Raw genomic sequence first — 54,021 nt, forward strand, 5'->3', positions numbered from 1 at the left:
CCGGGGCCGGTCCGCGGTCAGTGTCGCGCTGATGCGCCAGCAGATCTACCGCAACAGCGGGCAGCCGCACCCCGCGGCGGCCAGCCGGTCGGAGACGATGGCGATGTACGCCACCAGCATCGGCGACGGCAAGGAGGGGGTGGCCGCGTTCCTGGCGAAACGGCCGGCCGAGTTCGCCGCCCGCGCCTCGCAGATGCCCGCCTGGTACGCCGACTGGATCGCGGAGTTCGACGCCAGGTGGGGTGCCAATACTCCGGTAGAGTAAGGGGGTGACTGATTCCCCTGCGAGTTCGACCCTTGGCGAGTTGCTGCGGCGCCAGCGTGAGCTGGCGTCGATCCCGATGCGGCAATTGGCACGGATGTCGGGGATCTCGGGGCCGTACCTCTCCCAGATCGAGCGAGGCCTGCGCGCGCCCTCGGACCAGGTGCTCGAGGCGCTGGCAGACAATCTGCAGATCTCGGCCGACATGCTCCGGGCCCAGACCGCGCCCGCGGATGCGGAGAAGTCCGACACGCTGCACGCGATCGCGAACGATCCGCAGTTGACCCCGACGCAACGGGCGGCGTTGACGGAGGTCTATCAGACCTTCCTGAAGACCAATCGGGACTCCAGCAGGTTCGGCACCACCGCGGAAGCCCCGGAAACCCCCGAAGCGACCGAGCAGCCGGAGGCGTGAGTTTCAGCTCAGGGTGGCGGATCGGCGCAGCATCGGCGCCCAGTAGTTCTCCAGCGCGTCGGAGCTGACCAGCAGATCCAGGTGGCTGGCCGGCACGCTGACATGGTGCACCTCGTTGCTCGGGGTGGACACCTTCGGGGCCAGTGCCAGGAGTTGATCCTCCGGCACCAGCAGGTCGTCGGCCCCGGTCAGCAGGAACAGCGGACAGTCGATCCGGCCCAGGTCCACGACCTCATCGCCGATCTCCAGCACGTTGCGGATCAGTTCGTTGTTGGCGAACATGTGCTCCAGGGTCCACTGGGTGAACGGGCCGGGCAGATCCTGCGGGGTGGCCAGCCAGTCCAGGATCGCGCGTTCCTCGGCGACCGTGGTGGGCTCGTTGATCCGCGCCCACAGCCGGGCCCGGTGGCCGTACTCCGACAGCATCTCGGTGGTGTTGAAGCCGAGCACCTGGAACCCGCCGGGCCAGGTCCACGGAACCTGGGGCAGGACGCCGTCGGCGACCTCGGTGAACTCGCTGAGCGCCACCCGCCCCATCACCGAGGGCGCGTCGACCGAGCGATGGGTGTCGATCGGGGCCGCACCGAGGGTGAGCGAGACCGCCTTCTCCGGGTGCAGCGCGGCGATGATGGTGACCGCCCACCCGCTCTGGGAGTAGCCGATCAGGTTGGCCCGGCCGCCGGCGAGATCCACCGACTCCCGGATGATGGCCAGGTGTTCGTCGATGCCGCTGGCGCGTGCATTCCCGCGCGGGTCCACCCACTCCAGGGCGTACACGTTGGTGTGGCCGTTGTTCAGCAGGGTGGCGATCAGGCCGGTGCGCATCGTGGTGTCCAGCGCGGCGCCGGTCAGCCCGGACTGCGGGGCCACCACCAGCGTGGGTACGCCGGTCGATCCCGGGGTGAAGTGGCGCAACTGGCCCTGGTCCCACTGCGCGATGATCTCGTTGGGGTGGGCAAAGGCGGGCCGGCGCCGGTTCAGTGCGGCATTCCAGTAGGTGATACCGTCGTTGAGCATGCCGTGGACCCCGCGCAACCAGGGGAGGGAACTCCAGTAGTCGGCCCAGGCCACGGCGGTCGCCCAGGCCACGGTCATTGGAGCTTCTGCCCAGAGGTCAAGCGCCTTCTGCGGGACCAACTGATTACTGCTCGGTTGTACGTCCACCACGGGTTCAGGTCCTTCGGATAATTGTTTGGGCTACGTTACTCGCGCGTTACGGTTCCGCGTCAAGACACGACGTGCCCCCTGTTTTAGGGATAAAGAACTGTATTTGGGGATAAAAAATCGCCGCCACGCCGTAAAGCGTGGCGGCGATTTTTGTAGCAGTGCTCAATCAGCCGCGTCGGGTCCGATCGAACTCAGCGGCTGCCGGACCTGCCGGCAGCCGGCCGAATCACTTGAGCAGCTCGCGAGCCATCGAGGTCTGAGCCTGCGAAACGCTCTTGACCAGCTCGACCTGAGCGGAGACGATGCCCTCGAAGCCGGGGACCTTGATGGCCTGGGCCAGCTTGTTCTGGGCCTCCAGGAACAGGGCGACGTTCTGCTCGTAGATGTCGAGGCCCTGGTTGCCGGCCTTCTTCAGCGAGTCGGCGTAGAGGCTGTTCAGCTCCGACAGCTTCTCGACCTGCTCGTTGATGGCCTTGGTGATGGTCTCGGTGTTGGCGGCGATGCTCTCCTGAACGCGGGCGGCGTTCTCCTGAGCGGCCTTGGCGGTGGCGTCGGCGACGTTCGCGGCGGCGTTGGTGGCCTGAGCGGTGGCGTCGGCAGCCTTGGAAGCGGGGGTGTTAGCGGTAGCCATAGTTGTCTCCTCTGAAGATGTCGATCAGCCGGGGAGCTGACCTGTTCGCTCGGGTGGCTTCGGTTCTCTCGGCCGCCCTTGTGTTAGCTACTCTAGCTAACACCCGGCTAACAAGTCAACTTCACCCCGGATATTTCTTTCAAATGACCTCTGACAAGGCCTTTTGGTCAGCTGAACACGTACTCGCCGGGTGCATCGCCGGTCGCGGGGTACTTCTCGCTGCCCATCGGGGGCGGTGCCTGGAGGGCGCCGGCCCGCTTGGCGGACCACACCGCCCAGTCCTCCCACCAGGACTTCGCCTGGTGCTCGGCGCTGGAGCGCCACTGTTCGGCATCGGTCGGCAGCTTGGGCTGCTGGCCCGCGGGATCGCCCACGACCTCGATCCAGGCCTTCTTGCTCGGCGGGTTGACGATGCCGGCGATGTGACCACCGCTGGCCAGCACGTAGCGGGTCTGGCCGCCCAGGTGCTTCACCCCGTCGAAGGAGCCGGTCCACGGCACGATGTGATCCTTGATCGCACCGATGATGTAGACGTCGTTGGTGACCTTGCCCAGCGAGAGCTTCTGGCCGTTCATCACCAGTTCGCCGTTGGCGAGCGCGTTCTGGCCGTACAGCAGGGTCAGGTACTCCGAGTGCATCCGCGCCGGCATCCGGGTGGCGTCCTCGTTCCAGACCAGCAGGTCGAACGCGGGCGGCTCCTCGCCCAGCATCCAGCGGCTCACCCAGTAGGAGAAGATCAGGTCCTGGGCCCGGAGCAGGTCGAAGGTGCCGGCCATGTCGGTTCCGTCGAGGTAGCCCTGGGTGTCCATCAGGGTGTCGAGCTTGTAGACCGTCTCCGGGTCCGACATCAGGCCCAGGTCACCGGTGTTGGTGTAGTCCAGCAGGGTGTTGACCAGGGTGATGTTGCCGACCCGATCGTCGCCCTTGGCCCGCAGGTAGGACAGCGCGATCATCGACATCGCGCCGCCGAGGCAGACGCCGAGCAGGTCGATCTTCTTGGCGCCGGTGATGTCCTCGACCACATCGAGCGCGGTCAGCACGCCCTTGTTCATGTAGTCCTCGAAGGAGGTGTCGCGCATCGAGGAGTCCGGGTTGCGGTAGGAGATCATGAACACGGTGCGGTTGTGCTTGTTCGCCCACTCCGCCAGGCTGCGGCCCGGGTTGAGGTCCATGATGTAGTACTTGTTGATCCACGGCGGGGTCATCAGCAGCGGGACCTCGTGCACCTGCTCGGTGAGCGGGGTGTACTGGAGCACCTCGATCAGGTCGTTCTTGAACACGACCTTGCCCTTGCTGGAGGCCATGTTCTCACCGACGGTGAAGGCGTCCTCGTCCACCCGCTGCGGGCGGCCCTGTCGAGTGGTCATGTCCTCGAAGAAGTACTTCGCGCCCTGGGCCAGGCTCTTGCCGCCGGTCTCGAAGGTCTTGACCGCCACGTCCGGGTTGGTCAGCGCGGAGTTCGACGGCGACAGCATGTCCATCATGACGCGCGCGAACTGGCGCGTCTTGCGGGCCTTGAAGTCGTCGGCGGCGCCGGCGTCGATGAGGTTCTCCAGATACTCATCGGTGGCCAGCCAGTTCTGCAGCAGCGTGTAGTAGAACGCGTTCTTGGTCCAGGCGGTGTTGTGCCAGCGGCGATCCTTCTCCGGGATCGGCAGCGCACCGCTGGTCTTGGCCCCGGTGGCCACCGATGCCGAGGACAGCGGCACGCTGGCCAACTGGGTGAGGTACTTCATCGTGGCGCTGGTGACGGCCAGCGGGTTCATCGTGGCGTGCCAGGCCACATTTCCGGCGGACTCGAACCAGCCCACCGGGTCGACCTTGGCCTTCACCTTGCGGCGTACGCCCTGCAGCGGCTTGAGCGGCTGGGCCAGTTGCTGGCGCAGCGCTTCGAACATATCCATGTTGGTCACTCCTGACCCGCCACTTCACCGTAGTAGCGGAAAATGAACTGGGCGATGCAGGCCGGCTTCTCCGAGCCGGGTACACCGATGGTGGCAGTGAGGGTGGCCTGGAGCGCCCCCTTGGCTTCGGTCACATCGTCAATCTTAATGACCGCCGAAACCTCCGACCCGGCCTTGACCGGGGACAGGAAGCGGACCTTGTTCAGGCCCATGTTGATCACCTGGGTGGTCTCGGTGACCTCCAGCGCGGAGAACATGAAGCGGCTGATCAGGGAGAGGGTGAGGAAGCCGTGCGCGATCGTGCTGCCGAAGGGGCTCTCGGCCGCGGCGCGCTCGGGGTCGACGTGGATCCACTGCTCATCCTCGGTGACCTTGGCAAAGCCATTGATCCGCTCCTGGGTGATCAGGACCGGAGTGGAGTGGAACTCGGCGCCGACGGACTCTGGCAGCTTGCTCAGCGGCACCTGAGTCGGGCCGGTGGACTGAGGTGTCTCGGACATGGAAGGCCTTCCCATCGTGAGGGGTCGACAGCGACCCGTGGACTTTCGTCATTGTTTCGGACGGTAGGTGCGATGTCCATCACAACCGGAGCTCAGTGGAACAGGTCACAATCGCCGGGATCGGGCGTGGGCTGCGGACGGGACCTGTCCGGGTGGCGGCCCAGCGTCGCAGGCATGGAAACCCTTGAGACAGCAGTTACTCCGTTCACCCTCTGTGTCCCGGAAGCGTCGCTGGTTGCCCTGAGGGACCGCCTGCGGCAGACCCGCTGGCCGCTGGAGGATCCCGGCACCGGATGGGATCACGGCGTGCCGGTGGCGTACGCCCGGGACCTGGCGGCGTACTGGGCCGACGGGTTCGACTGGCGCGCCCAGGAGCGCCGGATCAACGCGGTGCCCCAGTTCACCACCCGGATCGATGGGCACGACGTCCATTTCTTCCATGTCCGCTCCGCGCAGGCGGACGCGACGCCGCTGCTCCTGCTGCACGGTTGGCCCGGGGCGCCGACGGAGTTTCTGCCGATGATCGGGCCGTTGGTCGATCCGCTCGCGTACGGCGGGGATGCCGGCGAGGCGTTCGACGTGGTCGTGCCCACCATCCCGGGATTCGGGATCTCGGGTCCGGCGATCGGTTGGCAGCCCGACCGGGCGGCCGAGGCGATGGTCGCGCTGATGGCCCGACTGGGCTACCGGCGCTACGTGGTGCACGGTTATGACGCCGGTGCCCTGATCGGGCGGAGGATGGGGCTGCTCGATCGCGACCACCTGATCGGATTGCACCTGACCGACGTGTTGGGGGGAGAGTCGCTGACCGCCGAGACCGCCGACCCGTCCGATCCCGTCGAGGCCCGGGCGGTGCAGAATGCGATGCGGTATGAGTACGAGCTCGGCGGATACGCGATGGTCCAGTCCACCCGGCCGCAGTCGCTGGGGATGGCGCTGACCGACTCTCCGGTGGGGTTGCTCACCTGGCTGGTGGAACGGTTCCAGGACTGGTCGGCCGCGGAGAAGAATCCCGAGGACGTGTTCACCCGGGACCAGATGTTGACCACCGTCAGTATCTACTGGCACTTCGCCACGATCTGGTCCTCGATGCGCTACTACAAGGAGATGGCGGGAGTCTGGGGTGTCGAGCCCGAGATCTCGGCGGCCCCGCTGGCGATCGCGATGATGCCGGAGGATCTGGGGGTCCCGGTGCCGCGGGTGATCCGGCAGCACAACAACCTGGTCCGCTGGGTCCGATTGGACCGGGGTGGGCACTTCGCCGGGTGGGAGCAGCCCGGGCTGATGGTTGCCGACCTGCGGGCTGCGGTGCCGGAACTTCGGGCTGCGGGGTGAGCCGGGGCGGGTCGTTGGGGCTTCCGGGGCTGGACTCGTGGTTCCGGCGATGGGCTCGTGGTTCCGGCGATGGAACCGGCGGACTCGGCGGTCGTGCGATGCTTCCGGCGGTCCGGCGACAACGCTGATCAACCCGCATGCGGTGCAGCAGTCGCGTGAGCCCGTTGGCAGCGCCGGATAGGCAGATCCATCGCCGGACGACCGGACCTGATGCGGGCCGGTGTCCCAGGGGGCGTTGCGGGGCGGCGGTGCATGTACTCGAACTCGCGCCCGGACGGATCCACCGGTGAAGCGATGATTCACTGGTGGAGTAACCGATCCACTGGGGGACCAGCGGATCCACCGGCGAGACAGTCGAATCCGCCGCGGCTGGGCTGATGCCATCACCGGCCGCCGGGCGAATCGGGCCGCCGGGCGAATCGGGCCGCCGGGTCAATCGGGGCGCTGTGGGCTGCCGGGTGAATCGGGGCGTCGGGTGACTCGGGCCGCCGGGTGAACGGGCCGGTGGGGGAAACAGCGTCGGGGCGGAGATGCAGCGTTGGTCCGGGACACTGAGCTTCGGGGCGCCGGGACGCTCTTTGCCCCGTGTGGACGCTCCTTGCCCTGGTGGACGCTGGGTGACCTGCCCGACACGGGTGCCACCCCGGCGTCGGGGGCGGGGGAGCCGGCGTCGGGGCGGGGGAGCCGGCGTCGGGGCGGGGGAGCCGGCGTCGGGGGCGGACATGCAGCGTCGGTCCGGGGCACTGAGCTTCGGGGCGCCCGGACGCTCCCTGCCCCGCGTGGACGCTCCTTGCCCCTGTGGACGCTGGGTGACCTGCCCGACACGGGTGCCACTCCGGCGCGGGGCCCGGGGAGGGGGTGGGGCCCCTGCCGGCCAGCACGATGTGGCCCCCGGGCGAGTTCCCGCGACGGTTGCGGGCTCGCGGCGACGGAAGAGGTTTCCCGCACCTGCTGGGACGCCCGCGAGTTCGGCGCTGTCGTCGCGGAGTGAACGACTCCGTCGCAGGAGGCCGGGCGGTGACTTTGCTGTCGCGGGAAGGGTACGCCCCCAGGTTCCATCGCGGGAAGGCGTACGCGACGAGGTTCCGTCGCGCGAAGGCGTACGCGACGAGGTTCCGTCGCGGGAAGGCGTACGCGACGAGGTTCCATCGCGAGAAGGCGTACGCGACGAGGTTCCGTCGCGGGAGGACGCTCCTTGCTCCTGTGGACGCTGGGTGACCTGCCCGACACGGGTCGGGGCCACGATGTGGCCCCGGGCGAGTTCCCGCGACGGCTGCGAGCTCGCGGCGACGCAAGAGGTTTCCCGCACCTGCTGGGACGCCCGCGAGTTCGGCGCTGTCGTCGCGGAGTGAACGACTCCATCGCGGGACGTCGGGGCGGTGATTTTGCTGTCGCGGGAAGACGTACGAGGCGATCTCCTGTCGCACGACGCACGACCCATCGCGGGAACAGAGTTGTGACTGGTTGAGCGGGACGCCGAACGGGCTGATCCCCGGAAAGCGCTCGCCATGAGGCCCATCGGGGCAAGTCGGAAAGGCCGCCGCGCCCGCTCGGATCGTTCGCGCCACGGTTACTGCGGTAGATTGCACCCGGCCCCGCACCGCCCGGACTCCCACCCGAGCGCCCGGCGGACCCCCGCCGAGCGCCTGACGGACTCCCGCCCGAGCCCCTCACGCGCCCCCGCCGAGCCCCCGCCCGGCACCGGCCGGCCGCCCGGCCCAGCCCCCGACCGGGTGCCCGACCCCGCGATTTGGCACGACCGGGATTCTCTGTCTAAGATTGACGGGTTGCTCCGACAGGGATCGCCGGGGCTACTGCGTCGCACTGTCCACCGGTTCGCCGGGGCTGGTCGCGGTTGACATTTTCACAGAGCTCACGGGTCGGGATCGCAGGTCATTGGATCGCCCCGCAGTCAGTTCGCTGAAGTATGCCGCCGTCGCGTCGCAGCAGCCGCACCGTGAGACACCCGTCAGGCCTGGGTGATAAGCGCCGAAAACACCACAGAGATGTCCGTCTCTGCGTGCTGAAGCAAGCGCGACACGCCCGACCGCGTGGGTCGAAGGACCCAGTGGGTGCCGAGCGAGAGCAGCGACCGACTGCTCAGCTGAGCAACCGGAACAGCAGGGACGAGAGAAGGACGAACTGTGGCGAGACAAAAGATCCGCATCAGGCTCAAGGCCTATGACCACGAGGTCATCGATTCCTCGGCGCGCAAGATCGTCGACACGGTGACGCGTACCGGAGCCAAGGTCGCCGGCCCCGTGCCGCTGCCGACCGAGAAGAACGTGTTCTGTGTGATCCGTTCGCCCCACAAGTACAAGGACAGCCGGGAGCACTTCGAAATGCGCACCCACAAGCGGCTGATCGACATCATCGATCCCACCCCGAAGACGGTCGACTCGCTCATGCGGCTCGACCTGCCGGCCGGTGTGGACATCGAGATCAAGCTCTGAGGGACGTGAGATGAGCACCACTACTGAACGCAAACTGAAGGGCATCCTCGGCGCCAAGCTCGGGATGACCCAGGTGTGGGACGAGAACAACAAGCTCGTGCCCGTGACCGTGATCCAGGCCGGACCGTGCGTGGTCACCCAGGTGCGTACCCCCGAGAACGACGGGTACTCCGCGGTGCAGCTCGGTTTCGGTGCGGTCAAGACCAAGAACGTGAACAAGCCGGACGCCGGCCACTTCGACAAGGCCGGGGTCACCCCGCGCCGCCATCTGGTGGAACTGCGTACCTCCAACGCCGCCGAGTACGAGGTCGGCCAGGAGATCGCCGCCGATGTGTTCGAGGCGGCCGACGTCATCGACGTCACCGGGGTGACCCGCGGTAAGGGCACCGCCGGTGTGATGAAGCGGCACGGCTTCCACGGTCTGCGCGCCTCCCACGGTGTGCACCGCAAGCACCGCTCCCCGGGCTCGATCGGTGGCTGCGCCACCCCGGGTCGGGTCTTCAAGGGCCTGCGCATGGCGGGCCGGATGGGTGTCGAGCGCGTCACCGTCCAGAACCTGGTTGTGCACGCCGTGGACGCTGAGCGCGGCCTGCTGCTGGTCAAGGGCGCCGTGCCCGGACCGAAGCATGGTCTCCTCGTCGTGCGCTCCGCCGCCAAGAAGGGTGATATCGCATGACCGAGTCCAACACCATCTCCGTCGACGTCGTTGACGCCCAGGGCAACAAGACCGGCTCGGCCGATCTGCCCGCCGCGCTGTTCGACGTCGAGCCGAACATCCCGCTGATGCACCAGGTCGTGGTGGCCCAGCTCGCCGCCGCCCGCCAGGGCACCCATGCCACCAAGACCCGCGGTCAGGTCCGCGGCGGTGGCATCAAGCCGTGGCGCCAGAAGGGCACCGGCCGCGCCCGCCAGGGTTCGCGCCGCGCCCCGCAGTGGGTCGGTGGCGGCGTCGTGCACGGCCCGCAGCCGCACGGGTACGCCCAGCGGACCCCCAAGAAGATGATCGCCGCCGCCCTGCGCGGGGCGCTGTCGGACCGGGCCCGCGACGGCAAGCTCTACGTGATCGATCAGCTGGTCGCCGGGGACACCCCCTCGACCAAGGCCGCTCGGACCGCCATCGAGGCGGTCACCTCGAGCAAGAAGGTGCTGGTCGTGCTCGAGCGTGACGACGCCAACAGCTGGCTGAGTGTGCGCAACCTGGCCGACATCCACCTGCTGTCGCCGGATCAGTTGAACACCTACGACGTGCTGGTCTCCGACGAGATCGTCTTCACCGCTTCGGCGCTGGAGGCCTTCATCGCCGGTGGCCGGGCGGGCGTGGCTGACCAGCCCGAGTCCGAGGAGGACGCCAAGTGACCCAGTCGCTGAAGATCCGCGACCACCGCGACATTCTCATCGCCCCCGTGGTGAGCGAGAAGTCGTACGGCCTGCTGGACGAGAACAAGTACACCTTCCTGGTGGCGCCCGACGCGAACAAGACCGAGATCAAGATCGCGGTCGAGACCGTGTTCGAGGTCAAGGTCACCGGCGTCAACACCATCAACCGTCCGGGCAAGCGGCGGCGTACCCGCGCGGGCTGGGGCAAGCGTCCCGACACCAAGCGCGCGATCGTCACCGTTGCCGACGGTCAGCGCATCGACATCTTCGGGGCCCAGGCCTGAGGCCCGGAGACTGAGAGGACAATCACATGGCTATTCGCAAGTACAAGCCGACAACCCCGGGCCGTCGCGGCTCGTCGGTTGCCGACTTCGCCGAGGTGACCCGCTCGACTCCGGAGAAGTCGCTGCTGGCCCCCAAGCCCAAGACCGGTGGTCGTAACAACACCGGTCGGATCACCACCCGCCACATCGGTGGTGGGCACAAGCAGGCGTACCGTCTGGTCGACTTCAAGCGCTACGACAAGGACGGGGTTCCGGCCAAGGTCGCGCACATCGAGTACGACCCGAACCGGACCGCCCGGATCGCGCTGCTGCACTACGCCGACGGCGAGAAGCGCTACATCATCGCGCCGGAGAACCTGGCCCAGGGTGCAACCGTCGAGGCCGGCGAGAACGCCGACATCAAGCCGGGCAACAACCTGGCCCTGCGCAACATCCCGGTCGGTACCACCGTGCACGCGGTGGAACTGCGTCCGGGCGGTGGCGCCAAGCTCGGTCGCTCCGCCGGTGCGGCCATCCAGTTGGTCGCCCGTGAGGGCAAGATGGCCACCCTGCGCATGCCCTCGGGCGAAATGCGCATGGTCGACGTGCGCTGCCGCGCCACCGTCGGTGAGGTCGGCAACGCCGAGCAGTCCAACATCAACTGGGGCAAGGCCGGCCGCTCGCGGTGGAAGGGCAAGCGCCCGACCGTCCGTGGTGTCGTGATGAACCCGGTCGACCACCCGCACGGTGGTGGCGAGGGTCGTACCTCCGGTGGTCGTCACCCGGTGTCCCCGTGGGGCAAGCCGGAAGGCCGTACCCGGGACAAGAACAAGGCGAGCAACCGCCTGATCGTTCGCCGTCGCAAGACCGGCAAGAAGCGCTGATTGGGGATCTGAGGAAACATGCCACGCAGCCTGAGCAAGGGCCCGTTTGTCGACGACCATCTGTTGAAGAAGGTCGCCGAGCAAGCCGCCAAGGGCAACAAGAGCAGTGTCATCAAGACCTGGTCGCGCCGTTCGATGATCATCCCCGACATGATCGGGTTGACCATCGCCGTGCACGACGGTCGCAAGCATGTGCCGGTGTTCGTCACCGACGCGATGGTCGGCCACAAGCTGGGTGAGTTCGCCCCCACGCGTACGTTCAAGGGCCACATCAAGGATGACCGCAAATCCAAGCGCGGACGCTGAGGAATAGGAACTGAATCTGATGAGCACGCAAGAGAAGGCACGGCCCAGCCGCCGCGCTGCCCTGCTCGGGGATCGTCCTGGTTCGTACGCGATCGCGCGTCACGTCCGGATGTCGCCGACCAAGGTACGCCGCGTCGTCGACGTGGTCCGTGGGATGGACGTCACCGAGGCCCTGGCCGTACTGCGGTTCGCGCCGCAGGCCGCCGCGGAACCGGTGGCCAAGGTCATCGCGAGCGCCGCGTCCAACGCCGAGAACACCGAGTCGCTGCGGGCCGCTGACCTGTACGTCTCGCAGGCGTTCGTCGACGAGGGCGTCACCATGCGCCGGATCCGTCCCCGGGCCAAGGGTTCGGCGTCCCGGATCCTGAAGCGCGCCGCCCACATCACCGTGGTGGTGGAGCCGCGCGAGCAGGAGCCGAAGCCGGCCAAGAACAAGGGCCAGTCCAAGAAGTCCGAGCAGAGCGAAAAGGAGGCCTGAGCATGGGGCAGAAGATCAATCCCACCGGATTCCGCCTGGGCATCACCACCGACCATCGCTCCCGCTGGTACGCCGACAAGGACTACAAGAAGAACGTCGGCGAGGATGAGAAGATCCGGGTCTGGCTGACCAAGAACCTCGAGCGCGCGGGGATCTCGAGCATCGAGATCGAGCGTCGCTCCGAGCGCGTCACCATCTTCCTGTCCGCTGCCCGCCCGGGCATCGTGATCGGCAAGAACGGTGCCGAGGCCGAGCGCGTCCGCGGTGAGCTGGAGAAGCTGACCGGCAAGCAGGTGCAGCTGAACATCCTCGAGGTGAAGAACCCCGAGACCGATGCGCAGCTGGTTGCCCAGGGCGTGGCCGAGCAGCTCGGCGCCCGCGTGGCGTTCCGTCGCGCGATGCGCAAGGCCCAGCAGTCGGCCATGCGTGGTGGCGCCAAGGGCATCCGGATCAAGTGCTCCGGTCGTCTGGGCGGCGCCGAGATGAGCCGGTCGGAGTTCTACCGCGAGGGTCGCGTGCCGCTGCACACCCTGCGCGCCGACATCGACTACGGCTTCTACGAGGCGCGTACCACCTTCGGCCGGATCGGCGTGAAGGTCTGGATCTACAAGGGCGATGTGTCCGGCACCCGTGCCGAGCGCGCCGCCCAGAAGGCGGCTCGCCAGAGCGCCCCGGGTGGACGCGGTGGTCGTCCGCAGCGCGGTGGCCGTGGCGATCGTCCGCAGCGTGGTGGCCGTCGTCGCAACGAGGACCGCGCCGAGAACACCGACGCAGCCGGCTCGACCGAGGCTGCTTCCGCTACCGAGACCGCAGGAGCCTGACATGCTCATTCCGCGTCGCGTCAAGCACCGCAAGCAGCATCACCCCAAGCGTGGGGGGATGTCCAAGGGCGGCACCGAGCTCGCGTTCGGTGACTACGGCATCCAGGCCGTGACCGCTCACTACGTGACCAACCGGCAGATCGAGTCCGCTCGTATCGCCATGACCCGTCACATGAAGCGTGGTGGCAAGGTGTGGATCAACATCTACCCCGACCGCCCGATGACCAAGCACCCGGCCGAATCCCGCATGGGTTCGGGCAAGGGTTCGCCCGAGTGGTGGATCGCCAACGTCAAGCCCGGACGCGTGATGTTCGAGCTGGCCGGGGTGCCCGAGGATGTCGCTCGCGAGGCCCTGCGCCTGGCGCAGCACAAGCTCCCGATGAAGACCCGCATTGTTGTTCGTGAAGGAGCTGAATGACCATGGCTGACACGTTGAAGGCTGCTGAGCTCCGCGAGCTGAGCCGCGACGAACTGCGCGAGAAGGTCAAGTCGCTGAAGGAAGAGCTGTTCACCCTGCGCTTCCAGGCGGCCACCGGCCAGCTCGACTCGCAGGGTCGGGTGGGCGCGGTCAAGAAGGACATCGCGCGCATCTACACCGTGCTGCGGGAGCGTGAGCTGGGCATCATCGCCGAGCCCGAGGCCGGCGTGACCGAGACCTCGACCACGTCGAAGAAGAAGGCAGACGCATGAGCGAGAACACCACCGAGACCCCGCAGACCGGGTCCGACGAGCGTCTCTCGGCCCGCAAGGTCCGCGAGGGCATCGTCGCCAGCAACAAGATGGACAAGACCATCGTTGTCGTCGTCGAGGACCGGGTGAAGCACCGCCTGTACGGCAAGGTGCTGAACCAGTCCACCCGACTGAAGGCCCATGACGAGAACAACGACGCCAACATCGGCGACCGCGTCCGGATCATGGAGACCCGGCCGCTGTCGGCGACCAAGCGCTGGCGTCTGCTGGAGATCGTCGAACGCGCCAAGTGAGCCGTCCGCCGGCGCGGGGCACCGCACCGGCGACAACTCTCGACCACAGGGGTCGCACCGAATCATCGGTGCGGCCCCTGGTTGCTTTTTTTAGGAGGGTCATCCGGTGGCGGTGGGCCGATTCTGACTCCAGTCGCCGATCGGAGGCCGATTCGGGCCGATTTCGTCCTTCTGGTGGCAGGATCGGCCCACGTCGTACACCTGAGGTGCCCGCCCGGAGGGGCTATCGCCGAGGCTCGGCGGGTTACTAGTGTGGTGAACCTCACCAGTCGGCCGGCCCGGCCGACGGCAGAAGGGAACCCGCATGTCTTCGTACCGCATCGGCTACTTCGTCGGCAGCCTTTCGTCCACCTCGATCAACCGCAAGCTGGCCAACGCCCTGATCTCGGTGGCCCCCGAGGGGCTCGAGTTCACCGAGATCCCCATCGACAAGCTGCCGCTGTACTCGCCGGACTACGACGCGGACTACCCGCCGGAGGGCCGGGCGATCAAGGATGCGATCGCCGGAGTCCAGGCGGTGCTGTTCGTGTGCCCGGAGTACAACCGCTCGATCCCGGGCGCGCTCAAGAACGCCATCGACTGGGCCTCCCGTCCCTGGGGTCAGAACTCGTTCAACCACGTGCCGACCGCGATCATCGGTGCCTCGGTCGGCAGCATCGGCACCGCGGTCGCCCAGCAGTCGCTGCGGTCGGTGATGGCGTTCTGCAACGCCCGCCTGATGACCTCGCCCGAGGCGTACATCCACCTGCAGCAGGGGGCGATCGACGACGACGGCACGATCAACGACGAGAGCCTGAAGCCGATCCTGGAGAGCTACATGGTCGAGTTCAAGGAGCATGTGGCCCGGGTGCTGACGGTCCTGCCGCGCGACTGAACCCGCGCCCGAGCAGCGATCGAGGCCTGTCCCCACGATGGCGGACAGGCCTCGCCCGGTGTCCGGGATGAGCCGGACTCAGGGAGTCGTGTCCCACGGATTGAGGCACGCGACCCCGAGGGGTTCGAAGTGCCGGGTGTTTCGGGTCACGATGACCAGCCCAGCAGCTTCAGCCACGGCGGCGATGAGGGCGTCGTCCAGGGATGCGTGCTCGGGGACCCGATAGGCCGCGAGGATCCGGGCTGCGGCCAGGTCGAACGGCACCACCCGGTTGGCGAAGGCGGGCAGGACGTTCTCCTCGAACCAACGACGCAGGATTGCCCCCTGCGCGACGTCGGATCGCTGTTTGGCGAGCACTCCCCGTTCGATCTCCGCGATGGAGAAGGCCGAGATGAACTGGTCGGCGACCGGTCTGGCGGATGCCCAGCTCTCCACGGCAGGATTGCGTCCCCGAACTCGCAGGGCGGACACCACGTTGGTGTCCAGCAGGTATCTCACAGATCCGCGGAGCGGAGTGTGAGATCCAAGCGGCCCGGTTCGAACTCGATGTCCGCACCCTCCTCGGTGCTCAACAGGTCCACCATGGTCAGTGCCTCGGCCTGTAGGGCAGTCGCCAGCAGATCCCGGGCCTCTGCCTCGACCGAGCGGTGATGCAGCGCTGCCCGTCTGCGCAGTGCGGCCAATGTGGCGACCGGAAGGTTGCGAATCGAGATCTGTTCTACCCGATCACCTCCGATATCAAGCCTATGATATCAACCAGCGGCGGGTTGTGCGGCCGGCTGGGCGAACCGGGCCGACTGGGCGCTGACCGATTCGGGCAACTCGGGCATCGCCGGCAGGTCCAGCGGCCGCTCCGCCTTGGTCACGAGCTCGACCACGGTGCCGGCCAGCTTGTCGGAGGACTGGCTGATCGACTGCTGCGCGGTGATGATCGCCGCGACGACCTCCTCGCGGGCCTGGTGACCGTACTTGACCGCCTCGATCATCGACTCGGCCTGCTGGTCCAGCGAGGTGGCGACCTCCAGGATGGTTTCCGGGCGCAGCGTCGGGGTCTGGATGGTCCGGGCGATCTCGCCGGTGGTCCGCGAGGACGCCTGGGCGTACGCCTGGAGCACGTCGTTCGCGCCGTCGGCGACCACCTGCTGCAGGTTCGCCGCCTGCTCGGCCTGCAGCAGCAGCCCCCACTGGGCGATGGTCAGCTTCATCGTCGGAATCGTCAGATTGATCAGCAGGGCGAGCCGCTGGCCCAGGCCGTAGTGCAGCGAGCGGGTGTTGCGTACCTGCGGGGAGGTCGACCAGGCCACGAACAGCCGCTGCTGGAACTCGTTGATCCGCACCGACAGCGCCTCGATGAACTGCACGATCCGGTCGCGTTCCTCCTCCAGGTCGCGCTTCTTCGGGTCGTTCGGATCGATCTCGATCGCGACCATCGAGTCGTACGCCTCGGTCCGCACCGCCTCCATCACCGCGATCGCGCCGATCAACTGGGAGATGGAGGCCTCATTGGCCTTGTACAGCTCGTCGCACAGCACCACGTTGCGCTTGAGTTCGCGCTGCTTGGTCATCAGCTCGCCGGCGATCTTGTCCAGCTGTCGCTCGACGCTGCGCGACTCCTCGAACAGCATCTCCACGATGTTGCGGCCCCGGGTGAAGATCCCCTTGACCGAGTCCATGAACCGGTCGAAGGCCTCCCGGACCTCGGCGGTCTTGGTCGGGTCGTATTTGTTGCGGAAGTTGCGCATCGTGTCGTTGATCTTGCGCATCGTCGCGGTCAGTTCCGGGATCTCGATCGGGCCGAGCTCGCGGAAGATCCGGTTCACCTGCATGTTCACCGCATCCAGCGCCTGATTGCCGAACTCGCTGAGCAGGTTGGTGTTGTTCAGCATCTGCGGGTACAGCTTTTTCGCCGCCGCCTTGGCCTGCTCCTGCTGGGACGGGGAGAGCATCTTCAGGCACGACAGCTCGCCGGGTTCCTGCCCCGGCATGGCCGGCGCTGCCGCGGGGGTGGCCGGCTCCAGGGTCGCCTGGCGGGTCGCCAGCGCATGCGCACCGGCGGCCAGGGAGTTGTCCGCGGCGCCGGCCGGGGCGGGGGCGCCTCCGGTCAGGGCGCCGAAATCGATCGCGAGTTCACTCATGTCGTCTCCTTCGGTCGGTCTTCGGGTCGGGTCAGCCGCACTGGGTGCGGTCCTGCAGGCACCCGAGCAGGGCCAGAGTGACCTCCGCGTTCGGGGCCGGGATGGTGCGTACGCGGGGCGCCAGCGGCAGGTCGGGGAAGTCGGCGGTGTTGTTCAGTGCGGCATTGGTCGCCGAACGGAAGCCGTACTTCTTCCAGGCCAGGGTCTGCAGCTCGGGATCCTTCAGCGCCTCGATCAGCTTCGCCGCGTCGGCGTCCAGGGCCAGCAGCGGGTGATCGGAGTACATCGTCGGATCCGGGTAGAGCACGCGTACCTCCTGCAGGACTCCGGCGGCATTCGGGCCGGTGTTGATCTCCTGGATGATCTGCGACTCGTAGCCGGCGTACAGCGGGGCGGCGTACTCCCCGCCCTGGGTCAGCCACTGCCGAAAACCGTTGTCCGAGGTGGCCGCCTGCAGACCCTGGGCGTCGTACAGCTGACGCAGCTGCGGCAGCGCCGCCCGGGCCTCGGTGATCGTCGGCGGGCGGGTGCCGTCGGTGGCGATCGTGCTCAGCTCCAGCTGGGCGAGAGTGAACCCGGAGTTCGATTTGGCCGGATCGGTGGAGGAGATGTTGATCGGGCCGCGCAGGTTCTGGGTCTGCAGGTCCTGCCAGGTCTTCCCGGCCAGGGTGTGCTCGATCAGCAGGCCGTGCATGTTGACCACGTAGTAGGCGCCGTCGCGCTGTTCGACCAGTCCCGCCCGCAGCAGGGCGTCGGTGCCGTTGGGTCCGGCGTAGATCACCTCGGGGGACTGCAGCACGGTCTCGGCCCGGTACGCGGGGAACTGGCCGGCGTGCTTGGCCTCGAACACCTGCTGGGCCGAGGCGCTGGAGGGCCACAGGCAGTTCCAACCCCGGCTGCGGATCTGCTCGGTCTCGACCAGCACCTGGTCGTAGGACCCCATCGCCTGCCACTGCACGGTCAACCCGTGCTTCTCCTTGAGCAGCCGGACGACCTCGGGATCGGCCATGAACTGCGACTTCTCCGAACCGCCCACGCAGCTGACGGTCACCTGGGGGCGGGCGGTGGTCTGCCGCACGATCAGATAGCCGGCGACCACCAACACCACCAGAACCAGTGCCAGGCCGATGAAGAATCTGCCTCGGTTACGCATCTCAACCCTCCAACTTCGGGATCTTCGGCGGGGCCACGGTGTCCAGATTCGCCCGGTACTCGGCCATGTCGCCGGAGTTGACCAGTCGAATGCTCTCGATCGCGAACTCGTCGAATCGTTCGACCGCGGCCCGTCCGTCGGTCAGCAGCCGGGGCGCGTCGGTGTAGTAGTCCGGATTGCGCTCGATGTCGGCGTACTGCTCGACCAGGCCCTGCAGGCTCTGCACATGACCCTCCAGCCGGGAGGCGGAGGAGTACAGGCTGTTCGGGTCGGTCTCGGCGATCCGGTCCAACAGTTCGGGCACCACCTGGCACGCCCGATCCAGGTCCGCGCGCAGTTCGGCGTCCCGGATCCGGCTGCCCGAGGTGGTGATCTGGCGCAGGATCCGCCGCACCGAGGCCACCTTGGCCTGGGCCTCGGCCTGATAGGTGTCGGCCTCGGCCTGACGCGCGGTGCCGGCCAGCATCAGGTACGCCCCGACCGCGGCGATCGCGGCGGCGGCAGCGGGTACGCCCAACTGCACCGGCAACCCGGCCCCACCCAGCAACAGGAAGAACACCACGAACACCACCACCGTGACGGCGATGGCGATCGGCACCGCGAAGCGCCGGATCACCGTACGCCCCCGCTCACTTGTAGCCCGCCGCGGTCCGCAGGGCCTGGACCAGGTTCCCCGATTCCACGTACGCCCCGCCCGACGCCTCACCGACCGGCCGCAACTGGCCGGGATCGGCGCTGCCGAAGGCGATGCTGACCACCGGGATCCCGGTACTGCGCAGGGTCTGCAGCGCCCCCTGCTCGTCCCCGGAGGACTGCCCGTCCGACATCAGCACGATCAGGCTCTTGTTGTCGGCGGTGTGTCGCGCCTGCAGGCTGCTCGTCGCTTCCTTGAGGCAGGCGTACATATCGGTGCCGCCGCCCGGGCGATAGTCGATCACCAGCTGCTCCAACTGCTTCAGCTGGGCCGGATCGTTACCGGTCACGGTCTTGGCGGGCTGCGGCGTACTGTTGAAGATCGACACGGAGGTCTGGTCCTGCGGAGCAGTCTGCAGCAGATTCACCCGCGCCCGCTCGGCGTCGAAGATCTCGTGGGCGGCCCGCTTGACCCCGTCCCAGCCGTCCCCGCTCATCGATCCCGAGCCGTCCAGGCAGTAGTAGATGTTGGTCGGGCGGCGGTAGCGGGTGTGATAGCGCGCCAGGGTCTCCTCGATCACCGGAGCGGCCGGATAGGTGACCCCCTGCTCGCGGATGTCGGTCTTGATCCCCCAGGCCGGGTTGAACACGTTCTGATCGGGGTTGGTCAGGGTGAGCCCGATCGAGTCGGCCGGGCGGCGGCCCAGCCCCAGCAGCTTGCTGCGGGCGCCGGCGTCGCGGAGCAGAAAGTCCTGCAGCTCGGTGAAGACCTTCTCCTTCTCCGCATCGGCCGCCCCGGTCGCCCGGAAGCCGAGCGGAGCGTCGCTGATCGCGATCCCGCCGTGCGGGTAGACCACCCGGAACGGCTGCTGTCCCTGCTGGACCAGCTGCTGGTTCTGCTCGATCACCAGCGCCTCATAGGTGAACATCGCCTCGCACTCCTGCGGCGCGGCGACACATTCCTCCATCATCGTCCCGGTCGACGGGGGAGTGCGGTCGATCGCCCGGATGAACGTGCGTACGCCCTCATCAACCTGCGGGGAATCCAACTGCTCCTGGGTGAGCGGCTGGCCGGGGCCGTTGCCGGCGAAGTGGTTCATGAAGGCGAACAGCGCGGTCGCCCCGGAGTTGGACTGGGTCGGATTGGTCGCCCAGACCTTGGCGCTGCCGCTCTCCACGGCGGTCACCACGTCGGCGATGGTGACGTCGTCGCGATTGAGATTCATCCGGTCCAGCACCTCGGGCCGGGCGGCGAAGACCACCGGAGTGAGGAACATCGGCTGCACGTGCCGCAGGTTCCCCTCGGTATTGCCGAGCTGGGCGAACACCGAGGAGGCGAACCAGTACGCGTCGTACTGCGTCGACCCGTCCTGCAACAGCCGGGCCTGATCCACCGAGCCGAGCAGGTCGTACTCGCAGGTGTAGCCCTTGTCCTTGCACCACGGGGTGACGATCTGTTCCAGCACCGCGCGCTGTTCGGAGCCCGCCACGATGCGCAGCGTCTTCTTCTGATCGACGCCGCAGGCCGCCAGGCCCGCCAGGAGAACCATCGCCAGTACCAGGGAAGTCAACCGTCGGAGCCCACTCATGGCCATATTCAATCCGGCGCCGGGGGCACGCGGGGCCCTTTGAGGTGAATCTTCGGTAAATGCGGTGGGGGTGGCCGGGCAACGCAGCGTTGGCACCCGGCCGGGGCGTATGGTAATGGCCCGAATGGCATTGGCTTGCCAAGTGGGCTAAGCTTGCCGGGTTGCCCGGGACTGAGCCCATGCGCGTGTACGCGTTCATGGGGACCTCTTCCGAGCAGCCGACACAATGTCCGTTCCACCAGGCCCAGTCGGGTTTGTCTGTCTCGGCACCGCTGATGTGCGCTCCAGTTTCCTGCGGAGTTCTCCTTGGCGTGGCCGCGCTGTGCTCTTCCGACGGGAACCGGTGCGACATACAGGAGAAGTACATGATCCAGCAGGAGTCGCGACTCAAGGTCGCCGACAACACCGGTGCCAAGGAGATCCTTTGCATCCGTGTTCTCGGTGGCTCGGGTCGCCGCTACGCCGGCATCGGTGACACCATCGTCGCCACCGTCAAGGATGCAATCCCCGGTGGCAACGTCAAGAAGGGCGATGTCATCAAGGCCGTCGTGGTCCGCACTGTCAAGCCGTCGCGTCGCGCTGACGGTTCCTACATCAAGTTCGACGAGAACGCCGCGGTCATCCTGAAGAGCGACGGGGAGCCCCGGGGCACCCGCATCTTCGGTCCGGTCGGGCGTGAGCTGCGCGAGAAGAAGTTCATGCGCATCGTCTCGTTGGCCCCGGAGGTGATCTGAATGGCGAACTCGCTCCACGTCCGCAAGGGTGACCGGGTCAAGGTCATCGCCGGCAAGGACAAGGGCATCGTCGGCGAGATCATCGCCGTCGACCCGCAGGCCCAGCGCGTCACCGTGCAGGGCGTCAACATCGTCAAGCGGCACACCCGCAAGCAGCCGACCGCGACCGGCAGCACCGAGGGCGGCATCGTCTCCTTCGAGGCGCCGATCCACGTGTCCAACGTGCAGTTGGTCGTCAAGGTCGACGGCGAGGAAGTCGTCACCCGCGTCGGCTACAAGCGCGAGGAAGTCACCAAGCGGCGCAGCGACGGCTCCGAGTACCAGGGCTTCCGCAGCGTACGCATCGCCCGCAAGACCGGGGAGGAGATCTGATGAGCACCGAGACCCCCGAGGCTCCCGCGTCCGACGCCCCGGCCATGCCGCGGCTGAAGGAGCGCTACCGCAACGAGATCAAGCAGGCGATGCTCGAGGAGTTCAAGTACGCCAACGTCATGCAGATCCCCGGCCTGGTCAAGGTCGTGGTGAACATGGGTGTCGGCGAGGCTGCGCGTGACTCCAAGATCATCGACGGGGCGGTCAAGGACCTCACCGCGATCACCGGTCAGAAGCCGGTCGTCACCAAGGCCCGCAAGTCCATCGCCCAGTTCAAGCTGCGCGAGGGGCAGGCCATCGGCTGCCACGTCACCCTGCGCGGGGATCGCATGTGGGAGTTCACCGACCGCCTGCTGACCCTGGCGCTGCCGCGTATCCGCGACTTCCGCGGGCTGAACAGCCACCAGTTCGACGGCAAGGGGAACTACACCTTCGGCCTGACCGAACAGGTGATGTTCCACGAGATCGATCAGGACCGGATCGACCGCGTCCGCGGCATGGACATCACCCTGGTGACCACCGCGACCAACGACACCGAAGGCCGGGCCCTGCTGAAGCATCTCGGCTTCCCGTTCAACGACAACCCGAAGCCGGCGCGCGCCAAGGCCAAGGGTCCCGCGTACGCCCGGAAGAAGAAGTGAGCAAGCCATGGCGAAAACTGCACTGAAGGTCAAGCAGGCCCGCAAGCCGAAGTTCGAGGTTCGCGGCTACACCCGCTGCCAGCGCTGCGGCCGACCCAAGGCCGTGTTCCGCAAGTTCGGTCTGTGCCGCGTCTGCCTGCGCGAGCTCGCCCACGCCGGCGACCTCCCGGGTGTGACCAAGAGCTCCTGGTGAGCCTCCAACACTTCTTCATTCCACTCAACCCGCAACAGGTCCCGGGCACTGACCCAGCCGGGAAACCAGGCGAGAAAGAGGCTTCCAAGCCATGACGATGACTGACCCCATCGCAGACATGCTGACCCGTCTGCGCAACGCCAATCAGGCGTTCCACGATTCGACCTCGATGCCGCACAGCAAGATCAAGGTCGGAATCGCCGAAATCCTCAAGTCGGAGGGCTACATCTCCGACTTCGAGGTGGCCGAGCCCAAGGCGGGCGAGGTCGGCAAGACCCTCAACATTACGCTGAAGTACGGCCAGAACCGGGAACGTTCGATCGCCGGCGTACGCCGCATTTCGAAGCCCGGTCTGCGCGTCTACGCGAAGTCGAATGAGCTCCCCAAGGTCCTCGGTGGCCTCGGGATCGCGATCATCTCGACCTCGCAGGGCCTGCTGACCGACCGTGATGCGAATTCCAAGAGCGTGGGCGGGGAAGTCCTCGCCTACGTGTGGTGACCCGGCAGACGAGAGGAGACTGAAATGTCGCGTATTGGCCGATTGCCAATCACCATCCCGTCCGGTGTCGACGTCACCCTGGACGGACAGGACGTCGAGGTGAAGGGGCCCAAGGGCACCCTGAACCTCAAGGTGTCCACCCCCATCACCATCGATCGCAACGATTCCGGTGAGATCGAGGTCAGCCGCCCCGACGACGAGCGCGCCTCGCGTTCGCTGCACGGCCTGACCCGCACCCTGGTCAACAACATGGTGATCGGTGTGACCAAGGGGTACGAAAAGAAGCTGGAGATCGTCGGCGTGGGCTACCGCGTGATCGCCAAGGGCCCGAAGCAGCTGGAGTTCAACCTCGGCTTCTCCCACCCGGTGATCGTCGATGCCCCCGAGGGGATCACCTTCACCGTCGAGTCCCCGACCAAGTTCGCCGTGGTCGGCATCGACAAGCAGCTGGTCGGCGAGACCGCTGCCAACATTCGCAAGATCCGCAAGCCGGAGCCCTATAAGGGCAAGGGTGTGCGGTACGCCGATGAGCAGGTCCGGCGCAAGGTCGGAAAGGCTGGTAAGTGATCATGGGCATCGAGTTGAACAAGAGCAGGACTCTGGCTCCGAAGACCGCGTCGCGGCTGCGTCGTCAGGTGCGCGCCCGCAAGAAGATCTTCGGTGCTCCCGAGCGTCCGCGTCTGGTGGTCACCCGGTCGGCGCGTCACATCACCGCCCAGGTGATCGACGACACCATCGGCAAGACCATCGCGTACGCCTCCACCATGGAGGCCGAGCTGCGCAGCGCGTCCGGTGACAAGTCGGACAAGGCCAAGCAGGTCGGGGCCAAGGTCGCCGAGCGGGCCAAGCAGGCAGGTGTCGAGCAGGTCGTCTTCGACCGCGCCGGCAACAAGTGCCACGGTCGGATCGCGGCGCTGGCTGACGGCGCCCGCGAAGCCGGTCTGGGCTTCTGAAAACGACGGAAAGGAGATAGCGAATGTCTGAAAACGCTACTCAGGCTGGCGGCCGGGGCGGCCGCGGCGAGCGTCGCGGAAACCGCGACGACCGTCGGGGTCAGCAGCGCGAGGAGAAGAGCCAGTATCTCGAGCGCGTGGTTGCGATCAACCGCGTCGCCAAGGTGGTCAAGGGTGGCCGCCGCTTCAGCTTCACCGCCCTGGTCGTGGTCGGCGACGGCGACGGCATGGTCGGCGTCGGCTACGGCAAGGCCAAGGAGGTGCCCGCGGCGATCGCCAAGGGTGTCGAGGAGGCCAAGAAGCACTTCTTCCGGGTTCCCCGGATCGAGAAGACCATCCCGCACCCGGTGCAGGGCGAGAAGGCCGCCGGTGTGGTCATGCTGCGTCCGGCCTCGGCCGGTACCGGTGTGATCGCCGGTGGCGCGGTCCGCGCGGTGCTCGAGTGCGCCGGGATCCACGACGTGCTGGCCAAGTCCCTGGGCTCGGCCAACGCGATCAACGTGGTGCACGCGACCGTGGCGGCCCTGCAGATGCTGGAGGAGCCCGAGCAGGTGGCCAAGCGCCGCTCGCGTTCGGTCGAGGACGTGGCCCCGGCCGCCCTGCTGCGCGCCCGCGCCGGCAAGGCGGACGAGCCCAAGAAGGCGGACGCTGCCCCGGCCGATGAGGCCAAGGCGGATGAGGCCAAGAAGGAGGCGACCGTCTGATGGCGAAGCTCAAGGTGACCCAGGTCAAGGGCCTGACCGGCTGCAAGCAGAATCAGCGCGAGACCATCCGTACGCTGGGCCTCAAGCGCATCGGCGACATCGTCGTCAAAGAGGATCGTCCCGAGTTCCGGGGGATGGTCAAGACCGTCTCCCATCTGGTGACCGTCGAGGAGGTCGACTGACATGGCACTGAAGGTGCATGACCTGCGCCCGGCACCGGGCGCGAAGACTGCCAAGACCCGCGTGGGTCGTGGTGAGGCGTCCAAGGGCAAGACCGCGGGCCGCGGTACGAAGGGCACCGGCGCACGCAAGAACGTGCCGGAGAACTTCGAGGGTGGCTCGATGCCGTTGCACATGCGGATGCCGAAGCTGCGTGGCTTCAAGAACCCGTTCCGGGTCGAGTACCAGGTGATCAACCTGGACCGGCTCAGCGAACTGTTCCCCGAGGGTGGCCAGCTCTCCGCCGACGACCTGGTCGCCGCGGGCGCGGTCCGCGACGGCTACCCGGTCAAGGTGCTGGGTTCGGGGGAGGTGTCGGTGGCGTTCCAGATCACCGCCGACAAGTTCTCCGGCGCGGCCAAGAGCAAGATCGAGGCGGCCGGCGGCAAGGCCGTCGTGCTCGGCGAACCGACCGAGTGAGCCACTGAGGCACCCACTCAGCCCTGAGGGCGATCCCGCGTTGCGGGGTCGCCCTCACTGCGTTGTGGGCCGGCGCTGAACCTTGAAGTTCGGGGAATCCCCCTACACTTGCTACGCTGCCACGGTTGCTGTCCATCGGCCCCCGGGGTCGGCTGCGCCGCTCTCGGCCCTCTGGGTCGCCCGCACGGCCCGGTCGTTCGGGGAGATGACCGGGAGCAACGACAAGTTTTCTGACTGAGGGAGGAAGCTCGGTGCTTTCCGGCTTCATACAAGCGTTCAGGACTCCGGACCTGCGCAAGCGGATCTTTTTCACCCTGTTCATCCTGGTGATCTTCCGTATCGGGTCCTCCATCCCGTCGCCGAACGTGGACGTGCAGGCGATCAACACCTGCCGACAGATGGCGAACGAGGGTAGCCAGGCCGGGCTGTACTCCCTGATCAACCTGTTCTCCGGGGGCGCGCTGCTGCAGCTGGCGATCTTCGCGCTGGGCATCATGCCCTACATCACCGCCTCCATCATTCTGCAGTTGCTGACCGTGGTCGTGCCCCGGCTCGAGGCGCTGAAGAAGGAGGGCGCTGCCGGGCAGAACAAGATCACCCAGTACACCCGGTACCTCACCCTGGTGCTGGCGATCCTGAACTCGACCGCATTCGTCACCCTGGCCGCCTCCGGCCAGCTGTTCCCGACCTGCCCCAGCCCGATCCTGCACAGCACCGAGGTGTTCCCGATCGTGGTCATGGTGCTGGTGATGACCGCGGGCACCAGCCTGGTCATGTGGCTCGGCGAGCTGGTCACCGAGAAGGGCCTCGGCAACGGCATGTCGATCATGATCTTCACCCAGATCGCCGCCACCTTCCCGCAGGCCATGTGGTCGATCAAGATGTCCAAGGGCTGGGTCCCGTTCATCGCGACCATCGTGGTCGGGCTGTTCGTGATGGCCGGGGTCATCTTCGTCGAGCTGGGTCAGCGCCGGATCCCGGTCCAGTACGCCAAGCGGATGGTCGGTCGGCGGATGTTCGGCGGCACCACCACCTACATCCCGCTGAAGGTGAACCAGGCCGGTGTGATCCCGGTGATCTTCACCTCTTCGATGCTCTACCTCCCGGTCCTGTACGCCCAGTTCCGACCCAACGACGCGGCCTCCCAGTGGATCACGGCGAACTTCGTACGCGGCGACCATCCGCTCTACATCACCGTCTTCTTCCTGCTGATCGTGGCCTTCGCGTACTTCTATGTCGCGATCACCTTCGATCCGGTCGAGGTCGCCGACAACATGAAGAAGTACGGCGGCTTCATCCCCGGCATCCGGGCGGGCAAACCGACCGAGAAGTACCTGGGCTACGTGCTGTCCCGGCTCACCTTCCCCGGGTCGCTGTATCTCGGACTCATTGCCCTGCTGCCCACCGTGGCGTTTATCCTGCTGCAAGCGAACCAGAACTTCCCGTTCGGTGGGACGTCGCTGCTGATCATCGTGGGCGTCGGCCTGGACACGGTCAAGCAGATGGAATCCAAGCTGCAGCAGCGCCACTACGAGGGCTTCCTGAAGTGAGCGGACTACTGCCGGTGGCGGCTCCCGCGAGGGACGGGGCTTCTGCACTGACTGAAGGGAACTCCGCATGCGACTGCTGATCATGGGCCCGCCCGGTGCCGGTAAGGGCACCCAGGCCAAGGGGATTGCCGAGCACTACGGCATCCCAGCGATCTCGACCGGCGACATCTTCCGGGCGATCTCGAAGGCCGATGCCGCCACCGCGTCCCCGCTGGCGCTGGAGGTCAAGGAGATCATGAACGCCGGCAAGTACATCTCCGACGAGATCACCAACCAGATCGTCGCCGAGCGGCTGGGCCAGGCCGATGCCGCGCAGGGCTTCCTGCTCGACGGGTACCCGCGTACCGCCGGCCAGGTCGCGGCGCTGGACCAGATCCTCGCGGAGTCCGGCACCCAACTGGACGCGGTGATCTCCCTGGAGGCCGACCAGGACGAACTGGTGGGCCGGCTGCTCAAGCGCGCCGAGATCGAGGGCCGCGCCGATGACAACGAGGAAACCATCCGGGCCCGGCAGCAGGAGTACGTCGAGAAGACCGCCGACCTGATCAAGCTGTACGCCGACCGCGGCCTGCTGGTCGCCGTCGACGGACTGGGCGAGATCGACGAGGTCGCGGCGCGGATCCGGGCCGGCCTGGACCGCGTGGCCGACCGATGAGTCGAGCCGAGCGGTGATCTGGGCGCGCGGGATCGAACTCAAGACTCCGGAGCAGATCAAGCAGATGCGCCGGGCCGGCCTGGTCGTCGCGCGCGCCCTCGACGTCGTCACCCGGGAGGTCACCCCGGGCATTTCCACCGCCGAGCTGGACGCGATCGCAGCCGAGGTGATCGCGTCCGCCGGCGCCGAACCGTCCTTCCTGAACTACGGCGAGCACAACGGCACCGGCGGCTTCCCCGGCGTGGTGTGCCTCTCGGTCAATGAGGAGATCGTCCACGGCATCCCCGGGTCGCGGGTGATCCGGGCCGGCGATCTGGTCTCGGTCGACTGCGGTGCGATCGTCAACGGCTGGCACGGGGACGCCGCGCGGACGGTGCTGTGCCCCGGCGAGGCCGACTCGCAGGTCGTGGCCGAACGCGCCGCGCTCAGTGTCGCCACCCGGGACAGCATGTGGCAGGGGATCGCCGCCGCCCGGCTCGGCGGCCGGGTCACCGACATCGGGGCCGCGGTCGAGGATCACATCGACGGTCTCCGCCTGGGCTACGGGATCGTGGAGGAGTACGTCGGGCACGGCATCGGCTCGGCGATGCACCAGAACCCCGACGTGCCCAACTATCGCGTCCGCGGCCGCGGCCCGCGGATCACCGAGGGAATGTGCCTGTGCATCGAGCCGATGATCACCATCGGCCCCCCGGAGAACCGAACCCTCGAGGACGACTGGACGGTTGTTACCACCAGTGGCCGGGACGCCGCCCACTGGGAGCACGCGATCACCGTAACCAGGCACGGCCTGTGGGTGCTCACCGCCGAGGACGGCGGCGAGCGGATGCTTTCCGAGCTCGGCGTACCTTTCGGACCGCTGGCCGATTGACCTGAGGGCAGAAATGGTCCTTGTGCCTGCTGTGACTCTAACGGCAGAATGCCTGTCACGGAGTGAGTGAACTGGGCGGAATGGGTGTTTTGACCTTCCGTCGGGCTCCGGCCCATTCTGCGTGCAAGGAGGCACGATGACTGAAGCAACGGCTGTACCCGCTGTGGATTATGACAGTCCGGAAATGAGCAAGAAGCGCCGCAGTACCGTCGGTTGGGTGGTCACGCTGGCGTTCTTGGGCCTGGTTTTCGACGGCTACGACCTCGTCGTCTATGGCGCGGTCCTCCCGCGGTTCCTGCTGGGCGAGCCCGGCAATGCCGTGCTCGGTACGCCGCTGACCGCGGCCCAGGCCGGGGTGGTCGGTTCGTACGCGATGATCGGGGTGACCATCGGTGCCCTGGTCGCCGGTACGCTCGGTGACATCATCGGTCGCCGCGGGGTGGTGCTGGGCTCGCTGGCGTGGTTCTCGCTCGGCATGCTGCTCAGTGCCTGGGCCCCGAATGTGACCATGTTCAGCATCTGGCGCGTGGTCACCGGACTCGGCGTGGGTGCCCTGGTGGGCATCACCGGCGCGATCGTCGCGGAGTTCGCCCCGCCGGGGAAGAAGAACCTGGCCACCGCCCTCACCTACGCCGGTGTCCCGGTCGGGTCCTTGCTGTCGGCCCTGCTCGCCATGGGTGTCCTGCCGCCGATGACCGCGCCGATCTCCGCGCACACCCAGGCCTTCCATATCATGTTCAGCATCGGTGCGCTGCCGCTGGTCACCGTCCTTCCGCTGGCGATCTGGAAGATGCCCGAATCGGTGGCCTGGCTCGCCTCCCGGGGCAAGATGGAGAAGGCGAGGCAGGTCTCGCTGAAGACCGGTATCCCGGTCCCGCCCCCGCCGCCGGCCCCGGTGGCGGGCGCGAAGGCCAGCGAGTCCCGGGCCGGCTGGGCCGGACTGTTCTCCTCCTACCTGGTTCCGACCATCCTGATCGGTCTCATCTCCGCCGGCTGCCTGTTGCTGGTCTACTCGCTGAACACCTGGCTGCCCCAGATCATGCAGGGTGTGATGGGTCCGACCGGCGCCCTGGCGCTGCTGCTGGTCCTCAACGGCGGCGCCCTGGTCGGGACGCTGTTCGGCTCGCGCTTCGCCGACAAATACAGCCCGCAGCGGGTCGTGGCCTGGGGGTTCCTGATCGGCGTGCTGTCGATCGGCCTGATCGGACTGGTGGTCTCCACGATCGCGCTGCCCAGTGCCGCTGACATCAAGAAGGGCATCACTGCCGAGGCCGGCGTCGGCATGGTCCTGCTGCTGCTGGTGATCATCGTCTTCGTGGGTGTCGGGACCTCGGGCGTCCAGACGCTGATCTATGCGATGGCCGCGAACTACTACCGGACCAATGTCCGCGCCGCCGGCGTGGCCTGGACCGGTGGCTTCGGCCGGCTCGGTGGTATTGCCGGTCCGATCCTGGGTGGTGTGCTCGCCGCAGCCTTCGCCGCGAACATCGAGTACATCTTCTACGTCCTGGCCGGCATCGCGCTGCTGGCGATGATCTTCACCATCGTGCTGCCGAAACCGAAGACCGAGGCCACCGTGGCCCAGATCAATCCCGCCGCGGCGGCGGTCGCCCCCGCTCCGGTGGAGGCGGTGACGGCGCCTCGGCTGTACGAGACGATCATGGTGGTGGTCGACGAGACCGGGAACGAACTGACCCGCGATCGGGTGACCAAGTTCGTGGCCCTGACCGGCCGCAAGGTGCATCTGGTCTACCTCGCGCCCGAACGGGTCATGGCCGCGGAGGTCAGCGTCAACGATGTGGACATCGACCCGAAGCACGTGGGCGACCTCCAGGAGTACGTCAATCGGGTCAGCAGCCTCGGGATCCCGACCACGGGTCAGGTGCTCTCCGCGACCCTGTTCACCCGCGGCGAAGCCGTGGTCCAGCTGGCGGAGGAACTCCACGCGGATCTGATCATCCTCAACACCGAGGAGGGCGGCCAGCGGGCCAAGGCCGAGCTGGCCGAACAGGTGGCCCGCAGCAACCCGCTGATGGCCGTGCTGATCGCCCGGTCGACCCAGTCCCTGCAGGAGGCCGGACTGTCCTTCGCCAGGTGAGTGGCGCCCGGACCCAGCGCCGCGGGATGCTCCGAGCATCCCGCGGCGCTGTGCTGTCCCAGGGTCGCCGTTGCTGACCCGGTCGGGGCTAGGGTGTGCCGGGGAGTGATGCGTGATGTCGTATTCCGGAGGGCCGTTCCGCCCCGGTGGTCCCTTCGGGGGCGCGGCCGGGGGACCCTCGCCGGCCCCGTTCGCGGGTAATCCGTTCGGGGCGCCCGGTGGGTCCGGGGGCGCGTACGGCGGCGGCTTCGGTGGGCCGCCGCGGTGGACCCCGCCACCGCCGAAGCGCCGTTCGCCGCTGCCGTGGCTGCTCGGCGGGCTCGGTGTCCTGGCCGTGGGTGCCCTGGTCGTGGTGCTGATCCTGCTGAACGGGGGCAGCAGCGGACCGGTCGCCGGCACCACCCCGACCCCGGCCGGTACGCCGCCGGTCACCGCCCCGGCGACCACCCCGACCCGCAGTGTCACCCCCGCGCGTACGCCGACCCCCGCGCGTACGCCGACCCCGACCCCCGCCCCGCGTACGCCCGGGACGACCGGCACCACCGCGCCGACCCCGAGCCCGACCGGGCCCCCGCAGGCACCGCCGATCGACCGGGCGCCGCAGGCCCAGGTCCCGCCCGGCTACGAAACGCTCACCGACAACGCGATGTACCCACTGAGCCCGGCCCGGACGACGTGCGGGAAGCCGGAGAAGTTCACCGGCACCCAGGCCGACCAGGCGATCGTGGAGCGCTACCTCGACTGCGCGCACCGGGTCAACCAGCCGGCCCTGGCCGCACTCGGCGCCCCCGAGCAGCCCCGCGTCGTGGTCTACACCGGCAACATCGAGACCCCCTGCGGCCGCGGCGGCCGGGACCGCGGCTGGGCCGCGCTCTACTGCACCGGCAACGGGGTCGTCTACTACGACGTCGGCCTGGCCGCCAACAGCACCAGCGAGCAGCAGCAGGAGTACCAGGTGCACCTGGCCTTCCATGAGTACGGGCACTACCTGCAGCACCACGCCGGCATCTTCTCTCCGGAGTACTACCGGCAGACCTGGGAGACCGATGCCAATCAGGTCGAGCGCCGCCGCGAACTGCAGGTCGACTGCTTCGGTGGCCTGACGATGGCCGGGGCCGGCCAGTGGTCGACCAGCACCGACAGCAATTGGCAGCGCTGGTTCACCCAGTTCCAGGATTCCCCGACGCACGGGTCCGGACGCAACCGGATCGACTGGATCCGGCGCGGCACCCAGGCCGACACCTATGCCGCCTGCAACACCTGGCGGGCCGCCCCGGCCGCGGTCGGCTGAGCCGCCGGTCGGGAGCCGTTCCCGATGCCGAAAACTTTGATAGCAGCGTTTAGGATAAGCGTGTGCCTCGGGAACAGATCACCACGCAGAAGATCCACGACCACGTCAGCCGGCTGGGGGACCAGCACCCGCCGATTCCGCTGTCGTCGGTCGATCGGACGGTGCACAACCCGCGTCTGGTGCGGGAGCGCTTCGGCCACACCTTCGACTACCTCGCCCGCGTCGAGCTCGAGGTGGACCGCAATGTCCTCGAGCTGCTGACCCTCCTCCCGGAGGTCCGCGAGGTTGACCGCTACTTCTACGAGGACGTCTGGCAGCCGCAGGAGATCCAGCACGGCATCATCCTGGACCAGGTCCAGCAGGACCTCGGCATGCCGGCGGCCGAACCGCTGCTCGAGGTGCCGTTCAACATGAAGGTGCTCGGCGCCCTGGCGCACATGAGCCCGGTGCAGGACATCGCCCGCTGCATGTACTACCTCACCGGCGCCAGCACCGAGCGGCAGGCGACCCTGGCGTACAACGACCTGGCCCGCTACCTCAAGGAGATGGGCGAGCACGAGCTGGCCGTCTCGGTGATCGGCCAGATCAAGCGCCAGGAGCCCGGCCACTTCGCCTTCTACCAGATGTCGGCGACCCAGATCCTCACCGACGGCACCCTGAAGCCGTGGCAGATCTGGACCATCCGCTCGCTGCGCGACTACTCCTACCAGCTGGTCGGGGTCGACGGGAAGAAGGAGTACCTCGGCGACATGGGCGGGGTCGTGGTCCAGCTGGGGCTGGAGGACGAACTGGAGACCTACGCCAAGGACATCGGCCGGCTCGAGGCGCGCATCCTGTGGGCCAACAAGAACGGCATGGAGTTCCCGCCCTACTTCCTGCGCGCGCTGAAGGAGTCGGTGGACTACTACCGCGAGGTCGGCATCGATCGCGGTCAGATCACCACCGCCGCCTGAACCGCCAACTGCCCGAATCAGCACGCACAACGCCCCGTCCGGACCACCGGGCGGGGCGTACGCATGCGCGGGCACTATACCCGGATTTGAGTCAGTGCGGAATCAGGCTTAGACTGTCGTGTCGGTCACCTGTGCCGGTGATCGTTTCTGCGTTCAAGTTGGCAGACAGGATTTCAGTCCTCACAACAGATTGAGAGTACATGTCGAAAAAAGAAGGATTCCTCGAGATGGAGGGCACCGTGGTCGAGGCTCTGCCCAACGCGATGTTTCGCGTTGAGTTGGAGAACGGCCACAAGCTGCTTGCCCAGATCAGCGGCAAGATGCGTCAGCACTACATCCGCATCCTTCCCTCCGACCGGGTCGTGGTGGAGATCTCTCCGTACGACCTGAACCGCGGACGCATCGTCTACCGGCACCGGTAATCCGACTCCCCAGGCATGCCACGACATGGGTCCGGCATGCCTCCGCCCACAAGAAAGGTCGCTCGAATGAAGGTTCAGCCGAGCGTCAAGAGGATCTGCGAGAAGTGCAAGGTGATCCGCCGCCACGGTGTGGTTCGGGTCATCTGCGACAACCCGCGGCACAAGCAGCGCCAGGGCTGAGCCCCGGCGTACGCCCGGCGCCTCGCAGGCGTCACTTGACAAGTTCATAGAACATCACAACTGAACACTCACCCAGGTGATGCCAATCCTCCGGACCCAGCAGTGGGCGCGGAGGGCCTACCCCCGGTCGGAGGCCGGGGCCGTCGCAGGATCAGCGAGCTGATCGCCACGGCGGATGCATCACCTCATGACACCTCCGCGATCCGTTTCCCGGGCCACCCGTACGCGGTGCGCCCGGCGACCAGTTGGAACCTGGTCCCCGGATCGTCCATGAAGGGAAACGCCACATGGCACGCCTTATCGGTGTCGACCTCCCGCGCGAGAAGCGCCTGGAGGTCGCCCTGACCTATGTTTTCGGCATCGGTCGCACCCGCGCCCAGGAGACCCTGGCGAACACCGGGATCAGTGGGGACATCCGCGTCAAGGATCTCACCGAGGATCAGCTGGTCCAGTTGCGTGACTGGATCGAGTCGAACTACCAGACCGAGGGTGATCTCCGTCGCGAGATCGCCGCGGACATCCGGCGCAAGATCGAGATCGGCTCCTACCAGGGCCGCCGTCACCGCGCCGGACTGCCCGTCCATGGCCAGCGCACCCGCACCAACGCGCGTCAGCGCAAGGGCAAGCGCAAGCCGGTCGCCGGCAAGAAGAAGTGATCGTCACTTCCCTGACCTCGCGTACTCACTGAAACCAGGAGAACAAGCAAGCTTATGGCTACTGCAGGCCGTGGCGGTGCGAAGAAGATCCGCCGCAAGGAAAAGAAGAATGTGGTTGCCGGCCAGGCCCACATCAAGTCCACGTTCAACAACACCATCATCTCGATCACGGACCCGACCGGTCATGTGATCTCCTGGGCCTCCGCCGGCACCGTCGGCTTCAAGGGGTCCCGCAAGTCGACCCCCTTCGCCGCGCAGATGGCAGCCGAGGCCGCGGGTCGTCGCGCCATGGAACACGGCATGAAGAAGGTCGACGTGTTCGTCAAGGGCCCCGGCTCCGGCCGCGAGACCGCGATCCGTTCGCTGACCGCGATCGGCCTGGAGGTCAACGGAATTTCCGATGTGACCCCGGTGCCGCACAACGGTTGCCGTCCGCCCAAGCGCCGTCGCGTCTGAGCCGAAAGGAGACTGAACCATGGCTCGTTACACCGGTCCCATGACCAAGAAGTCGCGTCGTCTGGGTGTTGACCTGGTCGGTGGCGACAAGGCTTTTGAGCGCCGTCCGTACCCCCCGGGTGTCCACGGTCGCGGTCGCAGCAAGGATTCTGAGTACTCGCTGCAGATGCGCGAGAAGCAGAAGGCCCGTTTCGCCTACGGCGTGATGGAGAAGCAGTTCCGTCGCTACTACGAGGAAGCCCACCGGGTTCCCGGCAAGACCGGCGACGCGCTGCTGCAGATCCTGGAGTCCCGGCTGGACAACGTGATCTACCGCGCCGGCTTCGCCGCCACCCGCCGCCAGGCCCGTCAGTTGGTCGTGCACGGCCACTTCCTGGTCAACGGTCACAAGGTGAATATCCCCTCCTACCGGGTCTCGGCCCACGACATCATCGATGTCAAGGAGAAGTCGCTGAACCTGCACCCGCTGGTCGTCGCCCGCGAGACCCACGGCGAGCGTTCGGTGCCGGCCTGGCTGGACGCCCGTCCGGAGCAGATGCGGATCCTGATCCACCAGCTGCCCACCCGCGAGCAGATCACCATCGACGTTCAGGAACAGCTGATCGTCGAGCTCTACTCGAAGTGACCCCGGCCGCTCACTGAAGCCACGCCCGGGCCGAGGCAGGCTGCCTCGGCCCGGTGCCCCGGGGCGTCCGCGGACGCCCCCGAGCCCGCGGGAAGACCTCGTGGGTTTCACTCATTCGCGCCCTCAGATAGCGGTGGGTGCGGAAAGGAATCAACAATGCTCATTGCCCAGCGTCCGACGTTGACCGAAGAGGTCGTGCACGAGTTCCGTTCCCGGTTCATCATCGAACCGCTGGAGCCGGGCTTCGGGTACACCCTCGGCAACTCGATGCGGCGTACGCTGCTGTCGGCGATCCCCGGTGCCTCGATCACGAGCATCAAGATCGACGGTGTGCTGCACGAGTTCTCCACCATCGAAGGCGTGGTCGAGGATGTCACCGAGATCATCCTGAACCTGAAGAGCCTGGTCGTGTCCTCCGAGGAGGACGAGCCGGTCGTGATGTACCTGCGCAAGGCCGGTGCCGGCGCGGTGACAGCGGCCGACATCGCCCCGCCCGCCGGTGTCGAGGTGGCCAACCCCGAGCTGCACATCGCCACGCTGAACGAGAACGGCAAGCTGGAGATGGAACTGGTCGTCGAGCGCGGCCGCGGTTACGTGTCCTCGCTGCAGAACAAGTCCGCCGAGGGCGAGATCGGCCGGATCCCGGTCGACTCGATCTACTCCCCGGTGCTCAAGGTCTCCTACAAGGTGGAGGCGACCCGCGTCGAGCAGCGTACCGACTTCGACAAGCTGATCGTCGACGTCGAGACCAAGCCGGTGATGCAGCCCCGCGACGCCGTGGCGTCGGCGGGCAAGACCCTGGTCGAGCTGTTCGGGCTGGCCCGGGAGCTCAAGCCGGAGGCCGAAGGCATCGAGATGGGCCCCTCGCCGATGGACGAGCAGCTCGCTGCCGACCTGGCGATGCCGGTGGAGGACCTCAACCTCACCGTGCGCTCGTACAACTGCCTCAAGCGCGAGGGCATCCACACGGTGTCCGAGCTGGTCTCCCGCTCCGAGCAGGACCTGCTGGACATCCGCAACTTCGGTTCCAAGTCGATCGACGAGGTCAAGCAGAAGCTGGCCGAGATGGATCTGTCGCTGAAGGATTCCGGCCCCGGCTTCGATCCGCTGTCCAGCATCGGCGGTTACGACGACGAGGACGGCGACTCGGACTTCGCCGAGACCGAGCAGTACTGATTCCGCCACTTCTGACCAACCTGGAGAAGAACAATGCCCAAGCCCACCAAGGGTCCCCGTCTCGGCGGAACGCCCGCGCACGAGCGGATCATCCTGGACAACCTCGCCAGCCAGCTGTTCGAGCACGGCAAGGTCGTCACCACTGAGACCAAGGCGAAGCGGGTCCGTCCGCTGGCCGAGAAGCTCATCACCAAGGCCAAGCGCGGCGACCTGCACGCGCGCCGGCTGGCCGCGACCCACATCCGTGACAAGGGCGTCCTGCACGTCCTGTTCGCCGAGATCGGCCCGGCCGTCGCCGAGCGCGAGGGTGGCTACACCCGGATCACCAAGCTCGGCCCGCGCAAGGGCGACAACGCCCCGATGGCGCTGATCGAGGTCGTCACCGAGGCCGTGGTGAAGAAGGACGGCAAGAAGTCCGACGTCGCCAAGGCCGCCCAGGCCGAGGCCGCCGAGGCTGCTGAGGCCGCCGAAGCCCCCGCCGAGGTGCAGACCGGCACCGAGGAGTACGGCGCCGACTCCTACCGCGGCAACACCCCGCCGGAGGGTTTCGACGTCAAGGGCAATGAGAACTCGATGAAGTTCCACACCCCCGAGTCGCCCTGGTACGCCCAGACCGAGGCCGAGGTGTGGTTCAACTCCGCCGAGGCCGCCCAGGCTGCCGGCTTCATCAACGCGGTGAAGGAAGAGCGCACCGACGCCGAGGAAGCTGCCGCCGAGGATGCCGAGGCCAAGGCCGAGGAGCTCAAGGCGGAGAAGGCTGCCGAGGCCACCGCGGTCGATCCCGACGCCGAGGCCGGCGACAAGTGAGTCGCTGACCCTCGTCCCGCTCCGACGCCCGTCCCTGTTCGCAGGGGCGGGCGTCGTTGCATGTCCGGCTCGCGGCGGACGCCGAGCGCCGAAGATACGGTCCGTCCACAAATCGTGGGACGGGTGAATTCAGGGCAGCGATGCTAACTTCAAAGTGCCTGCAGGCATCCCGATTGACCGATCCCGGTCCCCTCCCGACGACGATCTGCGTCGCCGGTTGATCGCATCCGCCTTCCCTTCCCGGAATCCACCCTGGAGCCTGTCATGGACGACATCATCGAATTTCCTCCCGAACCCCAGTACACCGGCCGTTACCTGTTGGTCGGCCGCCCCGACGAGGCGAGCGCCACCACCAAGGACCTGAAGCGGGGTGCCGGGCTGGAGGTCGCCTCCTCCCTGGACTTCGAGGCCCAGCAACTCGTCCCCGAGGACCTCGCCGGCGCCGACGGCGTCTTCCTCAATGAGATCGGGATCACCGTCCTCTCCGCGGCGGCCGACCCCGATGCCATCGGCAAGGCCGTGGGCCTGTCCAGCTTCGCCGAGGGCATCCCCGGCGATCTGGTCGGTCCGATCGCCGAGCCGGAGCAGTACGTCTACGCGCTGGATCCCGACCTGGACTATGTCCGCGGCTTCCGGGATGCCGCGAACGCGCTCGCCGACCGGCTGCTGGACGGCCAGCAGCCGGCCTTGACCCCCGATGCCGAGGCCGGCCCGGTGCTGGTGCGGCCCCGGATCCCGATCCTGACCCCCGCGGCGACCTGGGGCCTGAAGGCCTGCAAGGTGGTGCGCCCGATGCTGCCGCTGGTGACCCAGCCCTACACCGGCCGGGGCATCCGGGTGGCGGTGCTGGACACCGGAATGGACCTGACCCACCGCGACTTCGCCGGGCGGACCATCCGGACCGCCAGCTTCGTGCCCAACGAGACCGTCGATGACCGCAACAGCCACGGCACCCACTGCATCGGCACCTCCTGCGGGCCGCGTACCCCCAAGGATCCCGCGGTGGACCGGTACGGGATCGCCTACGAGGCGGAGATCTGGGCCGGGAAGGTGTTGTCGAATGCCGGTTCGGGTCAGGACGGCTGGATCCTCGCCGGGATCAACTGGGCGGTCGCCAACGGCTGCCAGGTGCTCTCGATGTCCCTGGGCGCCCCGGTCCCGATCGGCAGCACCGGCTATCCGGCCTCCTACGAGGCGGCCGCCCGGGCCGCGCTGCAACGGGGCTGCCTGATCGTGGCGGCGGCCGGCAACGACTCCAGCAACGGGCTGCGTCCGGTCTCCCGTCCGGCGAACTGTCCCTCCATCCTGGCGGTCGCCGCGGTGGGGGAGAACCTGCAGCGGGCCCCCTTCTCCAATGTCGGGATGTACGCCCCGCACGGCAGCATCGACATCGCCGGTCCCGGGGTCGGTGTCCTGTCCGCGGTGCCCGGTGGTGGCTACGGCACCAAGTCGGGCACCTCGATGGCCACCCCGCACGTCGCCGGGGTGGCCGCCCTGTACGCCCAGTCCAACCCCACCTATCGCGGGGCGGCGCTGTGGCAGGCGCTGACCTCCCGGGCCCAGGCGCTGCCCAACCAGCCGGCCGCGCACGTCGGGGCCGGGCTGGTGCAGGCCCCGGCGGTGGTCCGGGTCTATCCGCCGCTCAACCCCGCCGAGCAGGACGCGACCGGCGACAATAAGTCGACCGTCGATGCGGGCAGCGCATCGGCCGCGACCAAGGATTGAGCGAAAGGACACTCATGTCAGCACCGGATCAGCCGCGGCGCTATATCGTCACCGCGCATGATCTGCCCGCAGCGGTGTCGGCGGCCCAGGCCGCCGGCGCCGTCGTCGGCGATCGGATGGACACCCTCGGCATCTTCGTGATCACCGCGACCGCGGAGATCGCCGCCCGGGTCGCGCAGTCGCCGGCGGTGTCGGCGGTCGAGCCCGAGGGCGAGATGACCACTCAGTGAGGGAGCGTGCGCTGATGGACATCCGCACTTAATCCGCCCGAAACAGAACCGCCCTAGTTTTGGGCCATGACCAAGCAGGGCTTCTCGGTGGACCCGTTCATCGGGTGCGAGCCGACCGAACTGCGCGAGCAGGCCGGGCTCGCGGCCACCTGGTGGAGCCCGAAACCCCAGATCGGCAACACCCACCCCGGAGCCGGCTATCCGTTCGGGATGGTCTCGGCGTGCGCGTACTCCGGGGCCTACCCGACCGGGTACGGCCGCTTCGATCTGGCCACCGAGGGCGTCCCGGCGGCCCTGTTCGACTCCCAGCTCGCCTCCGGGTTCACCCACTTCCAGCAATCGGGCACCGGGGCCATCCGCAAGTACTACAACTACCTGCGGGTGACCCCGATGCTGGACCCGCTGGACCAACTCGGCACCCGCTGGCCGCTGCACCGGGAGCAGGCCGCGCCGGGGTGGTACGCCGCCCGGCTCGGTGACCCCGCGGCCGGCGCCGGCGGCATCGGCTGCGAACTCACCGTCGGCCCGACCAGTGCGGTGCACCGCTACACCTTTCCCGCCCATCAGCAGGCCCGGATCGTGATCGACTTCTCCCACGGCGGGCTGACCATTCCCTACGGGGTCACCACCCCGCTGCGGTCCCATCTGGAGGTCGTCGATGCCACCGCCGCGGCCGGCGAGATCGTCGTGGAGGGGGTGCCGCTGGCGGCGTACCTGGACTGCTCGGCCGAGGACTGGCGCTGTCAGCTGTGGTACGACCGGCGCCGGATGCCCGGCGGGACCCGGCTCGACTTCGACGCGATCCGCCCGACGACGCTGCGTCCGTTCGGGGTGATCTTCAGCGGACCCGCCGAAGCCGGGCGCGCGGTCGAGCTGCGGATCGGGTTCTCCCTGCGCGGGATCGAGCGGGCCGAGCAGAACCTGCACCGCGATGTCGGCGTCCGGGCCGGGGCGTACGCCGATCGGCGTGCGCAGACCGAGCAGGTCTGGGCCGACCACCTCGGTCGGGTCCGGACCGAGTCGGGGGACCCCGACCGGGACACCGTCTTCGACACCGCGCTCTACCACAGCCTGATCAAGCCGTGCGTGGCCATCGACGAGTCGCCCTGGTCCGGCGAGGACGGGCCGTTCGCCTTCGACCTGTGCACGATGTGGGACATCTATCGCACCCAGCTGCCGCTGATCGCGACCATCGCGCCCGAGCGGGCCGTCGAGATCGCCCGGGCGCTGGTCACCGTCGCGGTCGAGGAGGGGAACTTCCCGATCGGCTACCGGATGGCCCGCGGGGCCGACCGGTTCTCCCGCCAGGGCAGCGCGCTGGCACACACCTTCCTCGCCGAGCTGTCGGTGAGCGGGGTGTCCGGCATCGACTGGGAACTCGCGCTGACCATGATGGCCACCGATCTGCGCCGCGATGTGGGCGAGGAGTTCCTGCGCCACGGCGTCGCCGAACCGATCACGCACACCCTCGACCTGGCCTACGGCTACTACTGCACCGCCCGGGTCGCCGAACGGGTCGGGGACAACTCCCTGGCCCGCGAACTGCTCGGGTACGCCGGGCGCTGGCGCAACGCCTTCGACCCCGACGGGCAACTGCTGCGCGCCTCCACGTTCTACGAGGGCACCCGGTGGAACTACTCCTTCCGGCTGCTGCACGAGATGTCCGGCCGGATCGCGCTGGCCGGCGGGGAACACCGCTTCGTCCGGCTGCTGGACCGCTTCTTCGGGTTCGGTGGCCGTCCCGTCCGGGCACCCGGGGTGGATCCCGGGCCGGAGGAGTTGGCCGCTGGGTACCGGCTGGGACGCTTCCAGGGGCTCAACAACGAGCCCGACATGGATGCCCCCTGGGCCTACACCTACGCCGGCCGCCCGGACCGGACCGCCGAGATCGTCCGGGCCGCGGTGGCGTACCGGTTCGGCACCGGCCGGGGCGGGCTGCCGGGCAACGACGACTCCGGGGGACTCAGCTCCTGGTACGTGTGGGCCGCGCTGGGCCTGTTCCCGGTCGCCGGGCAGGACCTGTTCCTGCTGCACGCCCCCCAGGTGGCGTACGCCCGCCTCGACCTGGCCGGCACCGAGGTGACCGTGGAGGTGACCGACCCGCAGCCGCCGGATCCGGAGGGCGCGACCCGGCAGATCGCCGCGGTGCACTGGCGCGGCCGTCCGCTGCCGCAGACCTGGCTGACCGGGGCGGACCTGCGCCGCGGCGGCACCCTGCGGATCGAACTGTCCGAACAACCCACCGGCTGGGGGCGCGACGTCCGTCCGCCCGATGCCTTCACCCCGACCCGGAGGTAGTCCCATGACTCAGCGTCGTCTTGTCATTGTCGTCCGCGCCGATCCGGTGATCTGTGGTCACTCCGGGGAGGCCCGCAACCTGGCCGAGGCCGCGCTGGACCGCGGCTACGACGAGGTCCGCATCCTGACCTGGCCGATCCAGCGGCTGCAGGAGTGCGGCCTGCCGCTGAAACCGCTGGACTCGATCCTGCCCTACCGCGCCGGGATCATTGTCGAGCGGCCCGACCCGATCGGGGACTACAAGGTGCCCGACGGACGCTACCTGACCGGACTGACCGGGCGGCTGGTGGAACTGTTCACCGACGGCGTCGCGACCCTGGCGCTGTCGCTGTACCTGAGCCCGCACACCGTCGCGGTCAGCGATGCGGTCCGGGTCGCCCGCGACACCGGCCTGCCGGTCAACGTGATCACCGCCGCCGAGGCGGTCGGCAGCGACATCACCAACGTGGTCCGCAACGCCGCCGCGCAGGGTCGCTTCGGGGCCGCCGCCCACCTGCTGACGACGTATCTGTCCAGCGACCACTGCCTGGCGGTCTCGGCGTACACCCGCGACCTCATCGTCGCTGCCGCCGCCGAGGTGGATCACGGCCTGGGCACCGACTACGCCCGCCGCTGCGGCGAGCGGATCGAGATCTCCTACCCGGCGATCGACACCGCCGCCTTCCTGGACCTGGCGAGCGAGGAGACCCATCGACGACTCGCGGGCCGCGGGCTGGCCCCGGAGGGCTATCTGCTGTTCCTGTCCCGACTCCAGGCGGCCAAGGGGGTCGACGACCTGATCGACGCGTACGCCGGGTCCCGGGCCAAGGACCGGGTCGTACTGGTGATCGCCGGGCGCGGACCGGCCGCCGCCGAGTTGCGCGCGCGGGCCGCAGCGACCGGACTGGGGGAGCGGATCCGGTTCCTCGACGATGTCGACGACGCCGAGAAGGCCCACCTGATGGCCGGCTGCGCGGCGTACGCCCTGCCGAGCAAGCCGACCACCGAGTTCGTGGAGACCTTCGGGATCGCCCCGGTGGAGAAGATGCTCACCGGCGGCGGACCGGTGATCACCACCGATACCGGCGGGATCCCCGAGGCGGTCGGCTCCTGCGGGCTGATCCACGCCCCCGGGGACGTCGCCGCGCTGCGTACGCTGATCGACCACGCGGTGTGCGACCTCAGCCCCGAGGAACGGACCCAACTGGCGCTGCGCGCCCGCACCCACGCGCTGCAGTTCGACCGGGCCGCGATCTTCGGTCGGATCCAGGATCTGGTCGACGCCGCGGCCGCCGAACGGGAGGCCCTCGCCGGCTGACCGAGGGGGGCGGCTAGGCTGTCCGCGTGTCCAGCACCGAACCGACCCCCGCGTCGCCACTGCGCATCGCGCAGCTGGCCAACCTGGTGGGCCCCGTCTCCGGCGGCATGCGGCAGGCGATCAACTCGCTGGGTGTCGGCTATGCCGAGCAGGGCCACGAGCGGATCGTGGTGATCCCCGGGGAGCACGACCGGGAGACCGAGACCGAGCACGGCATCGTGGTCGAGGTCGGCTCCCCGAAGATCCCCGGCTACACCTATCGCCTGATCTGGCAGCCCTGGAAGGCCGTCGACGTGCTGAAGCGGTTCCGGCCCACCAGCGTCGAGGTCTCCGACAAGTGGACGCTGTCGCCGGTCGGCCGCTGGGCCCGGCGGCGGGGGATCGGGTCAGCCCTGTTCAGCCACGAACGACTCGACCGGATGGCCTCGATGTTCCTGCGACGCCAGTTCGGCGTGGAAACCGTGATCGGCGGGCTGAACCGGCGGCTGGCCCAGGAATTCGACGCCGTCGTGGTCACCTCCCAGTTCGCCGCCGACGAGTTCGCCAACACCGGGGCGAATCTGATCAAGGTGCCCCTGGGGGTCGACCTGGAGACCTTCCGCCCCGAGGTCGGAACGCCGGACGACGACGGGGTGCTGAAGCTGTGCTATGTGGGCCGGCTCTCGCACGAGAAGAGCCCGCAACTCGCGATCAGCGCCGCGGTCGAGGTCCACCGCCGGGGCATCCCGATGCGGATGGACGTCTACGGCACCGGTCCGGACCTGGCCGAGCTGCAGGAGATCGCCGAGGACGCCCCGGTCATCTTCCACGGCTACGTCGACGGCCGCGACGAGGTCGCCAAACGGTACGCCGCCGCGGACATCTCGCTGTCGGTGTGCCCGGCCGAAACCTTCGGCCTGGCCGTCCTGGAGGCCCTGGCCTGCGGTACGCCGGTGGTCACCTCCGACCGCGGCGGAGCCCGGGAACTGGTCGACAACACCTGCGGCGAATGGGCCTACCCCGATCCGATCTCACTGGCCGACGCGATCGAGCGGATGCGCGCGCGACCGGTGGCCGAGACCCGGGCCGCCGCCCGCGCCCGCGCCGAGCAGTACTCCTGGTCCCGCAGCGTGGCCGCGATGCTGGCCATGCACGCCCGACTGGCCGAAACTCATCCTGGGAGGGACCGATGAACAAGCCGTGGCGTGTGCTGGGCCGGCTGTGGCCGGTGGGGGTGGTCGCCGGCATCGCGATCCCGGTCTTCGCGCGAGCCCCGCGACCCGAACCGGTGACCCCGGACGGGGTGCGGACGATCGAGGACGCGGTCACCGAATCCCGCGGCAGCGGGCTGAGCGGGTGGGCCCTGGTCGACCATGTGCAGCAGTTGACCCATCGCAAGTTCGCCAGCTACTCGATCCTGACCCCCTGGGAATCACCCGCGGTCGCCTTCCGCAACAGCCGGGGCAACCCGAATCAGTACAACGGTGCGCTCAACGAGATCCTGAACCGGCTCGGGCTGCAGACCGAGCTCGTCTTCGCGTCCCGGGTGCGGTCGCAGAATCGGCCCTGGTGGCGGGTCGGGCATGTGTGGGTCCGCGTCCGGATCGATCGGGTGACTCGCGACGTGGATGCCGGCACTGTGGACGGGGGAGCGGGCAAGGTCGATTTCGTCCCGCTCACCCAGGTTCGCCGCTTCCGTCGCCTCACCTACCTGAACACCTCGGTGGTGTGGTCGCTGCTGGCGGCGTACCAGGTCTGGCGGAGCATTCTGCTGCGGCAGCCGCTCCCGGCCTGGACGCACCATCCCCTCGGCCAGCCGGTCGCGGAGTAGCGCACACACAGGGCCGACAACGACACAGGGCCGAACCCGAAGGTTCGGCCCTGCGTGTTCGGTGCCTCGGATCAGATCGCCGGAGCGGTCTTCGCCTTGGCCAGCCGGTCGTTGACGTCGTCCCAGTTGATGATGTCCCACCACGCGGTGACGAAGTCGGCCTTGACGTTCTTGTACTGCAGGTAGAAGGCGTGCTCCCACATGTCCAGCAGCAGCACCGGAACCTGACCGACCGGGACGTTGCCCTGGTGGTCGAAGACCTGCAGCAGGTTCAGCCGAGCACCCAGGGTGTCCCAGGCGAGCACGGACCAGCCGGAGCCCTGGACGCCCAGCGCGTTCGCGTTGAACTGCTTCTTGAAGTTGTCGAAGTTGCCGAAGAACTCGTCGATCGCGGTGCCGGCGTCACCGGTGGCGTTGCCGCCACCGTTGGGGCCCAGGTTCTTCCAGAACACCGAGTGGTTGATGTGGCCGCCGAGGTTGAACGCGAGGTCCTTCTCCAGCTTGTTGATGTTGGCGAAGTCGCCGGCCGCACGAGCCTCTTCGAGCTTCTCGACCGCGGTGTTGGCGCCCTTGACGTAGGTGGCGTGGTGCTTGGAGTGGTGCAGCTCCATGATCTCCGGGGCAATCGCCGGGGCCAGGGCGTTGTAGTCGTAATCGAGATCGGGCAGAACGTAGGTCATCGTGACTCCCTCGTGCGTGAACTGAGCGGTTCGGCCAACGATGGCAGAACCTGGATGGTGTACCTGGGTCTTTATACCGTCAGTGGAAACCCGACGGCAGGTAAGGTTCAGCTAAGTTCGTCCTTGATGTTCTCCGCGCGGTTCTTGATGTCCTTGCCGGCGTCCTTGACCTGCTCGCCCACCTGCTTGGCCGAGCCCTCGCGCTGATCGGCGCGGCCCTCGCCCTCCAGGCGCTCGTTGCCACTGGCGGCGCCGGCGGCCTCCTTGGCCTTGCCGCCGAGCTTCTGCGCCTCGTTCTGAATCTTGTCACCGAGTCCCATGGCATGTCCTTTCTTGGTGATTGCTGAACCCCACGCTAACAATTCCGTCCGCACGGGTCAGCGGGAGGGGTGCACCGCCAGCACCCGGAAGCCCTTCGCCGAGGCCACCCGGGCGCAGGCGTACCCCTGCTCGACCAGCCAGCGCTGCAGCGAATCCGCGCCGAGATTCTTCCCGACGACCAGGTACGCCACCCCCTGCGGGGTCAGCCGGGCCAGCCAATGCAGCAACATCGCATGCAGGGCCGGCTTGCCGATCCGGATCGGCGGGTTGGACCAGATCTGGTCGTAGCGCCGGTCCTCGGCAACGGCTTCGGGGATGAGCGGGTGAACCCGGTCCCCGAGCCCGTACGCCGCGGCATTGCGCGCACACAGCGCCAGGGCGCGCTCATTCGTGTCGACCGCGTCGATCTCGGCCCGCGCATTCTCCCGGGCCAGGGCGATCGAGATCGGCCCCCACCCGCAGCCGAGATCGAGGATCCGCAGCGCCCCGGTCGGCGGGTCGAGCTCGCGCAGCAGGACCGCGGTGCCCAGGTCGAGGCCGTCGCCGGAGAAGACGCCGTTGGCGGTGGTGAACTCGTAGTCGCGATCCCAGATCCGGGCGGTGACGGTGCGGGTCCGCAGGTCGCCGGTCGGGGTGATGAAGTAGTGGTCCCCGGGCTGTGCCGGTTCGGGCTGAGTGGGTTCAGTCATGCTGGCCTCCGAGTTCGGCGGGATCGCGGAAGGAACGGGCGCGGGCCGAGCGCTCGGCCCACTGCTGCGCGGGCGGATAGCCGACCTCTTCCAGGCACAACCCGTGGGCCGGCATCACGAATACCGACCCCGCCCGGGCCGGGGCCGCGGCGGTCCGCTCCAGCCAGGCCCGGTCGCGGCGGCCCGAGCCGACCGCCACCATCGCGCCCATCAACGAGCGGACCATCGAATGGCAGAACGCGTCGGCGCGCACGGTGAACTCGATCAGCCCGCTCGGGACGCGCTCGGCCTGCAGGTCCAGCAGGGTCCGGATCGTGGTGGCCCCGTCGCGGCGCTTGCAGAACGGGGCGAAATCGCGCAGCCCGAGCAGGGTGGTCGCGGCCTCGTTCATCGCGGCCACATCCAGCGGGCGGGTGGCCACCACTGATCCCCGGCGCAGCGGATCGGGGGCGCCGGTGTCGTCGAGGCGATAGATATAGCGTCGCCAGATCGCGGCGAAGCGGGCATCGAAGCTGTCCGGGACGACGGTGACCGCGCGCACGACCAGGTCGTCGGGCAGCACCCGGGCCAGCCGGCGCCGCAGGTGCTCCGGGTCGCGGTCGGCGGGCAGCTCGAGATGGGCCACCTGGCCGCGGGCATGCACCCCGGCGTCGGTCCGCCCGGCGCAGGTGAGCGGGGTGGGCTCGGTCAGCCGCAGCACCCGCGGGATCCATTCCTCCAGGACGCCCTGCACGGTCCGCAGCCCGGGCTGGGCGGCCCAGCCGGAGAAGTCGCGGCCGTCGTAGGCGATGTCCAGGCGCCACCGGGTCATCGGCGCCGCCGGTAGGTGAGATCGACGATGTCGCGGCCCTCGGCGATCCCGCGGGCCTCGAACTTGGTGATCGGCCGTTCGGCGAAGCGGGGTGCCCAGCCGCCCGCGCCGGCGTACGCATTGATCAGGTCGGGGTGCTCATCCAGCGTCTGGCGGCAGTGTTCGGCGTAGTCGGCCCAGTCGGTCGCGATCCGCCAGCAGCCGTCCGGGGTGAGCCGGGAGGCGACCAGCGCGCCGAACTCGGCGGAGACCAGGCGCCGCTTGTGGTGCCGGGCCTTGTGCCAGGGATCGGGGAAGAACGTCCACAACTCGGTGATCGAGCCCGGCGCGAACAGCTCCCGCAGTCCCTCGACCCCGTTCGCGTCGAGCAGGCGGACATTGTCGGCCCCGACCTCGCGCAGCTTGATCATCGTGGAGGCCAGCATCGGTCGGAACACCTCGAAGGCGACGTGATCGCGTTCGGGATGGGCGGCCGCCAGCGGCGCCAGGGAATCGCCGCCGCCGCAGCCGATCTCCACGATCAGGGGCGCCTCGCGGCCGAACACCTCGGGCCACGCGATCCGGGTCCCCGGCGCGATCGAGGTGGAGGTCTCCTCCCGCGGCACCGGAATCACCCAACGACCGCGTTCGGCCCAGGCCTTCGCCTGCGAGTCGTTCATCCGGGTCGAGCGGCGTACGAAGGACACCACCTGGCGGTGCGGGCGGGCGGTACGCGGCTGGTTCACGACCGATCAGTCTAGATCCGGGCGCCAGGCTCAGCGAGTCTGCGGCGGGTGTCCGGGACGGAAGGACCGTTTCGATGTTCTCACGTGTCGGGCGGTTCAGTCAGCGGCAACTTCGGCGGGCTCGATTCGCGATGAGAACATCGAAACGGCGGTTTCGGCCGGTAGCCCTGCCTCAGCGCCGGGGGAAACCCTGAACCGGCACCGAGATCGGCCCGGCTCCGGAACACCCGGCCCGGCCCGCACGCTCAATTGATGTACGCCCAACCTCGGAGGTCCGTCATGAAGGCACTGCTCAACATCATCTGGCTGGTCACCGGCGGGATCTGGCTCGCCCTCGGCTACTTTCTCGCCGGCATCGTCGCCTGCATCTTCATCGTCACCATCCCCATCGGCATCGCGTCCTTCCGGATGGCCCGGTTCGCGCTGTGGCCCTTCGGGCGTACGGTGATCGAACGCCCCCGCTCCGGGGCGATGTCGGCGGTGGCCAATGTGATCTGGTTCGTCGTGGCCGGGCTGTGGCTGGCCATCGGGCACATCACCACCGCGGCGGCCCAAGCGGTGACCATCGTCGGCATCCCGTTGGCGCTGGCCAATCTGAAGATGATCCCGGTGACCTGTTTCCCCTTCGGCAAGGAGATCGTCGATTCCGACCGGGTCCCCGCCGGCAGCAACGAGCTGTTCTCCATCTGAATCCGACCCGGCGACCCACCCGGACAAATCCCTCATCGAGGGCCCGGGGGGTCGATGGGCGGAGCCCGTGTGCGGTTCCCCACACTTGCCGGTACTCTGGCGATGCCTTTTCCGCCCGGAAAGGGTGGAACGGTCTGCGTGCGGGCCCAGCTGTCGCTAGGTTGCGTTACGCATTCATCGACGTGGTCGAGACGACAACGACGCGCGTGATCCAAGGAGGGACATGTCCACCGAGCCCGCAGTTCTCCATGTCGGGGACAAGCAGCTTGAACTGCCGCTGACCACCGCCACCGTCGGCAACAGCGGATACGGAATCAGCAACCTGATGAAGGAGACCGGAAACACCACTCTGGATCCGGGCTACACCAACACTGCCAGCTGTGTCTCCTCGATCACCTTCATCGACGGCGACCAGGGCGTTCTGCTGTACCGCGGCTACCCGATCGAGCAGCTGGCCGAGAAGTCCTCCTTCCTGGAGACCGCCTACCTGCTGATCTACGGCGAACTGCCCACCGAGGCCGAGCTGGCCGACTTCCAGGGCAAGATCGCCGATCGCTCGATGATCGATGAGCGGATGCGCGATCTGTACCGCTGCTTCCCGCGCAAGTCGCACCCGATGCAGGTGCTGGCGGCCGGCGTGATGGCGCTGTCGTCGTTCAACAACACCACCCTCTCGGTCACCGATCCCGAGCAGATCGAGGAGGCCTCGCTGCGGCTGCTCGGGCAGTTCCCGACGCTGGCCGCGTATGCGTACAAGAACACCATCGGTGAGCCGTTCCTGTACCCGCAGAAGAGCCTGTCCTACGTGGAGAACTTCCTGCGGCTGTCCTTCGGCAACCCGACCGAGGAGTACCCGCTGGATCCGGCCGTGGTCGCCGCGTTCGACACGCTGTTCATCCTGCACGCCGACCACGAGCAGAACTGCTCCACCTCGACGGTACGCCTGGTCGGCTCGGCGGAGGCCAACATCTTCGCCTCGGTCGCCTCCGGGGTGAACGCGCTGTCCGGCCCGCTGCACGGTGGCGCCAACCAGGCCGTGCTGGAGATGCTGACCCAGATCCGCGACGAGGGCCTGGACGCCAAGCAGTTCGTCGCCAAGGTCAAGGACAAGGAATTCGGCGTCAAGCTGATGGGCTTCGGCCACCGCGTCTACCGCAACTTCGACCCGCGCGCCCGGATCCTGAAGAAGCACGCCGACCAGATCCTGCACAGCACCGGTGGGGACAACGCGCTGCTCTCGATCGCCCTCGAGCTCGAGGAGATCGCGCTGCACGATGAGTACTTCGTCTCCCGCAAGCTGTACCCGAACGTCGACTTCTACTCGGGTCTGATCTACGAGGCGATGGGCTTCCCGCCGGACTACTTCACCGCGCTGTTCGCCCTGGGCCGCCTGCCCGGATGGATCGCCCAGTGGCGTGAGCAGCTGACCGAGAAGGGCCGCAAGATCGGCCGGCCGCGTCAGGTCTACATCGGCGAGACCAAGCGGAACTACCCGGGCTTCGAAGGCTGAGCTCCGCGTACGAACACACCGAGGCGGCCGTCCCCAATGGGGACGACCGCCTCGGCTTTTTCGGTGGCCAGTGACAGCAGCAGGGGTCCCGGCTTCCCGCGGAGGAACCGTCGTGGCGCCAGCTCCCGCGATAGCAAGATTCCTGTGGTGGCTTCCGGCGACAGGTACCTCCATCACGCGACGGGGGCGGTGACCCCGCGGATGGGCCGTGACATTCCGGCCGAAGGAACCGAACAGGGCCGCCCCCGGGTGGGGAGCGGCCCTGAACGGGTGCCGACGGTCAGCAGGCGGGGCGGATCAGACCGTGGCCTCCTGCTTGGCGGCGGCCTCCTCGCGGGCGGCCGAGCTCTTCTGCGGGACCAGCGCGCACATCAGCGCACCGAACAGGCCCACCCCGGCGAACACGTAGAAGGCGATCTGACCGGCCGCGGAGGGATCCACCGCGGTGGTGAAGGCACCCACGATCGCGCCACCGATGACCGGGCCGAAGATGCCGCCGAGGCGACCGAAGCCGGCACACCAGGCAACGCCGGCGGTGCGGACGTTGGTGGCGTAGTAGTTCGAGACCTTGCCGTAGATCAGCACCTGGGTGCCCAGGGTGCCGATGCCGGCGAGGAAGATGAAGGTGAACAGGACGATGTCGGGGAACTGGAAGGTCATCCCGAACAGGGTGATCGCGGCCAGCACGAAGGTGGCGACGATGGTCTTCTGCGGGCCGAAGTAGCGGTCGGCGAGCCATGCGGCGACGATGCCACCGATCACGGCACCGGAGTTCAGCAGCAGCAGGAACACCAGCGACAGGCCGGTCTTGCCGTAGCCCTCCATGATCTTCGGCAGCCAGGTGTTCAGACCGTAGGTCAGCAGCAGACCGGAGAAGCTCATGAAGCCGAGCAGGATGGTGGGCAGGGCGTACTTGCCGGAGAACAGTCCGGCGAAGCCGACCTTCTGCTTGGCCGCGGACTCCTCGACCTTCAGCTGCGCCATGACGTTGTCCAGCGGTACGCCGGTGAGCTCGGAGACCTTCTCGGCCTCGGCGACGCGGCCCTTGGACTCCAGCCACTTCGGGGACTCCGGGATGAACGCGAAGGCGAGCGGCAGCAGGAAGATCAGCGGGCTGGCACCGATCCAGAACAGGCCGCGCCAGCCGATCAGCGGCAGCAGGGCCAGGGCGATGATCGAGGCGAGGACGCCGCCGGCGGGGATGCCGGAGTAGACGATGGCGTTGAACTGGTTCTTCTTGTCGACCGGCGCGAACTCGGCCACGAGGGCACCGAGGACGGCCAGCAGGGCGCCCAGGCCCAGGCCGGTGACCAGCCGGGCGATGGAGAAGAAGGTCAGGTTCGGCGACAGGGCGGTGATCGCCATGCCGATGCTGAACCAGGCGATGCTGATCAGGACCAGCTTGCGCCGGCCCAGGTAGTCACCGATCGCGCCGGCGGTGAGGGCGCCGACCATGACGCCGACCAGGGCGTAGGAACCGACGGTCCCCAACTGGGTGGCGGTGACGCTGGCCTCACCGATCTGGCCGGGGTTCTTCAGCCAGCCGGACACGATGGTGCCGAAGATGACGATGTCGTATCCGTCGAAGAGCAGGGCGCTGAACGCGATCGCCAGGATGGCGTAGACGCGGCGCATTTGCTGGGGCGTACGTTCGGCGGCGACGCCGGTCCGGACAGGGCCGGTGGGACTGAGAGTGCTCATGTGTCTCCTCGTTGATGGCACATTTCCGCTCGCCGGGCGACGCCGGACGCGGGCTCGCCACAAATTTGGCAGGCCCGCCAGCCAGGTACACCAGGTAAAAGGCTTGGGGTCACCCAGGCATAGCCCGAAAAACCCTTGACCAGGTACCTGGGGGCGCCGGGTGGCGCCCCCTCTGGTAGGCGGTCAGCCGATCCAGCCCAGGCCCTCGGCGATCAGCAGGATGCCGAACAGGGCGAACAGGATCGCGGCGCCGTACTTGATCACCTTCTCCGGCAGGTGCTTGCCGAGGACCGCGCCGACGATGATCGCCAATGCGTCGGCGGCGACCATGCCGACGGTGCTGCCGATCCAGGTGCCGACCCAGTTCTCCTGGGTGGCCAGGGTGATCGTGGCGAGCATGGTCTTGTCACCGAGTTCGGCCAGGAAGAAGGCCACGCCGACCGCGACGATCGCCTTGCCCTTGCTGCGTTTGGCCTTCTCGGCCTCGTCATCGCTCAGCTCGTCCCCGCGCAGGGTCCAGATCGCGAAGCCGAGGAAGGCGATGCCGGCCGCGATCGCGATCCAGTGCTGGTACTGACCGAACAGGTCACCGATCAGGAAGCCGATCCCGACCGAGGCCAGGTGGACCAGGGCGGTGGCCGCGGTGATCCCGAGCAGCACATCGCGTACGCGGTAGCGGGTGGCGAAGGTCATCGCCATGAGTTGGCTCTTGTCGCCGAGCTCGGCGATGAAGATCACAGCGGTGCTCACCAGCAGCGCTGTCCAGAATCCGTCCATCGGGGAGTTCCTCTCCGGCCCGGCCGGAGGAGCCGCGGGGCGCGGACACTTCGGCCAGGCATGTTGACTGGCCGAAAGTCTCGTCCGCCCGCGCACCGAAGTGCTGCTGGCCGATCGCGCCGGGCCCGGAGGCCAGTGTGTCGACGTGATCGTTGGGGACTACTCCCTTTCGCTCGGGTTATCGTACCGGGGACCCACGGCGTGACTCAAATCACGACCCGTAGTCGTAGTGGCGCCGTAGTGGCGCATCTTGCGACGAGGGCCCGAATCGTTGCCATCCCCGGGCTAGGCTGGCCGCGAGGCACGTATTACTCACGTCGCTCACCCACTCAGTTGGAGGAACACATGTCCGACACCACCTCGGTCATCGTCGCCGGTGCTCGTACGCCGATCGGCAAGCTGCTCGGCTCCCTGGCCGGCTTCAGCGCGGCCCAGCTCGGCGGCATCGCGATCAAGGGCGCCCTGGAGAAGGCCGGCGTGTCCGGCGACCAGGTCGATTACGTCATCATGGGCCAGGTGCTGACCGCCGGCGCCGGCCAGATCCCCGCCCGCCAGGCCGCAGCCGCCGGGGGCATCCCGATGAGCGTCCCGGCGCTCACGGTGAACAAGGTCTGCCTGTCCGGGATCAACTCCATCGCCCTGGCCGATCAGCTGATCCGCGCCGGCGAGGTCGAGATCGTCGTGGCCGGTGGCCAGGAGTCGATGACCCAGGCCCCGCACCTGCTGGAGAAGAGCCGCTCCGGCTTCAAGTACGGCGATGTCACGCTCAAGGACCACATGGACTACGACGGTCTGTGGGACGCCTTCACCGACCAGGCGATGGGCGGGCTGACCGAGGACGCCAACAAGGCCGACCAGAAGTTCACCCGGGAGGAGCAGGACGCCTTCTCCGCCCGCAGCCACCAGCTCGCCGCCAAGGCATGGGCTGAGGGCAAGTTCGACGACGAGGTCGTCGCGGTGCAGGTGCCGCAGCGCAAGGGGGACCCGATCGAGTTCCGCGCCGATGAGGGCATCCGCCCCGACACCACCACCGAGACCCTCGGCAAGCTGCGTCCCGCCTTCGCCAAGGACGGCACCATCACCGCCGGATCCGCCTCGCAGATCTCCGACGGCGCCACCGCGGTCGTGGTGATGAGCAAGGCCAAGGCCGAGGAACTCGGGCTCACCTGGCTCGCCGAGATCGGTGCCCACGGCATGGTGGCCGGACCCGACTCGGTGCTGCAGAACCAGCCGGCCAACGCGATCACCGCGGCCTGCAAGAAGGAGGGCGTCGAGCCCACCGACCTGGACCTCGTCGAGATCAACGAGGCGTTCGCCGCGGTCGGGCTGGCCTCGACCAAGCTGCTCGGGATCGATCCGGAGAAGGTCAACGTCAACGGCGGTGCGATCGCCATGGGTCACCCGATCGGCATGTCCGGGGCCCGGATCGCCCTGCACCTGGCGCTGGAGCTCAAGCGTCGCGGCGGCGGCGTGGGCGCGGCGGCGCTGTGTGGCGGTGGCGGCCAGGGTGATGCCCTGATCGTCCGCGTCCCGAAGGCCTGATCGGCAACCGCACCCAGTGAGCAGGGCGCCCCGGGGATCATCCCCGGGGCGCCCTGGCTGTTACTGCCGCCCTCAGCCGCGCTCGGCCAGCGGCACCACGTCGCGGCCGCGGTGGCCGGTGTAGATCTGCTTGGGCCGCACGATCTTCTGCTCCGGATCGGTCATCTGCTCCTGCCACTGCGCCAGCCAGCCGGAGGTACGCGGGATCGCGAACAGCACGGTGTACATCTCCGGCGGGAACCCGAGCGCCTCGTAGATCAGCCCGGAGTAGAAGTCCACGTTCGGGTACAGCTTGCGCGAGACGAAGTAGTCGTCCTCCAGGGCGATCTTCTCCAGCTCCAGCGCGATCTGCAGCTTCGGGTTCACCCCGGTCACCTCGAACACCTCCTCGGCGGCCTTCTTGATGATTCTCGCCCGCGGGTCGTAGTTCTTGTAGACCCGGTGTCCGAACCCCATCAGGCGTTCCTCGCCGGCCTTGACCTTCGCGATGTAGCCGGGCACGTTCGCCACCGAGCCGATCCGGTTCAGGCCCTCCATCACCGCCTGGTTCGCGGCTCCGTGCAGCGGCCCGAACAGT

The 54,021-nt window shown here is 67.9% G+C and carries 65 protein-coding genes (2 of these 65 running past the window's edge); 47 read left to right on the top strand and 18 right to left on the bottom strand.

Going from position 1 to position 54,021, the window contains the following annotated elements:
• On the top strand, window positions 1–265 hold the final stretch of the coding sequence (locus G531_RS23735) for an enoyl-CoA hydratase-related protein (protein WP_051215671.1). It extends 662 nt beyond the left edge of the window; the window shows 265 of its 927 coding nt (coding positions 663–927); its start codon lies beyond the left edge, outside the window; its stop codon occupies window positions 263–265.
• 4 nt (window positions 266–269) lie between these two features.
• Window positions 270–677: a helix-turn-helix domain-containing protein gene (locus G531_RS23740; RefSeq protein ID WP_081684242.1), complete on the top strand. Its 408-nt coding sequence runs from the start codon at window positions 270–272 to the stop codon at window positions 675–677.
• A gap of 3 nt (window positions 678–680) precedes the next feature.
• On the opposite strand, the gene G531_RS0117540 is transcribed toward G531_RS23740, so the two are convergent.
• The 4 genes from G531_RS0117540 to G531_RS26955 all read right to left on the bottom strand — a co-directional run bounded on the left by G531_RS0117540 (window position 681) and on the right by G531_RS26955 (window position 4,879).
• Window positions 681–1,772: an alpha/beta hydrolase gene (locus G531_RS0117540; protein WP_026928211.1), complete on the bottom strand. Its 1,092-nt coding sequence runs from the start codon at window positions 1,770–1,772 to the stop codon at window positions 681–683.
• Between the two features lie 298 nt (window positions 1,773–2,070).
• Window positions 2,071–2,475 carry a phasin family protein gene (locus tag G531_RS0117545; protein ID WP_026928212.1) on the bottom strand — a complete coding sequence of 135 codons (405 nt, stop codon included), beginning with the start codon at window positions 2,473–2,475 and terminating at the stop codon, window positions 2,071–2,073.
• 167 nt (window positions 2,476–2,642) lie between these two features.
• On the bottom strand, window positions 2,643–4,379 hold the full coding sequence (locus G531_RS0117550; RefSeq protein ID WP_211221899.1) for a PHA/PHB synthase family protein: 1,737 nt from the start codon (window positions 4,377–4,379) through the stop codon (window positions 2,643–2,645).
• A 5-nt stretch (window positions 4,380–4,384) separates the two neighbouring features.
• Complete coding sequence (locus tag G531_RS26955) at window positions 4,385–4,879, bottom strand: MaoC family dehydratase (RefSeq protein ID WP_051215672.1); 495 nt, start codon at window positions 4,877–4,879, stop codon at window positions 4,385–4,387.
• Between the two features lie 174 nt (window positions 4,880–5,053).
• On the opposite strand from G531_RS26955, the gene G531_RS0117560 reads away from it, so the two are divergent.
• The 13 genes from G531_RS0117560 (at window position 5,054) to G531_RS0117630 (ending at window position 14,653) form a co-directional block, all read left to right on the top strand.
• Entirely contained in the window at window positions 5,054–6,214 is a 1,161-nt protein-coding gene (locus tag G531_RS0117560) for an epoxide hydrolase family protein (RefSeq protein ID WP_026928215.1), read from the top strand.
• A gap of 2,144 nt (window positions 6,215–8,358) precedes the next feature.
• The gene (gene rpsJ / locus G531_RS0117575) at window positions 8,359–8,667 is read left to right on the top strand and encodes a 30S ribosomal protein S10 (RefSeq protein ID WP_026928217.1); all 309 of its coding nucleotides are present in this window, start codon (window positions 8,359–8,361) and stop codon (window positions 8,665–8,667) included.
• Between the two features lie 10 nt (window positions 8,668–8,677).
• Window positions 8,678–9,343, top strand: a complete 666-nt coding sequence (gene rplC, locus G531_RS0117580) for a 50S ribosomal protein L3 (RefSeq protein ID WP_026928218.1) — start codon at window positions 8,678–8,680, stop codon at window positions 9,341–9,343.
• Window positions 9,340–10,023: a 50S ribosomal protein L4 gene (rplD, locus tag G531_RS23745; RefSeq protein WP_035759641.1), complete on the top strand. Its 684-nt coding sequence runs from the start codon at window positions 9,340–9,342 to the stop codon at window positions 10,021–10,023. Before rplC ends, rplD begins: the two co-directional genes overlap by 4 nt.
• A complete protein-coding gene (gene rplW, locus G531_RS0117590) occupies window positions 10,020–10,328 on the top strand; it encodes a 50S ribosomal protein L23 (protein WP_211221900.1) in 309 nt (102 codons plus the stop codon). Before rplD ends, rplW begins: the two co-directional genes overlap by 4 nt.
• Window positions 10,329–10,354: 26 nt before the next feature.
• Complete coding sequence (gene rplB / locus G531_RS0117595; RefSeq protein ID WP_026928220.1) at window positions 10,355–11,191, top strand: 50S ribosomal protein L2; 837 nt, start codon at window positions 10,355–10,357, stop codon at window positions 11,189–11,191.
• An 18-nt stretch (window positions 11,192–11,209) separates the two neighbouring features.
• Entirely contained in the window at window positions 11,210–11,497 is a 288-nt protein-coding gene (gene rpsS / locus G531_RS0117600; protein ID WP_026928221.1) for a 30S ribosomal protein S19, read from the top strand.
• Window positions 11,498–11,516: 19 nt separating this feature from the next.
• Complete coding sequence (rplV, locus tag G531_RS0117605) at window positions 11,517–11,975, top strand: 50S ribosomal protein L22 (RefSeq protein ID WP_081684243.1); 459 nt, start codon at window positions 11,517–11,519, stop codon at window positions 11,973–11,975.
• Window positions 11,976–11,977: 2 nt separating this feature from the next.
• Window positions 11,978–12,796, top strand: coding sequence for a 30S ribosomal protein S3 (rpsC, locus tag G531_RS0117610; RefSeq protein WP_026928223.1), 819 nt, complete (start codon window positions 11,978–11,980; stop codon window positions 12,794–12,796).
• Window position 12,797: 1 nt separating this feature from the next.
• Entirely contained in the window at window positions 12,798–13,214 is a 417-nt protein-coding gene (gene rplP / locus G531_RS0117615; RefSeq protein ID WP_026928224.1) for a 50S ribosomal protein L16, read from the top strand.
• Window positions 13,215–13,216: 2 nt separating this feature from the next.
• Complete coding sequence (gene rpmC / locus G531_RS23750) at window positions 13,217–13,486, top strand: 50S ribosomal protein L29 (RefSeq protein WP_035759692.1); 270 nt, start codon at window positions 13,217–13,219, stop codon at window positions 13,484–13,486.
• A complete protein-coding gene (rpsQ, locus tag G531_RS0117625; protein ID WP_026928225.1) occupies window positions 13,483–13,779 on the top strand; it encodes a 30S ribosomal protein S17 in 297 nt (98 codons plus the stop codon). The genes rpmC and rpsQ overlap by 4 nt, the downstream gene beginning before the upstream one ends.
• Window positions 13,780–14,083: 304 nt before the next feature.
• Window positions 14,084–14,653: an NADPH-dependent FMN reductase gene (locus G531_RS0117630; RefSeq protein WP_026928226.1), complete on the top strand. Its 570-nt coding sequence runs from the start codon at window positions 14,084–14,086 to the stop codon at window positions 14,651–14,653.
• A 78-nt stretch (window positions 14,654–14,731) separates the two neighbouring features.
• On the opposite strand, the gene G531_RS0117635 is transcribed toward G531_RS0117630, so the two are convergent.
• The 6 genes from G531_RS0117635 to G531_RS0117660 are packed head-to-tail and all read right to left on the bottom strand — an operon-like array spanning window position 14,732 to window position 20,163.
• A complete protein-coding gene (locus G531_RS0117635; RefSeq protein WP_026928227.1) occupies window positions 14,732–15,151 on the bottom strand; it encodes a type II toxin-antitoxin system VapC family toxin in 420 nt (139 codons plus the stop codon).
• Complete coding sequence (locus G531_RS0117640) at window positions 15,148–15,390, bottom strand: FitA-like ribbon-helix-helix domain-containing protein (protein WP_026928228.1); 243 nt, start codon at window positions 15,388–15,390, stop codon at window positions 15,148–15,150. The genes G531_RS0117635 and G531_RS0117640 overlap by 4 nt, the downstream gene beginning before the upstream one ends.
• A 15-nt stretch (window positions 15,391–15,405) precedes the next feature.
• Window positions 15,406–16,788: a toxic anion resistance protein gene (locus tag G531_RS23755; protein WP_051215674.1), complete on the bottom strand. Its 1,383-nt coding sequence runs from the start codon at window positions 16,786–16,788 to the stop codon at window positions 15,406–15,408.
• Between the two features lie 31 nt (window positions 16,789–16,819).
• A complete protein-coding gene (locus tag G531_RS0117650) occupies window positions 16,820–17,941 on the bottom strand; it encodes a type 2 periplasmic-binding domain-containing protein (protein WP_026928229.1) in 1,122 nt (373 codons plus the stop codon).
• 1 nt (window position 17,942) lies between these two features.
• Complete coding sequence (locus G531_RS0117655; RefSeq protein ID WP_026928230.1) at window positions 17,943–18,557, bottom strand: 5-bromo-4-chloroindolyl phosphate hydrolysis family protein; 615 nt, start codon at window positions 18,555–18,557, stop codon at window positions 17,943–17,945.
• A gap of 13 nt (window positions 18,558–18,570) precedes the next feature.
• A complete protein-coding gene (locus G531_RS0117660) occupies window positions 18,571–20,163 on the bottom strand; it encodes a vWA domain-containing protein (protein ID WP_081684255.1) in 1,593 nt (530 codons plus the stop codon).
• A gap of 365 nt (window positions 20,164–20,528) precedes the next feature.
• On the opposite strand from G531_RS0117660, the gene rplN reads away from it, so the two are divergent.
• The 29 genes from rplN (at window position 20,529) to G531_RS0117805 (ending at window position 43,998) form a co-directional block, all read left to right on the top strand.
• A complete protein-coding gene (gene rplN / locus G531_RS0117665) occupies window positions 20,529–20,897 on the top strand; it encodes a 50S ribosomal protein L14 (protein ID WP_026928232.1) in 369 nt (122 codons plus the stop codon).
• Window positions 20,898–21,269 carry a 50S ribosomal protein L24 gene (gene rplX / locus G531_RS0117670; RefSeq protein WP_026928233.1) on the top strand — a complete coding sequence of 124 codons (372 nt, stop codon included), beginning with the start codon at window positions 20,898–20,900 and terminating at the stop codon, window positions 21,267–21,269. It begins immediately after the preceding gene.
• Window positions 21,269–21,910, top strand: a complete 642-nt coding sequence (gene rplE, locus G531_RS0117675; protein WP_026928234.1) for a 50S ribosomal protein L5 — start codon at window positions 21,269–21,271, stop codon at window positions 21,908–21,910. The genes rplX and rplE overlap by 1 nt, the downstream gene beginning before the upstream one ends.
• A 7-nt stretch (window positions 21,911–21,917) precedes the next feature.
• Window positions 21,918–22,103, top strand: coding sequence for a type Z 30S ribosomal protein S14 (locus G531_RS0117680; RefSeq protein ID WP_026928235.1), 186 nt, complete (start codon window positions 21,918–21,920; stop codon window positions 22,101–22,103).
• Between the two features lie 91 nt (window positions 22,104–22,194).
• Entirely contained in the window at window positions 22,195–22,602 is a 408-nt protein-coding gene (rpsH, locus tag G531_RS0117685; protein ID WP_026928236.1) for a 30S ribosomal protein S8, read from the top strand.
• 24 nt (window positions 22,603–22,626) lie between these two features.
• Window positions 22,627–23,169: a 50S ribosomal protein L6 gene (rplF, locus tag G531_RS0117690; protein WP_026928237.1), complete on the top strand. Its 543-nt coding sequence runs from the start codon at window positions 22,627–22,629 to the stop codon at window positions 23,167–23,169.
• A gap of 2 nt (window positions 23,170–23,171) precedes the next feature.
• Complete coding sequence (rplR, locus tag G531_RS0117695; RefSeq protein ID WP_026928238.1) at window positions 23,172–23,555, top strand: 50S ribosomal protein L18; 384 nt, start codon at window positions 23,172–23,174, stop codon at window positions 23,553–23,555.
• Between the two features lie 23 nt (window positions 23,556–23,578).
• On the top strand, window positions 23,579–24,259 hold the full coding sequence (gene rpsE, locus G531_RS0117700) for a 30S ribosomal protein S5 (RefSeq protein WP_026928239.1): 681 nt from the start codon (window positions 23,579–23,581) through the stop codon (window positions 24,257–24,259).
• A complete protein-coding gene (gene rpmD / locus G531_RS0117705; RefSeq protein ID WP_026928240.1) occupies window positions 24,259–24,441 on the top strand; it encodes a 50S ribosomal protein L30 in 183 nt (60 codons plus the stop codon). The genes rpsE and rpmD overlap by 1 nt, the downstream gene beginning before the upstream one ends.
• A 1-nt stretch (window position 24,442) precedes the next feature.
• Window positions 24,443–24,898, top strand: a complete 456-nt coding sequence (gene rplO / locus G531_RS0117710; protein WP_026928241.1) for a 50S ribosomal protein L15 — start codon at window positions 24,443–24,445, stop codon at window positions 24,896–24,898.
• A 251-nt stretch (window positions 24,899–25,149) separates the two neighbouring features.
• The gene (secY, locus tag G531_RS0117715) at window positions 25,150–26,448 is read left to right on the top strand and encodes a preprotein translocase subunit SecY (RefSeq protein WP_026928242.1); all 1,299 of its coding nucleotides are present in this window, start codon (window positions 25,150–25,152) and stop codon (window positions 26,446–26,448) included.
• Between the two features lie 67 nt (window positions 26,449–26,515).
• Window positions 26,516–27,103: an adenylate kinase gene (locus tag G531_RS0117720; protein ID WP_026928243.1), complete on the top strand. Its 588-nt coding sequence runs from the start codon at window positions 26,516–26,518 to the stop codon at window positions 27,101–27,103.
• A gap of 16 nt (window positions 27,104–27,119) precedes the next feature.
• Window positions 27,120–27,974, top strand: coding sequence for a type I methionyl aminopeptidase (gene map / locus G531_RS0117725; RefSeq protein WP_081684256.1), 855 nt, complete (start codon window positions 27,120–27,122; stop codon window positions 27,972–27,974).
• Window positions 27,975–28,158: 184 nt separating this feature from the next.
• Window positions 28,159–30,072, top strand: a complete 1,914-nt coding sequence (locus tag G531_RS23760; protein ID WP_051215702.1) for an MFS transporter — start codon at window positions 28,159–28,161, stop codon at window positions 30,070–30,072.
• A gap of 115 nt (window positions 30,073–30,187) precedes the next feature.
• A complete protein-coding gene (locus G531_RS0117735) occupies window positions 30,188–31,363 on the top strand; it encodes a neutral zinc metallopeptidase (RefSeq protein ID WP_026928245.1) in 1,176 nt (391 codons plus the stop codon).
• Between the two features lie 62 nt (window positions 31,364–31,425).
• Complete coding sequence (locus tag G531_RS23765; RefSeq protein WP_051215676.1) at window positions 31,426–32,316, top strand: hypothetical protein; 891 nt, start codon at window positions 31,426–31,428, stop codon at window positions 32,314–32,316.
• 200 nt (window positions 32,317–32,516) lie between these two features.
• Window positions 32,517–32,738: a translation initiation factor IF-1 gene (gene infA, locus G531_RS0117745; protein ID WP_026928246.1), complete on the top strand. Its 222-nt coding sequence runs from the start codon at window positions 32,517–32,519 to the stop codon at window positions 32,736–32,738.
• A gap of 66 nt (window positions 32,739–32,804) precedes the next feature.
• Window positions 32,805–32,918: a 50S ribosomal protein L36 gene (gene rpmJ / locus G531_RS0117750; protein WP_026928247.1), complete on the top strand. Its 114-nt coding sequence runs from the start codon at window positions 32,805–32,807 to the stop codon at window positions 32,916–32,918.
• 287 nt (window positions 32,919–33,205) lie between these two features.
• Complete coding sequence (gene rpsM, locus G531_RS0117755) at window positions 33,206–33,574, top strand: 30S ribosomal protein S13 (RefSeq protein ID WP_026928248.1); 369 nt, start codon at window positions 33,206–33,208, stop codon at window positions 33,572–33,574.
• Between the two features lie 54 nt (window positions 33,575–33,628).
• Window positions 33,629–34,030, top strand: coding sequence for a 30S ribosomal protein S11 (rpsK, locus tag G531_RS0117760; RefSeq protein ID WP_026928249.1), 402 nt, complete (start codon window positions 33,629–33,631; stop codon window positions 34,028–34,030).
• 19 nt (window positions 34,031–34,049) lie between these two features.
• The gene (rpsD, locus tag G531_RS0117765; RefSeq protein WP_026928250.1) at window positions 34,050–34,655 is read left to right on the top strand and encodes a 30S ribosomal protein S4; all 606 of its coding nucleotides are present in this window, start codon (window positions 34,050–34,052) and stop codon (window positions 34,653–34,655) included.
• Between the two features lie 156 nt (window positions 34,656–34,811).
• The gene (locus G531_RS0117770; protein WP_026928251.1) at window positions 34,812–35,831 is read left to right on the top strand and encodes a DNA-directed RNA polymerase subunit alpha; all 1,020 of its coding nucleotides are present in this window, start codon (window positions 34,812–34,814) and stop codon (window positions 35,829–35,831) included.
• A 33-nt stretch (window positions 35,832–35,864) separates the two neighbouring features.
• Window positions 35,865–36,638 (top strand): 50S ribosomal protein L17, sunset domain variant, encoded by a 774-nt coding sequence (gene rplQ / locus G531_RS27045; protein ID WP_051215677.1) that lies wholly within the window; start codon window positions 35,865–35,867, stop codon window positions 36,636–36,638.
• Window positions 36,639–36,902: 264 nt separating this feature from the next.
• Window positions 36,903–38,363 carry a S8 family peptidase gene (locus G531_RS23775; RefSeq protein WP_051215678.1) on the top strand — a complete coding sequence of 487 codons (1,461 nt, stop codon included), beginning with the start codon at window positions 36,903–36,905 and terminating at the stop codon, window positions 38,361–38,363.
• A gap of 14 nt (window positions 38,364–38,377) precedes the next feature.
• The gene (locus G531_RS0117785; RefSeq protein ID WP_026928252.1) at window positions 38,378–38,593 is read left to right on the top strand and encodes a hypothetical protein; all 216 of its coding nucleotides are present in this window, start codon (window positions 38,378–38,380) and stop codon (window positions 38,591–38,593) included.
• A gap of 66 nt (window positions 38,594–38,659) precedes the next feature.
• Window positions 38,660–40,891 carry a glycoside hydrolase domain-containing protein gene (locus G531_RS0117790; RefSeq protein ID WP_081684245.1) on the top strand — a complete coding sequence of 744 codons (2,232 nt, stop codon included), beginning with the start codon at window positions 38,660–38,662 and terminating at the stop codon, window positions 40,889–40,891.
• 4 nt (window positions 40,892–40,895) lie between these two features.
• Window positions 40,896–42,188: a glycosyltransferase gene (locus G531_RS23780; protein WP_035759646.1), complete on the top strand. Its 1,293-nt coding sequence runs from the start codon at window positions 40,896–40,898 to the stop codon at window positions 42,186–42,188.
• A 107-nt stretch (window positions 42,189–42,295) separates the two neighbouring features.
• The gene (locus G531_RS23785) at window positions 42,296–43,360 is read left to right on the top strand and encodes a glycosyltransferase (RefSeq protein WP_081684257.1); all 1,065 of its coding nucleotides are present in this window, start codon (window positions 42,296–42,298) and stop codon (window positions 43,358–43,360) included.
• The gene (locus G531_RS0117805; protein WP_026928254.1) at window positions 43,357–43,998 is read left to right on the top strand and encodes a hypothetical protein; all 642 of its coding nucleotides are present in this window, start codon (window positions 43,357–43,359) and stop codon (window positions 43,996–43,998) included. Before G531_RS23785 ends, G531_RS0117805 begins: the two co-directional genes overlap by 4 nt.
• Window positions 43,999–44,069: 71 nt before the next feature.
• Here G531_RS0117805 and G531_RS0117810 read toward each other — a convergent pair whose 3' ends face one another.
• From G531_RS0117810 to trmB, 5 genes are all read right to left on the bottom strand, one after another.
• On the bottom strand, window positions 44,070–44,678 hold the full coding sequence (locus G531_RS0117810) for a superoxide dismutase (protein ID WP_026928255.1): 609 nt from the start codon (window positions 44,676–44,678) through the stop codon (window positions 44,070–44,072).
• 107 nt (window positions 44,679–44,785) lie between these two features.
• Window positions 44,786–44,998, bottom strand: coding sequence for a CsbD family protein (locus G531_RS0117815; protein WP_026928256.1), 213 nt, complete (start codon window positions 44,996–44,998; stop codon window positions 44,786–44,788).
• A gap of 57 nt (window positions 44,999–45,055) precedes the next feature.
• Window positions 45,056–45,688 carry a class I SAM-dependent methyltransferase gene (locus tag G531_RS0117820; protein WP_026928257.1) on the bottom strand — a complete coding sequence of 211 codons (633 nt, stop codon included), beginning with the start codon at window positions 45,686–45,688 and terminating at the stop codon, window positions 45,056–45,058.
• Entirely contained in the window at window positions 45,681–46,499 is an 819-nt protein-coding gene (gene truA / locus G531_RS0117825; protein WP_026928258.1) for a tRNA pseudouridine(38-40) synthase TruA, read from the bottom strand. Before truA ends, G531_RS0117820 begins: the two co-directional genes overlap by 8 nt.
• On the bottom strand, window positions 46,496–47,224 hold the full coding sequence (gene trmB, locus G531_RS23790) for a tRNA (guanosine(46)-N7)-methyltransferase TrmB (protein WP_245630436.1): 729 nt from the start codon (window positions 47,222–47,224) through the stop codon (window positions 46,496–46,498). Before trmB ends, truA begins: the two co-directional genes overlap by 4 nt.
• A 279-nt stretch (window positions 47,225–47,503) precedes the next feature.
• Between trmB and G531_RS0117835 the strand changes: the two genes are divergently transcribed.
• Window positions 47,504–47,914 (top strand): YccF domain-containing protein, encoded by a 411-nt coding sequence (locus tag G531_RS0117835; protein WP_026928259.1) that lies wholly within the window; start codon window positions 47,504–47,506, stop codon window positions 47,912–47,914.
• A 223-nt stretch (window positions 47,915–48,137) separates the two neighbouring features.
• Entirely contained in the window at window positions 48,138–49,424 is a 1,287-nt protein-coding gene (locus tag G531_RS0117840; RefSeq protein WP_026928260.1) for a citrate synthase, read from the top strand.
• 297 nt (window positions 49,425–49,721) lie between these two features.
• Here G531_RS0117840 and G531_RS23795 read toward each other — a convergent pair whose 3' ends face one another.
• Window positions 49,722–51,125, bottom strand: a complete 1,404-nt coding sequence (locus G531_RS23795) for an MFS transporter (protein ID WP_051215679.1) — start codon at window positions 51,123–51,125, stop codon at window positions 49,722–49,724.
• Window positions 51,126–51,308: 183 nt separating this feature from the next.
• Window positions 51,309–51,902 carry a TMEM165/GDT1 family protein gene (locus G531_RS0117850; RefSeq protein ID WP_026928261.1) on the bottom strand — a complete coding sequence of 198 codons (594 nt, stop codon included), beginning with the start codon at window positions 51,900–51,902 and terminating at the stop codon, window positions 51,309–51,311.
• A gap of 345 nt (window positions 51,903–52,247) precedes the next feature.
• Here G531_RS0117850 and G531_RS0117855 point away from each other — a divergent pair, with 345 nt between their 5' ends.
• Window positions 52,248–53,444 carry an acetyl-CoA C-acetyltransferase gene (locus tag G531_RS0117855; RefSeq protein WP_026928262.1) on the top strand — a complete coding sequence of 399 codons (1,197 nt, stop codon included), beginning with the start codon at window positions 52,248–52,250 and terminating at the stop codon, window positions 53,442–53,444.
• A 72-nt stretch (window positions 53,445–53,516) separates the two neighbouring features.
• Here G531_RS0117855 and G531_RS0117860 read toward each other — a convergent pair whose 3' ends face one another.
• On the bottom strand, window positions 53,517–54,021 hold the 3' portion of the coding sequence (locus tag G531_RS0117860; RefSeq protein WP_026928263.1) for a citrate synthase. 779 nt of this gene lie beyond the right edge of the window; only the last 505 of its 1,284 coding nucleotides appear in the window; the start codon falls outside the window, past its right edge; its stop codon occupies window positions 53,517–53,519.

It is taken from the genome of Granulicoccus phenolivorans DSM 17626 = NBRC 107789 = JCM 15570 (assembly GCF_000423085.1).
Classification (GTDB): domain Bacteria; phylum Actinomycetota; class Actinomycetes; order Propionibacteriales; family Propionibacteriaceae; genus Granulicoccus; species Granulicoccus phenolivorans.

Excerpts from the sequence above, each read along its gene's own strand:
- G531_RS0117540 (WP_026928211.1), bottom strand. The coding sequence starts at position 1,772 with ATGACCGTGGCCTGGGCGACCGCCGTGGCCTGGGCCGACTACTGGAGT.
- G531_RS0117545 (WP_026928212.1), bottom strand. The coding sequence starts at position 2,475 with ATGGCTACCGCTAACACCCCCGCTTCCAAGGCTGCCGACGCCACCGCT.
- G531_RS0117550 (WP_211221899.1), bottom strand. The coding sequence starts at position 4,379 with ATGGATATGTTCGAAGCGCTGCGCCAGCAACTGGCCCAGCCGCTCAAG.
- G531_RS26955 (WP_051215672.1), bottom strand. The coding sequence starts at position 4,879 with ATGTCCGAGACACCTCAGTCCACCGGCCCGACTCAGGTGCCGCTGAGC.
- G531_RS0117560 (WP_026928215.1), top strand. The coding sequence starts at position 5,054 with ATGGAAACCCTTGAGACAGCAGTTACTCCGTTCACCCTCTGTGTCCCG.
- rplC (WP_026928218.1), top strand. The coding sequence starts at position 8,678 with ATGAGCACCACTACTGAACGCAAACTGAAGGGCATCCTCGGCGCCAAG.
- rplD (WP_035759641.1), top strand. The coding sequence starts at position 9,340 with ATGACCGAGTCCAACACCATCTCCGTCGACGTCGTTGACGCCCAGGGC.
- rplB (WP_026928220.1), top strand. The coding sequence starts at position 10,355 with ATGGCTATTCGCAAGTACAAGCCGACAACCCCGGGCCGTCGCGGCTCG.
- rpsS (WP_026928221.1), top strand. The coding sequence starts at position 11,210 with ATGCCACGCAGCCTGAGCAAGGGCCCGTTTGTCGACGACCATCTGTTG.
- rplV (WP_081684243.1), top strand. The coding sequence starts at position 11,517 with ATGAGCACGCAAGAGAAGGCACGGCCCAGCCGCCGCGCTGCCCTGCTC.
- rpsC (WP_026928223.1), top strand. The coding sequence starts at position 11,978 with ATGGGGCAGAAGATCAATCCCACCGGATTCCGCCTGGGCATCACCACC.
- rplP (WP_026928224.1), top strand. The coding sequence starts at position 12,798 with ATGCTCATTCCGCGTCGCGTCAAGCACCGCAAGCAGCATCACCCCAAG.
- rpmC (WP_035759692.1), top strand. The coding sequence starts at position 13,217 with ATGGCTGACACGTTGAAGGCTGCTGAGCTCCGCGAGCTGAGCCGCGAC.
- rpsQ (WP_026928225.1), top strand. The coding sequence starts at position 13,483 with ATGAGCGAGAACACCACCGAGACCCCGCAGACCGGGTCCGACGAGCGT.
- G531_RS0117630 (WP_026928226.1), top strand. The coding sequence starts at position 14,084 with ATGTCTTCGTACCGCATCGGCTACTTCGTCGGCAGCCTTTCGTCCACC.
- G531_RS23755 (WP_051215674.1), bottom strand. The coding sequence starts at position 16,788 with ATGAGTGAACTCGCGATCGATTTCGGCGCCCTGACCGGAGGCGCCCCC.
- G531_RS0117650 (WP_026928229.1), bottom strand. The coding sequence starts at position 17,941 with ATGCGTAACCGAGGCAGATTCTTCATCGGCCTGGCACTGGTTCTGGTG.
- G531_RS0117660 (WP_081684255.1), bottom strand. The coding sequence starts at position 20,163 with ATGAGTGGGCTCCGACGGTTGACTTCCCTGGTACTGGCGATGGTTCTC.
- rplN (WP_026928232.1), top strand. The coding sequence starts at position 20,529 with ATGATCCAGCAGGAGTCGCGACTCAAGGTCGCCGACAACACCGGTGCC.
- rplX (WP_026928233.1), top strand. The coding sequence starts at position 20,898 with ATGGCGAACTCGCTCCACGTCCGCAAGGGTGACCGGGTCAAGGTCATC.
- rplE (WP_026928234.1), top strand. The coding sequence starts at position 21,269 with ATGAGCACCGAGACCCCCGAGGCTCCCGCGTCCGACGCCCCGGCCATG.
- G531_RS0117680 (WP_026928235.1), top strand. The coding sequence starts at position 21,918 with ATGGCGAAAACTGCACTGAAGGTCAAGCAGGCCCGCAAGCCGAAGTTC.
- rpsH (WP_026928236.1), top strand. The coding sequence starts at position 22,195 with ATGACGATGACTGACCCCATCGCAGACATGCTGACCCGTCTGCGCAAC.
- rplF (WP_026928237.1), top strand. The coding sequence starts at position 22,627 with ATGTCGCGTATTGGCCGATTGCCAATCACCATCCCGTCCGGTGTCGAC.
- rplR (WP_026928238.1), top strand. The coding sequence starts at position 23,172 with ATGGGCATCGAGTTGAACAAGAGCAGGACTCTGGCTCCGAAGACCGCG.
- rpsE (WP_026928239.1), top strand. The coding sequence starts at position 23,579 with ATGTCTGAAAACGCTACTCAGGCTGGCGGCCGGGGCGGCCGCGGCGAG.
- rpmD (WP_026928240.1), top strand. The coding sequence starts at position 24,259 with ATGGCGAAGCTCAAGGTGACCCAGGTCAAGGGCCTGACCGGCTGCAAG.
- rplO (WP_026928241.1), top strand. The coding sequence starts at position 24,443 with ATGGCACTGAAGGTGCATGACCTGCGCCCGGCACCGGGCGCGAAGACT.
- G531_RS0117720 (WP_026928243.1), top strand. The coding sequence starts at position 26,516 with ATGCGACTGCTGATCATGGGCCCGCCCGGTGCCGGTAAGGGCACCCAG.
- G531_RS23760 (WP_051215702.1), top strand. The coding sequence starts at position 28,159 with ATGAGCAAGAAGCGCCGCAGTACCGTCGGTTGGGTGGTCACGCTGGCG.
- G531_RS0117735 (WP_026928245.1), top strand. The coding sequence starts at position 30,188 with ATGTCGTATTCCGGAGGGCCGTTCCGCCCCGGTGGTCCCTTCGGGGGC.
- infA (WP_026928246.1), top strand. The coding sequence starts at position 32,517 with ATGTCGAAAAAAGAAGGATTCCTCGAGATGGAGGGCACCGTGGTCGAG.
- rpmJ (WP_026928247.1), top strand. The coding sequence starts at position 32,805 with ATGAAGGTTCAGCCGAGCGTCAAGAGGATCTGCGAGAAGTGCAAGGTG.
- rpsM (WP_026928248.1), top strand. The coding sequence starts at position 33,206 with ATGGCACGCCTTATCGGTGTCGACCTCCCGCGCGAGAAGCGCCTGGAG.
- rpsK (WP_026928249.1), top strand. The coding sequence starts at position 33,629 with ATGGCTACTGCAGGCCGTGGCGGTGCGAAGAAGATCCGCCGCAAGGAA.
- rpsD (WP_026928250.1), top strand. The coding sequence starts at position 34,050 with ATGGCTCGTTACACCGGTCCCATGACCAAGAAGTCGCGTCGTCTGGGT.
- G531_RS0117770 (WP_026928251.1), top strand. The coding sequence starts at position 34,812 with ATGCTCATTGCCCAGCGTCCGACGTTGACCGAAGAGGTCGTGCACGAG.
- rplQ (WP_051215677.1), top strand. The coding sequence starts at position 35,865 with ATGCCCAAGCCCACCAAGGGTCCCCGTCTCGGCGGAACGCCCGCGCAC.
- G531_RS23775 (WP_051215678.1), top strand. The coding sequence starts at position 36,903 with ATGGACGACATCATCGAATTTCCTCCCGAACCCCAGTACACCGGCCGT.
- G531_RS0117785 (WP_026928252.1), top strand. The coding sequence starts at position 38,378 with ATGTCAGCACCGGATCAGCCGCGGCGCTATATCGTCACCGCGCATGAT.
- G531_RS0117790 (WP_081684245.1), top strand. The coding sequence starts at position 38,660 with ATGACCAAGCAGGGCTTCTCGGTGGACCCGTTCATCGGGTGCGAGCCG.
- G531_RS23780 (WP_035759646.1), top strand. The coding sequence starts at position 40,896 with ATGACTCAGCGTCGTCTTGTCATTGTCGTCCGCGCCGATCCGGTGATC.
- G531_RS23785 (WP_081684257.1), top strand. The coding sequence starts at position 42,296 with ATGCGGCAGGCGATCAACTCGCTGGGTGTCGGCTATGCCGAGCAGGGC.
- G531_RS0117805 (WP_026928254.1), top strand. The coding sequence starts at position 43,357 with ATGAACAAGCCGTGGCGTGTGCTGGGCCGGCTGTGGCCGGTGGGGGTG.
- G531_RS0117810 (WP_026928255.1), bottom strand. The coding sequence starts at position 44,678 with ATGACCTACGTTCTGCCCGATCTCGATTACGACTACAACGCCCTGGCC.
- G531_RS0117815 (WP_026928256.1), bottom strand. The coding sequence starts at position 44,998 with ATGGGACTCGGTGACAAGATTCAGAACGAGGCGCAGAAGCTCGGCGGC.
- G531_RS0117820 (WP_026928257.1), bottom strand. The coding sequence starts at position 45,688 with ATGACTGAACCCACTCAGCCCGAACCGGCACAGCCCGGGGACCACTAC.
- truA (WP_026928258.1), bottom strand. The coding sequence starts at position 46,499 with ATGACCCGGTGGCGCCTGGACATCGCCTACGACGGCCGCGACTTCTCC.
- G531_RS0117835 (WP_026928259.1), top strand. The coding sequence starts at position 47,504 with ATGAAGGCACTGCTCAACATCATCTGGCTGGTCACCGGCGGGATCTGG.
- G531_RS0117840 (WP_026928260.1), top strand. The coding sequence starts at position 48,138 with ATGTCCACCGAGCCCGCAGTTCTCCATGTCGGGGACAAGCAGCTTGAA.
- G531_RS23795 (WP_051215679.1), bottom strand. The coding sequence starts at position 51,125 with ATGAGCACTCTCAGTCCCACCGGCCCTGTCCGGACCGGCGTCGCCGCC.
- G531_RS0117850 (WP_026928261.1), bottom strand. The coding sequence starts at position 51,902 with ATGGACGGATTCTGGACAGCGCTGCTGGTGAGCACCGCTGTGATCTTC.
- G531_RS0117855 (WP_026928262.1), top strand. The coding sequence starts at position 52,248 with ATGTCCGACACCACCTCGGTCATCGTCGCCGGTGCTCGTACGCCGATC.